Raw genomic sequence first — 50,468 nt, forward strand, 5'->3', positions numbered from 1 at the left:
CTGTAGACCTATTGATATGTCTAATAAACGCATTGCAAGAAGGGCTGAGTGAATGCCCTTTTGAGACTTTTTTTTCACCAATAATCAAAAGCGCTTTTTCCATATCACAAAGTATAATTTTCAGGATCAACAATAGCATCCCGAATGGATTTAGGAAGTTTTTTTAAAGATACTGATGCAATTTTTAACAAAATAGGTAAAACTTGCTTTGAATATACTTGTGAACTTGATATGGGAGCTAATTTCGGATAACCATATATACTAATACATCGTACTCCATTAACAGTATAAACTGGATCATTGTGCGCCGAGGGATGGCACGGTTCAATAGGGTTGGGATAATCTACAGCAAGATCTAAAATTACCGCACCTTTATTAAGAAGTGAAAACATCTCTTTAGTAATGAGATACTTTTTTTTATCCCTCTTTCCTTTGGGCCACTGGATACCATTAACTACAATATCTTTTCCTTTAACAAATTGTTTTATATAAGCATATTCTTGTTTTCTCAAAATTTTGACCTTAGCGCCTAAACCAAAGGCTACTTTCAAAGCACCGGAAGCAACAGAACCGTAGCCTAAAACTAAAACATGACAATCAGAAGGGGTTTTTTCTGCAAGATGAAAAGCCATGATCATTCCCTGTTCACCGGACATATCCGAACAGCGGATAAGACGTTCACCGGCCCTATTACGGATCATCTCCATGGCAATAGCCTTAGCATTTCTCTCCTTCAACGCCTTAATATAATGCGGGTTTTGCTCGGCATGAAGCATAGAGAACAAAAGATTATTGTGAAGTAATTTAAATTCTTGAACTAAAGGCGGTTTGAGTTTAACCACAATGGATTTATTAAAAATTGTCTTACGATCAAGGACTACTTTCGCTCCGGCCTGCCTATATTCATCATCACTCACGTATATACCATTCCCCAGGCCTTTCTCTACAAACACCCGATGACCTGCTTCTACTAATCTATTAACCTCTTTAGGTAAAAGAATTACTCTTCTCTCAAAATTCTTTGTTCCATTTTCTTTGAGTATTCCTATATCCATAATTTTTTTATCTCTTATATAAAAATTTCATTTTTTTTAAGTTTTGCTTCAAGTGTTACCAATTTGAATCATTATACATTGTTATTCAAAAATTACCATAATTAACACAAAATATGTTACACTACTCAAAATATTTATCCAATTAGAATATCTATTACTGTGCCTATTGATCAACTAAATGTTCAGATATAGATTTTCTTTACAACTTTACTGATTCTAACCAGATAAATATGGTTAGATTAAGAGACTATTTCATGATTTTCTTCAAAAAAGATATATACTGAATAGCATCAACCGGACAAACATTCAAACAACGAGCACAACTAAAACAATCTGCTGGTGATTTTTTGCCGTTAACTCTCCCTTCTGCAGCTTCCAGGGGACATGCTCTTATGCAGGCACCGCATTGGGTACACTTCTCTTTGTCAATCTGAACATGAAAAATACTAAACCGCTCAGCCACCCAAGAAACAAGGCCAAAAGGACAGATTAGCTGACAGAATGGACGATAGATAATAAGTGATACCAATAAAGCAATAACAACTGTCAGCAAGATACTGAATGTCTCGAAATCAAGATTAAATAGATTAAAAGGGTTGAGATAATGATAAATTACAAACCCTCTGCGTCCTCCGATAATTCCAAACAGGAAAATAAGCACAATAATAAAAAGAGATACACGGATTGTGTTTGTGAATATAAATGGAAGCTTCTTCTTTTTAACTTTTTGAAAAATTGGCATATTGTAAACAAGCTCTTGTAAAGCGCCGAAAGGGCACGCCCAGCCACAGATAATCTTATTTCCAATAACAGCAAGTACGATGAAAAAACTAAAGGCAATTATTTTGACCACTGGATCAGGATAGATCCCCACCATAGACTTAAATACCTTCACGATACTCTCCATTGGGTTAGGCGATTTGCCAAGAAGAAATCCAGCTACTGCTACAGAAAGCAGGAGAGAGATAATATGTGGAGTACAAGGGTACCAATGACGGCGATTCTCAATGTTCGAACCATCGGGACGTCCAAGCTTTACAAGAAATACAAATCCCCATATAAACAATGCGGCATAAACATAATATTTGAGGATGGAATCACGGTGAGAGAGAATATGCTCAGCGGCATGATCAAGTTCTTCACGTATTATACCCAACATTCGAACTGGTTTTTCTTTAGAAACGTCGAGCGATAGCTCAAGCTCCCTGGCAAGACCCTTACCTGTAATTCCAAGCTTAGGAGCAATATCTCGAATAGACATGTTAATATTAAAATTATTTGCTTCTTTTAACTCGCCCGGTGAATCCATCAAAATTCCAAGAGCTATAATTACAAATATCCCTATTAAGGTTAAAAACAACCAAATTCGTTGTTTAAAAGAAATTTGTGAGAACCAAGAACTAATAATCATTTACTCCTCCTTCAGTTTTTAATCTTTTATATCTCTTGGTTAAATCCAAATTGGTTTCAACAACTTTCGTTACAAAATCTTTTATTTCTTTATCTGCATATTTTAACCTCTTTACATCTTCTTCGCTCCTTATTACCTTACCATTCTCTACTACTCTCCCTGCCGGAATATTAACTCCATCCACTACTACCAAATGTTTAATAACTACATCTTGATCAAGTTCAGAATCAAAAATAACCGAGCCGAACCCAATAAAACACCTTTTGCTAATCTTGCAAGGGCCATGAATTATGCAGCCATGGGTTAAAGAGACGCTTTCTTCTATTAAAACTGAGGTATTTTCTAGGGCGTGAATTATTACCCTATCCTGAATATTACAGTTATCTTTAATGATTATTGAACTTCCCGGTTCATCTGCTCTGATAACTGCCCCCGGACCAACGAAGAGATGCCTACCTATGCTTACCTTACCGATTATTACTGCTGTAGGATCAATGTAAGCACTCTTATCTATTTGTGGATAATCGCCTTGAGGATTTCGCATCTTAATTAATTTTAACCCCTCTTCCTCTCAGCCAAAAAGATAACGTGTTTTAATTCTTCCTCGCCTTTTGCCTCAAGCCATTTCTTTTCAAAATCCTGACTTTGGACAATCGTAGCGATAGCCGCCAAAAACTTTAAATGTAAAACGCGCTCGCCAGAAGAACTTACAAGAATAAAGGCAGTATGAACTAACTGATCTTTGGGAAAAATAATTCCTGCTCGCGCTCGAACCAGAACCAATCTGTTAACGTCATTACCGCTAACAAAAATATGAGGAATGGCTAATCCTTTTGCTATTACTGTACTTGATTCCTTTTCCCTCTCTATAAACTTATTGAAAAGCTCTTCGGAATTCAAGTTTAGACTTTTGCCTAAACCAAGCGAAACTTCTTTAAAAAAATCTCCTAACTTTAAAGACCCCTCTATATCCAAAAACATGCTTTCCTCAACAAGATTATAGAATTTTTGTCCAATAATACCCTCCCTTTGAACAACAATATCCTTAAGCTCTGTAAGAAGATTATCTGAAGATAGCTCTTTATCCTTAACTGTCAGCTTTTCCAAAACATAAATCAAAGCAGAGTCCTGCGCTGCTCTTTTCTGGGCATAGATTTTATACCAGATAAATCCTAATAGAAAAAACACTGTAGTTAGAAATGCAATAAACGATCCCATCTCAATTAGAAGAAACCCTCCCCCTAATATTCCTAAGATCTGCAAGTAGGGATAGAAAGGAGAATGAAATTTCGGCCTATAGCTTAAAATTTTACTCTCCCTAAATAAAATCACGGTTAGATTAGCTAAGATATAAAGCAAAATTAATATGCTTGAGGCAACTTTAACCAGCAATTCCAACCTGAAAAACAAAATAGCAAAAACCATAAAAGCACCAGTAAAGAAAATAGAGATATAAGGTGTGTTGAATTTAAAGCTTATTTTTTGAAAAACAGCTGGTAAAAGCTTATCTCTACTCATACCTAAAGGATATCTTGAGGCAGTCATAATTCCTGCATTAGCAGTAGAGATAAAAGCCAAAAACGCCCCTATGCTTATAACAATTTTCAAAACATCTCCGCCAAAAACTGCTGCCCCGTCTGAAATTGGAGTAAGGGTTCCTTCTAAACCTTCAGGATTTAAAACCCCTATAGTTACAAAGATAACTAAAACATAAAAAATAGAAGTTACAACAAGAGAAAGAATCATACCTAAGGGCAAATTTCTACCCGGGTTCTTTGTCTCTTCAGCTAAAGCAGCTACCTTAGTTAAACCACCATAAGAGATAAAAACAAAACTAGCTGTAGCAAATATAGAACCTATCCCTTTAGAAAAGAATGGCGAAAAATTCACGGGGTTAACTGTTTTTACACCCCAAAAAACATAGCTAAGTAGTATACATAGGAGTCCTAAGACTAAAAATACCTGAAATCTCCCAGCCTCTTTTACCCCCATCAGATTTAAAGCAATAAAAAACACGCATAACCAAAAAGCAATAACATTTATAGATAAGGGAGTTATTATACTTAAATAAGCACCCATACCTACTAAAGCAAATGCTCCCTTTAAACTCAAAGAGAACCAGGTACTGAAACCGGCAAGGGTCCCCAGGAGAGGGCCAAATCCTCTCATGATATAAAAATAGTCTCCTCCAGCCTTAGGCATGGCTGTGGTTAATTCTGCCATGCTTAAAAGTGCAGGAAGGCAAAAAATTCCTGCTATTATGTAAGATATAATGACTGCAGGGCCTGCCAAAGCAAAAGCTAATCCAGGCAGAATAAATAACCCTGAACTAATCATTGCCCCAGTTGCTACACAGAAAACATTTAAAAGAGTGAGCTCTTTTTTTAACTCCTTTTCCATTTTTAATCCACCTCTTTTTTATCACTATATTATATCTTGTCAAATATCGCAAGTTATTTAGGGAAAGGGGCTTTGAACACAGGCAGAAGCTCAAAAGGCTACACCGAAACAAGTTTAATGTATTACTTAGCCGCCTTACCTCTTAAATCGTGGAATTTGATAAATTTCATGGGGCAGCCAGCTAAAAAAAGAAATTTTTATATATTGTAAAACCCATATAAAAGATCTGTTGGCAGATGTTTTAATATCGCCTCTACCCTAGCAATAAAACAACTGTTATTAATACAGTCACCTATTTTAATAGTAAAAACTTTTTGATAATTTATATAGGTAATACTGTATTTTCATTTATTAGTTTTTACATTTTATCCAACACTAATTTTTAGATAAGAATTCACAAGCTCTTCTTTTTTCTTTCTACTCATCCTCTTTATCTCTAACTCTTTCATGAATGCTCTTTTAAAATATTTATACTTCTTAACCCAGGTTAATTTGACCGGTCTTCTATCTTTTGTATATTTAGCCCCTTTACCGCTATTATGCAGCTTTATACGCGCTTCAATATTATTTGTATAGCCGGTATAATAAGTTTTATCTTTACACTCCAGGATATAGACGTAGAAGCTATCTCTGCGTTTTATTTTACCCCGCATAGTTAAATAGCTTCTGATCTGTTTTTATCAATATAGCCAATCAGCAACTCCCTCTCCCTATCATTGGGCTCTGATTCTCTTAAATATTCTAAGGCCCTGGAGAAATCTCCTTTTATAGCATAATGTAATGCCAATAAAAAAGAGCTATCGACAGGGATTAGCAGAGATATCTCATTATCCAAAGAACTCAAAGACAGATTTTTGAGGCTTGCAGAGACCACGCAATCCTCATTGTCAAACATTTTCTCTCCATTAAATCCCTGCTGCAATCTATTCAGAATGCCTGCCTCCAATAAATACAAGCCTAATAGCTCATAGATATTGGGAGCTTCTACTCTTTTTAACCTGACTATATTTAATGCTTCATTATAAGTTACTTGCCTTAATCCATCTTTTAAGAAGAAGGATGTAACGATGTTGAGAGGCTGCTGTTCTCTCTCTGGCATAATATTCAGCCTCTCTCTCTTTTCTCTTAAATCAGCCCTGAATCTATTTAACTGACTTAAAGCATACTTTTTAGTGTTGCAATCAAAACTAACATCTACCCCTGTTCTCTGACGAAGAAACGATAAGAAACTCTTAAATTCAACTGATATGTTCTTTTTTAACTCTATGAATCTTTTAATGTTGAGAGATTCTATATTATTTTCACTCAATAGAAAAGATATATAATCAGAGTCAAAATCTTCAACATAACATATAAAATCAAAAGGAATCTGTAATTTCCAATCGTCGAAAGACTTTAAATATTCATCCCAGAAGCGAGTAAAAACCTCATATTTAGGTATCTCCTTTCGATAAAAAAACTTCTCCTCAAGACTGCAAGGTGAAGGATATGATCGGTTAAAATACTTCAAAACATACTTAAGGTCTATAGAATAAATATCCCCTTTTTTATCTAAAATCAGATGATAGAATGCATCTTCTCTCTTATCTATTAACCAATGGAAAATGTGTAATTTTATTATCTCTTCTTGCTTCTGCCTCATGATTAATGGGTCCACCAAATCAATGCTTCTATCGGCTTCAATAAATCTTTGAATAGAGCCATTGATATTTCTACCATTTATAACCAGGGAGAGACGAAAAATTTCAGGGCTATCTATCCCAAAAATATAGGCCAATTTGGCAGCAGTCAAAGCCTTCCCTGATTCTCCCTGTTTAAACAACCATAGGTTGCCATCAGAACCCCGAAGAAAGAATTTAACGCTCTCCCCTCCTAATATCGGCTGATCGTCGGCTATCTCAAAAATTAATCTATTTAAAAACAGTTTGTCAATTCTCTGAATAGAATCATAGATTTTAATAATCTCTGAGATAGAACCATTATAGCTTCGCTTCTCTATCAAACAAAAAACTATAACAACAAAAAGAACTGTAAATATACAAAAGAAGCTGTATAAAGCTCTCTGAATGTTATTTTTATTATATCTCAATTTATCGCTTTAAGTAATATTACAACTTTTCCATACAATGCCTATAAGAGTAAACATTTAAACAAATAGTATTTTGAGTAATCATTGAACCTTTTTAGCAATTATCAGAAACAGACTAAACTTTCCCATCTTTCCTCTATCGTCAGGCTTTACTACTTTAGCTGCTGTAGTATCGTAAACATCACAAAAACTCACTTCTTTTAAAAGTCCCTTCAAATTCTCTCTATCAAATCCATAATGAAAAAGTCCATCCTGATTATTATGGTACCTACCATCCTCTTTATCTAAATCTGAGATGCAGAGATAACCTGGGCTTTTTAGTAATCGATAAAACTTTACAAGAAGAGAGCCTACATCTTCTATATGGTGAAGCGTCATATTAGTTACTATTAGATCATACTCTCCTCTTAAGATACCTTCAGCCTCAATATCAAAGCAGAGTGTTTTCGTATTTTTTATACCTTCTCGCTCAATCTTGCTATTTAAAACGTTGAGCATGCCTTCTGAGCTATCAACCCCCACTATAGAACGCACAAAAGGCTGCAGTTTAAGGGTAAAGAGACCGGTGCCGCACCCAAAATCAAGGATATCCATATCAGACCGCAGCACAATATGGCTTGATAAAACATCAAAGAGATCATCTCTAAGTTTTAAACGTACCGGATTATCATCCCAAAAAGCAGCCTCTTTATCGAAATCTCTCTTCTCTTTATGCATTGTAGCTACCGGTTATTGCAAAAGTGTTTTTCATGATGAATATTATAACAACAGAGGCTAAAAGAGTAAAACAGGCCTATTGAGCTGAAAGGGAGACTCCCATTTTTTTAAGCATTTTCATTAACCTGGCAAGCGGTAAACCGACTACATTATAGAAACAACCCTCAATACGCTCAATAAAAACTGCACCCAAACCCTGGATATCAAATGCCCCTGCTTTATCCAGCGGATCAACCTTCTTAAAATAACCTGCTATATCCTGATCAGACAGTTGATGCATAAAGATCTCTGTCTTCTCATAGCCTACCTCTTTCGATCCACCGCAGAGATTGATTACAGCCAAACCGCTATATACCCAGTAAGATTTTCGGGATATCTCTTTAAGCATAAGACGGGCTTGAGCAATATTGGCTGGCTTACCTATTATTTTATCACCGGATAAGACAACTGTATCCGCAGCGATGACTATTCCAGACTTAAACTTAGAGGCAACATCCTCTGCTTTCTTCAATGCATTAGAGATAACAAGATCTTCGGGCTTTGATTTTAATGCCCTCTCTTCTTTAACAGCTGGTACTACGACACTAAAATATAGTCCTACCTGTCTTAAAAGCTCCTTTCTCGCTTTTGATTCTGAAGCCAAAATAATTTTAACCATCCCCCGCGCTCCTTCCGGCAATATAACCTGTCGAGAAAGCCTGCTGGAGATTATAGCCTCCGCTTTTGGCACAGCCATCTATAATCTCACCCGCAAAATAAAGACCCGGAGCAATCTTTGACTCCATAGTTCTGGGATTAATCTCTTTTATAGATACCCCGCCATTGGTCACCATTGCACTATCAATAGCCAGAGAGCCTGTAACTGTTAAAGGCAGACCTTTTAAAAGCTGGATTATCCTCTGCCTCTCTCCTCGACTTAAAGTATTCACTTTTTTATCCTCAGATATACCTGAGATATAGAGAAAGACAGAGGCCATCCTCCTGGGTAATAGACTGCGGATAACATTTTTAATCTTCATCTTACTTTTAGACTCAATCTCTTTTAAGAGTCTTTTTTCAAGTCTCTCATTACTCAATCCCGGCTTGAGGTCAACTAACATATCGATCTGATCATACTTTTGAAGTAAAGAGACAACATCTGCACTCAAATCCAGTATCAGAGGACCAGAGACTCCAAAATGCGTAAAGATTATCTCTCCAACAGGAGAGACTATCTTCTTCCTCTTTTTACTCTCCTTAATCTTATCAAAGCTGAATATAACCCTGATATTCTTGAGTGATAACCCCTGCAATCTCTTAACCCAAATCTCTTCTGTCTTAAGCGGTACAAGCCCGGGTTTTAAAGGTATTATGGTATGGCCCAGTTTTTTAGCAAAATCAAAACCATCTCCAAGAGAACCTGTCATCTTATAAGAGGCCCCTCCTGTTGCAACAATTACCTTCTTAGCATAGACACTCTTATTATTTTTCAAACCTAAGCTAAAAAAATCACTCTCCCTGTTTATGCTCTTAAGAGGTGCATTGAAGAGAGTTTTTATATTCTTACTCTCTAAGATAGCTCTCTCTAATACTTCTACAACCGAAGATGATCTATCAGTAACAGGAAAGACACGTCCCTGCCTTTCAACCTTCATTTTGAGTCCTCTGTTTTTGAAAAAATAGATTAAATCATCGTTAAAGAAAGAGTTGAATGATTGCCTCAAGAAACGGCCCTGCTTACCAAATACCTCGATAAAACTATCGATATCGGCAGAGTTGGTAATATTACACCGCTTCTTACCGCTAAGTAGGATCTTATGGCCAATAGAGCTATTCCTTTCAACCAAAACGATGTTCTTACCGGATAAAGCGGCAGTTATAGCGGCTATAGAACCAGCTGCTCCACCACCGATAACAGCTATATCGTAACTATACAAAATAATATCTCCTCTATTCTTCTAAGATAGTACCTTTACATATGATAAGTATTAATATGAATTCTGTCCAGAAACAACAAATACTTTTAATCTATCAGGCGCCCAAAAGAACAGGTTAAAGACTTAAGCCGCAGTAAAAGGGAGATGCTTTTTTAGTTTTTCTTTAAGCAAAGCTGAGCATTAAAGCTGCTATTTGGATTTGCCCTGATTGGCTACACTCTGCATAGCTTTTTTGACCTCTTCCTCATCACCGAGATAGTAATGCTTTAACGGTTTTAGCCCGTCATCTAGTTCATAGATAAGAGGTATACCGGTTGGAATATTCAATTTCGGGATCTCTTCATCTGAGATATTATCCAAATACTTAACTAAAGCTCGCAAGCTATTTCCATGGGCAGCAATCATGATAGTATCTCTCTCTCTTAAGACAGACACTATCTCATTATGCCAATAAGGCAGGAACCTATCTACTGTGTTCTTTAAACACTCCGTAAGAGGAAGTTCATCTTCTGTTAAATCTTTATATTTAACCTCATTGCCGGGATACCTTGGATCCGTCTTCTCGAGAGCGGGAGGCGGAGCATCATAACTTCTTCTCCAGATATGAACCTGCTCTTCTCCAAACTTCGCAGCAGTCTCTTTCTTGTTTAAACCCTGCAAAGCTCCGTAATGCCTCTCATTTAACCTCCAGGAACGCTCAACCTTAACCCAGGTTAAATCCATCTTATCCAGTACTATCCAGAGTGTCTTAATAGCCCGTTTTAAGACAGAGGTAAATGCAATATCGAAACTATAGCCTTCCTTCTTTAAAATCTCCCCCGCCCTCTCTGCCTCCTGAATACCATTCTCTGATAAGTCAACGTCTGTCCAGCCTGTAAACCTGTTATCTTTATTCCAGATGCTCTCTCCATGCCTTAAGAGTATAAGCTTCTTCATCTCTAATAATCTCCTTTTTTAAAATATTATCTAATTAACTCAATACATTATATGAAATATTATAATTACAGCAACCATTAATTAAATCAAAAAAACAATCTATCTTTAGTATTAAAACCTATATACCGGATAAAACAGAGTACTTGATCTTTCTAAACTCTCTTATAATCAAAGTACCCGTTATAAGAAGAGCTATTATATCGGTAGCAGGACCGCTGAGCCAGACACCTTCTAAGCTATATAGATGCGAAAGAACAAAAAGAACAGGAATAAAAATAACCATCTGCCTTAACAACCCAAGGAATACAGCATAACCTCCTTTACCGATAGACTGGAAGAATCGCGTACCTAAAATGTGGATAGTCGCAAAAGGACTCATAACCAAAAATACCCTAAGAGCATGACTGCTCAATCCAATAAGCTCACTATCACTTTTTGAGAATAGCCCGGAGATAGGCCTTACAAAGAACCAGATAGCCAGAACTATTAAGAGTGTAATCAGAAATCCGCTTAAAGAAGCATAAAAAAATGTGTCTCTAACACGCTTATATAGTTTAGCCCCATAATTATAACCAACGATAGGCTGTATCCCGGCCGCTATACCAAAAGAGAGCATCCTGACAATCGAGCCTATAGAGAAAACAACACCCAAAGCAGCGATAGCAATCTCACCGCCATGGAGAATGAGCCTCTTATTTAAAAAAGCAATCTGAATACTGCCTGCGATATTGGCTAAAGCAGGTGATAGACCCAAAACAGATATCTTTTTGAAATTAACCAGATTTAGGCGCAGATGACTCCTGCGAATATGTAAGAGTCCTCTCTTTCTCATAACATAAAAAATTCCCATCAATGCAACAGCAGCCTCTGATATTATTGTTGCAAGAGCAGCACCTGAGATACCCATTGAAAAAACAAATATAAATAAATAATCGAGCAGAATATTTAAAAGCGTTCCAAAGACAATCATCAATGTTGCATATATTGGATTACCCTCTGCTCTTATAATAAATGTTAAAGTAAAACCATAGAAAAAGAATACCGCTCCGCTTATGAATATGCTTAAGTATTCACGTGCATATAAAAATGTCTCGGGACCAACAGAGAAAAAATCCAATATTCGGTCTTTAAACATAAGTCCCAAAAAAGAGGTTAAGAAACCAAGAAACGTTATAATAACAAGAGTATTACCAAAAATATCCTCTGCTCTCTTTTTATCCTTTTGACCCAGATATATTGATATTAGAGCAGATGAACCGCTAGCACAAAATATAGATAGAGCAAAGACTATATGGAGTACAGGAAAAGCAATAGTTACGCCTGCTAAGGCAAGTGGACCTATCCCGCGCCCTATAAATATTCTATCAACTATAATATATAAAGAGTGGAGAACTAGACTAAATATTGAAGGTAGAGAGAACTTAAGCAGAAGATATGCTATTGACCTCTGGCCCATCTCTTGTGCACGATTCATGATTAAATAATTAAAAAGATGTCAACTAAGGATTAATTTAAAATTAATTTTCTTTAAATTGTTGAAGATATTATTTTTTCTCTTTCACAAATAGGAGTGGAAATACTATATCGCTAATACAACAAGGAAGCCAGACAGCAAGAAACAAGAATATAAATACAACTATATAGCCAAGAGCATAAGAAGAGTCTCCTTTGGCCATCATAATGTGAAATAGAGATGCCCATGTGCTTAAAAGAACATGGCTGTAATGAGGTATCTTTGTTGAAGTTCTGAAATATGCTATCGCTATACCTATAATAGCCAGAGGATTCACTAGATACCACTTCTCAATAAATCCGATATGGATATGCCTGTGAGGCATATTAAGCCAAATCTCACTTATATAGGGAATTATGGAGTCACTTATTGTGGCAATACCTATAGAACCAAAATAACCTATAACGAGAAGAACAAAAATATTACATCTTATCTTATGAGTTTTACACTTATAGAGTCTATACATTGAGGCAGTAACTAAGGCACTGAAAAGCACATGTAAAGGATGTAAGAGATAAAAGATATTATAAGATACCTCTCTGGATATCCCGGAGAAGAGAACCATAAGAATAACACCCGACACTGCACCTAAAGCAGTAAAAGGTGCATGCTCTTTTAGTTCTCTAATAATAAGTTCAAACATAACTTTAGCACTATAAATCTTATTAATTTCTATTTCATTATTATTAAAATACTTTAAGCTGTCAATAGTACAGAATAGATATTAGAGAAGAGAGGGTTACTTTCTAAGTTTAACAGCACTCTCAATGGCTGCTATCACATCTAAAGGATTGAAAGGCTTTATCAGACATTCAGCGATACCGCAGATTGTCATATAGGTCTTATGCTCTTTTTCAGTATAGTAACCGGTAATACCGACGATAGGAATATTTTTTAGCTTACTGTTCTTACTTAGCGTATCCGCTATCTTAAAACCGCTTACCCCATCCATTCTTAAATCAAGTAAGATTACATCCGGTTTTAGCGATTGGATCTTTTTAAGAGCCTTCCTGCTTTCAGAGATAGCTATAGTTTCATAGCCGCTCAGTTGCAACATCTTGGAGATTTCATCTAAGAACTCCCTGTCATCGTCTATTACCATTACCTTGCTCATCTCTCTCTATCAAAACTTAGACTTTAATGCCTAAGACATCCTTAATAGTTTTAATCAACCTATCCATATCAATCGGTTTTGAAAAATACCCCTTAACTCCGCAATCTTTGATCCTTTCAATCTCAGCCTTTGAAGAAAGCACCGTAACAGCAATAATAGGTATACCTTGGGTCTCTTCATCCCTGTGTAATATATCGCAAACTTGAAAACCATCCAATCCTGGCATCTTAAAATCAAGAAGAATTAAATTCGGTCTCTGACGATACATCTTCATGCCGGCCTCAAAACCGCCGGCTGCAAAACCCAGTTCAAACCCAGAGCCGCTTAAAGCATCTTTATATTCCTCTAACGCCTCAGGGTCATCGTCTACCACGAGAATCTGCTTAAACTTCCTATGCATTAAATCAGGGATGGGTATCTCATACCTCTGCATAAATTCAATCAAATCTTCTTTTTTAACTCTTCTATGTCCGCCAGGGGTTGTATAAGCTTTAAGTATACCCTCCTTGACCCAATTTATAACTGTCGTATGGTGAGCATTGCAGACACGTGCAGCCTGATATGTTGAAAATACTTCTCTATTCATAATATAATTAAAAAATATATTATAACTATTCTAACTCTTAACTAGGGCAATGGCAAGAAAAAATAACTCAATCAGGGATACCATCAACCTGAACGCGCATTTATGAAAGAGAATACTGCCCGCCTCTCTTGCGGTGCAATACTTCTAAATGATATACCGAACCTATGCAGGTCTTCTCTAAAAGGAAGATTATAGCAAACCTCACCCATGATACTTACAGGACTATAGCGTTCAGTCTCTCTCGCCCCCAGATTAACCAAGGTAAATTTTGTCTCGATACTGGTCCTAGGAGAAAAATCGTAGTCCGATATAAATCCTGCTCCGCCTTCGCTTATATCGAACATTTTAACAACAATATCTCTGGGCTCAACAACGGTTCTAGACTTAAAAAGCTCCTGAGTTGTACATACTGCGGTAAAACTTACCTTAAATCTCTCATGTCTTCTTCTTTCAATCCCTAAAGAATCTGACTCCATATTGAATTTCAACCTCCAATCAACATTATAAATCCGGAGCTAATTTTTACAATAAAAAAATATTAATCAACCTCACAAAGTTTTGACCTTATATTTTCAAGCTTACCGAAACATATCAGGGTATCATCCTGCATTATCTTCATGCTAGCCTGAGGATTTGGTATCGTCTCTCTGTTTCTCTCTATTGCAAGCACGGTTATATCCCAACTTCTAAGATTAGATTCCTGCAAAGTCTTATCTATCACAGGACTACTATCGCATATCTTTATACTGGATATACCATATCCGCCAGTTGATATGACCAGCTCTTCAAACGATATACGCTTAACCATATCTCTATTTATTATTCTTGTTCTGATTGCCCTGGTCAATTTGCGGGAAATATTTGTCTTATTAAAGATTTTATAGCCAAAATAAAGTACGGAGACTATAATTGCCACATTCAGAAGGGGTAATACTTGATAAGGCACAACTGAACCTATGAAAGGAATATTAAACTCCAGAACATCCGATCTCAAAGAGTTGGCAAAAGTAGCTATAAGAGAGACTAGCCCGGCATTGCCAAGCACCATAAGAACCGAAGCAATACGCCGTCTCTGTGAATTAGCAGTAATAAGCTCAGACTCTCTGGTTGTAAAACCTGTCCCGGTAAAACAGGAGAGTGCCTGAAACTTTGCAAGCGACCAGTCAACTCCGGTAAGCTCAAAGGCAATAGCTCCAATTCTAACAGCTATGAAGGATATAACCAGAATAACAAAAAACAATAATAGATTCATAAGTCCTCCCTTAGTTAACAAAAATATTATATCTGGATATAAAACAAAATGGAAGGAATATAAAAACGGGGTAGAAAAAATATCTACCCCGAATTAAATCAACTCTATTTTAGAGCGTTCTTCAAGCCAGCTCCTGCTTTAAATACAGGTGCTTTTCTTGCAGCTATCTGAATAGTCTCGCCTGTTCTAGGATTTCTACCTATTCTCGCTTTTCTCTGAGAAACCTTAAAAGTTCCAAAACCTGCGATTGAAATAGAGTCACCTCTCTTTAAAGCAGCAACGATGCTATCCAAGACAACATCTACAGCCTGAGAAGCTGCTTTTTTTGTACAAGTTACTTTGGATACTGCTTCCACCAAATCACCCTTATTCATCCTTACACCTCCTTTATCTTCGTAGGATTAGGAAAACATTTTATGACTTATAGCGGTTAAAGTCAATAGTTCTATTATCAAACAGAAATAGAATTACCATTTTTCTTGCAGGGCAACTTAGAGCACCCAGTCCAACACTGCAGACAGAGCTTCTCTTTGGGCAACCCTATTGCTTTAACCATGTCCTCCATAGCTTGATAACGTAAACTGCTGACTCCTGTATCCTCTCTCACCCAATCAACCATCTTCCTATGTTTATCTGTCTCAGAATCAAGATACTCAGTCAGATCATCTATATCCTTACCCTCTATATCTTTTATAGCACGCCTGGCTACCAACTCTTTTGTAGTCCGGGTTGAGATATTATATTTACAAGGGAACATAAGCGGAGGAGATGCCACCCTGACATGGATCTCAGAAGCACCTGAATTCCAGAGCTTCGTTATCGCAAAATTTTTAAGCTGAGTACCCCTGACAATAGAATCCTCACAGAGAACTATCTTATTACCCTCAACAATATCACGGATAGGAATAAGCTTCATCGTGGCTATAATATCTCTCATAGATTGATTGGAAGGAGTATAGGACCTGCCATAACCGGGGGTATACTTAACAAGCGGGCGGCGGAAAGAAACTTTAGACTCCATAGCATAACCAATTGCATGAGCAGTACCGGAATCAGGAACGCCGCAGACAAGATCGGGCTTTAAATCTTTGTCTCTCTGAGCTAAAAGACGACCGCTGCGCTCTCTGGCAACTTCAACATTTATACCTTCGTAATTTGAGGCAGGAAAACCCGTATATATCCAAAGAAAAGAGCATATCTGCATATCATCTCTCGGCTCTGATTTTAAAGTCAACCCACTCCTGTTGATCAAGACTATCTCTCCAGGCTCAAGATACTTAACGATCTCAAAGCCAAGATTGTGAAATGCCGTAGTCTCAGTCGTCACAGCCCAGGAAGAATCCTTCTTCCCGACTACCAATGGAGAATAACCCAGCCTATCTCTCGCAGCATAGATACCGTCCTCATTTACAATAAGAAGAGAGCAAGCCCCGTCGATCAGCTCAAATAATTTTTCAATTCCGGAAACAAAGCAGCTCTCTCTTGCAATAAGCTTGGCAACTAATTCTGTCATGTTTATGCCGCCCTTCGTAACCTCGCTTAATGTAATACCGTCTTCAAACATTCCATCAGCCAGAGATTGGGCATTGACAAGATTACCGTTGGTAACTATGCAGAAAGAACCTAATTTGGAGTTTTGAAAGATCGGCTGCTCATCAGAATCGCTTACTACACCCAGACCCCTATCTCCTTTGACACTTTCTATCTCATCATAAAATTTAGATTTAAACTGGCTCTGGCTTATACTATGGATTCTACGGAAAAAACCGTCTTCTCCCGAAATAGCAATACCGCCATACTCTGCCCCCAGATGCGAATGGTAGTCCACTCCGTAAACCAAATCCTGAGAACAATCTTTTTTTGAAATAACACCAAAGATTCCGCTCATTCCATCCCCCGATCTTTTAAATTAAATAAGAACTACCATACCTAATACTCCAGCATTATACAGCAGATGGAATGAATATCCATAAAAATTTTGGGAAATTTGAAAAAAATGGATTTTTGACTTAATTCATACAATCCGGATCAGCCAAAAACAGCCTTATCTTCTCTGCTTCACTTGAAGGAAGATCCCAATCTCTAATCATTCTCAGAATAACCTCTTCCCGGGATTCTCTTCCCTGGTTACAGTGAGAGATACTCTTGATTCGACTCTTTAAATATTCAGTTACATACCAGTAGTTAACATACTTCATAGCTCTGCCTCTATTTTATTTAACCTCTTCATCTTAGTATAATTATACCATATTCTTAACTTAAATACAAACATCGTTAATATTTTTAAAAAGTAATTACATAAAGTATCGTCAACGTAATACTTAAAGAAATCTAAACCTGGACCTTAGTTCCTCAGCTAAAGGTCTATTCGCCGAATCTTCTAAGAACGGGTCTCTCTCAAGAAGCTCAAAAGCCTCACCTTTGATGCTCTCCAGAAGGTCTAGATTCTGATAAGCAAGCTGAAGAGACTCGGTAGATATAAACCCATGCTGTCTAATACCTAAAATTTCACCACTACCCCTGATCTTGAGATCCTCTTCCGATATCCTGAAACCATCCTCTATATTCACCATAGCATTAAGCCTCCTGCGAGCTTCATCTGTTTTAGGATCAGCTAATAATATGCAGTAAGCGTTTTGAGAAGCTCGGCCAACCCTGCCTCTTAATTGATGGAGCTGTGACAGACCGAATCGATCTGCATCTTCTATTATGATAATTGAAGCATCCGGGACATCAATGCCAGCCTCAATAACAACAGTACTAACCAAGACGGATATCTCGCCTTTTTTAAACTCATCAACTATTCTCTTCTTATCCTCTCCGTCCATCTTGCCATGTAAAAGCGCTACCCTATCCGGACCCAGAAAAGATTTCAGCTCTCTGTAAACCTCTTCAACATTTCTTAACTCATCCTCTGAGTCTTCTATTCTTGGGCAGACCATAAAACCCTGAGCACCGCTATCGACCAACTCTTTTAAAAAACCATAGACATACCTCCTTCTCTCAGTACCAACCCAGTAAGTATTTATCTTCCTCTCCCCGAAAGGAGTCTCTCTTATCGTTGATATGTCCATATCTCCAAATATAGTCAAAGCCAACGTTCTAGGTATAGGCGTTGCCGTCATTGTCAAATAATCCGGAGTAGAGCCTTTCTTCTTCAATATTCTGCGCTGCTGGACTCCAAATTTATGCTGTTCATCCACTATGACAAGGCCGAGATTGTTGAATTTAACATCTTCTTGCAAAAGAGCATGAGTTCCGACAACAACAGATATCTCACCCACCGCAATATCTCTCTTTATCTCTCTATTGCTATCTTTCTTAAGACCGCCTACAAGTAAACCTGTCTCAATATTAAAAGGAGAGAGAAACTCCAATATTCTAATATACTGCTGCTGGGCTAAAATCTCGGTAGGAACCATAATAGCTGTCTGATAGCCTCCTGATGCCCCAAGCAGAGAAGCATAAGCTGCTACAACAGTCTTACCTGTTCCAACCTCTCCCTGAAGCAATCTATTCATAGAAGATTGAGAGAGCATATCTTTCTCAATCCTCCTTAAAACTCTCTCCTGAGCTTCAGTCAAATCAAACGGTAGAACATTCTTAAAATCCAACATTGTATCGGGAGTAAAGTTATGGCTGATACCTTGCTTCAAAAATTTTCTTTTAACTCTTTTCATACCTATTGCAAGCTGTATCATGAATATATCTTCGAATGCCAATCTATATCTGGCCTTCTCTATAGTGTCGATATTCTGCGGAAGATGGAGATTGATCAAAGCATCAACCCTGCTTATAATCGAGTAGTTCTTGATTATAAAATCAGGCATAAACTCTTTTATTTTACCTCTATATCTCTCTAATTGATCGCGAACCAGTTTCCGTATAAACTTCTGAGTCAATCTTCCGGAAAGAGGATATACTGCAACAATACCCATGTCCGGATCTCCTGAAGTCAATATCTCATAATCAGGAGAGTTCATTCTTAATCCTCTATAAAAGTTAACCTTACCGTAAAGAATAATATCAGAACCTTTTTTAACTACATTCTTGAGGTAAGGCTGATTAAACCAGCTAACATGAATGCTTGAACTACCGTCATCAACAACAGCTTCGTATATAGGTCTATTTCTCCTGGAGCGCCTAAGATGGGTAAGCCGTACCTCTCCTCTAATTGCTGCTCTATCTCCTGGTTTAAGCTCCGATATCTTTTTGATTATACGCCTATCTTCATACCTTCTCGGAAAAAGATAGAAAAGATCCCGCAAACTGCTAACACCTATACGGTTAAAATCAAGAGCTCTCTTGGGACCAACCCCTTTAATATAGCGAATATCATTGAATAGATTATTTACTTCTTGCATTTTACTTAACAAATATGATAATATTTAAAACTGTTTTTTACAAGCAAGGAGAAAATAATTATGAGCAGAGTATGTCAAATGTGTGGTAAAGGACCAACCGCCGGGCGCACAATAAAGAGGCGTGGTATGGCCAAAAAAAAAGGTGGTGTCGGAAAAAAGACCACTGGAATATCAAAGAGACGATTCTTGCCTAACCTGCAGAATGTAAAAGTTAAAGTAGATGGAAAAATAGAGACTATAAAAATCTGTACATCTTGCATCTCAAAAGGAAAGATTAAAAAAGCTTAAGCACCACCTTTAGACAATCTAAAATCTTCCAGAAAAAGCGTAACACTCTTGACTCCTTCCCAGACGCCAATTGAAGGTATATAGGCAATATCTATTAACTCTCCTACTTTGGGTAAATTATCGCCATCTCTATCCTTGTAAAGAACCTGCTGGGAAAAATCACCCTTCTTAACCAAAAACTTATAGAAATTGCGCGCCAGAGGCCTGACATTAGAAACAACTTTAACTGAAGAAGTCAAAAAGAGGGGTTCAGGATTCTCAGTTCCAAAAGGTTCAAGCAACTTTAAATCTTTAAAAAAACTATCATCTATTCGACCAAAATCCAATTCCCCATCCAGCTCAATTTTAGGAACCAGAGAGACATCTTTAAAGGCTTCCAGAGTGAGATCAGACATTCTATCTTTAAAATTATCCCAATTCTCTCTCTTTAAGGATATTCCACAGGCTGCGGCATGACCGCCAAACTCTTCCAGAATATCGGTACATAACGCTACAGCTTTAAAGATATTAAAATCGGGAATAGAACGCCCTGAGCCCTTAAGAAGCATATCAGACTCTGAGAAAACTATTGAAGGCCTATAATACTTATCTGCTAACTTTGAAGCAACAATTCCTAAGACTCCAGGATGCCAATCTCTACCCTTTACTATAACAATATTATCCCTTGAAAAATCAATCTCTCGTTCAACAGCCCTTAAAGACTCCTTAAGGATGTCAGCCTCTATCTCTCTGCGCTTTCTATTAGACTCTTCAAGCTTAGAAGCCAGAGCCTCTGCCTCAGTCCTATCCTTTGACATTAAAAGCTTGAATGCATCTTCAGCCGAATCAACTCTTCCTGCAGCATTGAGTCTAGGACCTAAGACAAAAGATATATTTTTAACACTTACCTTCTCCTTCTTTAAAGAGGCTATATTGAAGAGTTTTTCTAAACCCACTCTCTCTGTCTTCGCTAAAATTTTAAGCCCCTCCTTAACAAGTATCCTGTTCTCCCCTTTTAATGATGCAACATCAGCAACGGTACCTAGACATACAAGATCCAGAAAACCTAAAAGCCTCTTATCCTCTATACCTAAAATAGCCTCTAACACCTTAAATACAAGCCCAACCGCTGCAAGATCTCTATCAGGATAATTGCAATCCCTCTGCCAAGGGTCTATTATCGCATCTGCAGGAGGGTGAAGGTCTCCTTTAGGCCTATGGTGGTCTATTACGATGACATCTATACCGGAATTTTTAAGTCTCTCTATCTTACCTATTGCGGTAATACCGCAATCAACAGATATAAACAGATCTATTTTAGAACTAATCGCCGCACTGACTGCAGAGTCGCTGATACCATAACCTTCATCTATCCTGTGTGGAAGATATGGAATAGGCTCAAGACTGTTTATCCTGAAGAATTCATACAACAGAGCTAGTGAAGTTATACCGTCAACATCATAATCTCCCAACACCATAACCCTCTCTCCTTTAACTATCGCCCTCTTTATTCTAGCTACCGCTAAACCCATATCCTTAAGCAGATAAGGGTCATAGAGATCATAGAGAGTATGGAAGAGAAACCTTTCGGCTTCAACTATTTCAGATATACCTCTATTTAAAAGAAGACGGGAAAGAGCAAGAGAGATACTAAGGTTAGCACTAAGAACCTCAGCTTTTTTGGAATCAAAATCACGGAGATGCCAAACCTTGCTCATAACGACTCGGTACGCAGAAAACCTTCGGCATATTTCGTTTTAAGCCCTAAACTGCCGGCAAGCTTCATATCTCTATCCAGAACTCTCTGGACGAGAGAGCTCTCCTGACTATTAAAATCGGGGTTCCCTGACTGGGAGCAATGCTCCCTTAAGGATAGCGCCTTAAGCTCCATCAGGTGATCATCAAACCCAACAAAGAAATTAACATCCCTTTTATTGAAGCTCTCCCAAACACTCTTATAGCAATATATTATAGTCCTTATACTGTACTGCACCAGAGCCTCATCTATTATCTGCGCCCCCATAATATGGGTAGAATTAGGATCTCTGTCCGTAGCAACAAAGATAATATCCGGCATAAATGTAGTCAATAGATTATAAATAATCTCTGTATCTTCTGAGTCTGGAATTCGATTGGCGTAAAAAGGTAAGTTTAAAAATACAAGATCCTTCTCTTTTACGCCTAAAACAGCCATAGATTTAACAGCCTCTTTAGTTCTTATTTTTTTCTTCTTGTAATTAGGAATATTGGAGAATACCCCTCTCTCTCCGTTTGTAAGGTAAGCAATCTTAAATATATTTCCCCTTTGGGCAATCTTACAGATTGTTACCCCCATACCCACAACCTCATCATCGGGATGAGGAGAGAATATTAATATCTTTTTGTGCCTGGGAATAGAGTCTATCAACTCTTTTTACCCCTCATCCAATCTACTACCACAGGAGATGCAATAAAGACAGAAGAGTAGGTTCCCACTATTACACCCACAAGCAATACAAACGAGAATGGGTTTATAATCTCTCCTCCAAAAAGAAAGAGGGATAAGACCGTAAGAAGAGTGGTAAAAGAAGTTAGAAATGTACGGCTCAGGGTTTGATTGATTGAAAGATTGACAAGCTTTGAAAACTTCATCTTCTTTTGAAAATGCATGTTCTCTCTTATTCTGGCGAAGACAACAATAGTATCATTGATAGAATAACCGACGATGGTAAGCAGTGCTGCAATAACAGGCAGAGAGAATTCACGCTGGAAGAGGCTCATAGCTCCGACACATATCAATACATCATGCATCAATGCTATGATTGCTGCAATTGCAAATTTAAATTTAAACCTTATAGTTATATAGATACACATCGCAATAAGAGCAAAGGTTATAGCTGATATCGCTTTTTTTCTTAAATCCTCCCCCACTATAGCACCGACATTCTCTGTCCTTAAGATTATAGTATCATCCTTTCCAAAGACATCTCTTAATTTCGAAATTACATCTTCGGTAACACCAGAATAAGTACGGATTATAAACCTCTCTGTATTCTTGACACGCTGAATAAGAGAGTCTCCCAGCCCTATCTCGGACAAAGCAGTTCTTATATCATTCGTTGAAACTTCATTCTTAAATTCATACTCCTGAAGAATTCCACCTGTAAAATCGATGCCGAAATTCTTCTCCCCTCTGTTATAAAAAGAGAAGAAACCTACAACTATAAAAACCAGAGAGAGAAAGTAAGCAAGATGCCGCTTCGATATTAATTTTAACTTAGGAGTCGCCGAAAAGAAAGTAAGCATTGGTAATCTCTTCAAACCATAATAGGTCAAACAATCAAATATAACTCTGGTTACAAAGAGTGCGGTAAACATGCTGGCTGCTATACCTATACTTAAGGTAGTTGCAAAACCACGGATCGGACCGGTACCAAATTGAAATAGTATCAGGGCAGCTATAAGAGTAGTCAGGTTAGCATCTAAGATGGTAACAAAAGCCTTCTGATAACCGGATTGAATAGATGCAGAGAGAGGTTTACCCAACCTTAACTCTTCTCTTATCCTTTCATAGATTAAAACATTGGCATCTACTGCCATGCCTATAGTAAGAACAATACCTGCGATCCCAGGCAGAGTAAGTGTAGCGCCAAAATAACCTAGAGCACCGAATATTATAACCATATTCAATATAAGAGCAATTAAGGCAACAATACCTGCAATTAGATAGTAGAGGAGCATAAATAACGCAACTGCAGAACCGCCTATCGCTATAGCCTTAAAACCTTTAACTATGGAATCTTTGCCCATGAGAGGCCCGACAGTTCTCTCCTCTTCAATAACGAGAGGAGCTGGGAGAGAGCCGGCCTTTAAGACTATTGCCAGATCTCTTGCTTCCTGTAAACCAAACCTGCCGCTTATAACAGCCTCACCGGAAGGTATTCTCTCTTTTATAACAGGGGCTGACTTTATCTTCCCATCCAACAGTATTGCAAGTCTCTTACCTGTATTATCAGCTGTAATCCTGGCAAATTTACGGGCACCCTCAGCATCAAACTTAAGACCCACAATAGGCTGATTAAACCGTGACTGATCAAACCTTACCTCTGCATCCACAAGGTGTTCACCCATTAAAACCGCATTGCTATATAACAACAGAAGCTTCTCGTTGAGATACCTGACCTCATAACCTATGGGAATATTACCTGATAAAGCCCTCCTTACAAGCTCAGTATCGGAACTCACAAGCTTAAACTCTAAAATTGCAGTCTGACCGATAAGATTAACCGCTCTATCTCTATCGGCTATACCCGGCAGCTGAATCAGTATCTTATTCTTGCCTTGCTTCTGTAATACAGGCTCTTTAACCCCGAATTGATCAATTCTATTCCTTAATATCTCAAGCGCTCTATCAACAGCTCCCTCTCTTGCCTCCTCAAGAATCTTCTCAGTCTCGACTCTTAAAACAAGATGCATTCCACCTTTTAAGTCCAACCCAAGGTTAATCTTCTCCTGAAGCGGATAGAGACTGGCAATAGAGAAACCGACAATAGCCAGAATCAACAATATCTTCCAAAAAACATTCCTCATGCCATCCTCCTAATCATTAGAATAGATACTGTATTACCCGGTTAACTCTATTCGGAGCTCTTCTTGACCCTTGCGATAGCGCTTCTATCCAGGAGAACCTTTGTATTGTCATCTATCTTCAATAGAAACTCTCCCTTTTTGATATCTTGAATTACTCCATGCACTCCACCTATAGTAACAACCGAATCCCCCTTTTCAAGAGATCCTATCATCTTATCGTGCTCTCTCTGTTTATTGCGTTGAGGTCTGATAAGAAGAAAATAAAAGATAACAAAGATGAGAATCAAAGGAAAGAGAGTAGCCATAGGATTCGGCTGTGCTTGTACCTGTGCTAAAATCATACTATTCCTCCTTGTAGAATATAGACATTTTACTGATTAATTTACTTAGATTGCCTTCTCCTAAAACAACCCTTATTTTTTCCATAAGTTTACTATAGAAATATATATTATGAAAGGATAAAAGTCTTAATCCCAATATTTCAGAACTGTTTAGAAGATGTCTTATATAGGCAATATTATAGCTGCGGCAGACAGAGCAGTCACACTCAGAATCCAAACTTGACATATCATCCTTATATCTTGCATTTCGAATAACCTTCTTACCGCTCCAGGTAAAGGCAGTACCGGTCCTACCATAGCGTGTAGGAATAATGCAATCAAACATATCGACTCCAACCTCAACCCCTTTCAATATATCATACGGAGTTCCTATCCCCATAACATAGAGCGGTTTATCCCTGCCCAGTCTTGATGCCACATAATCTATGACTTCGTATATTAAGCTCTTCGGTTCCCCAACGCTGACTCCACCGACCGCATAACCATCAAAACTTATATTGAGAAGCTCCTCGATAGCCCTCTCTCTTAAATCCTTATAGGTTGCACCCTGTATAATGCCGAAGAGGAGAGGCCTGTTTTTATCTTTAAAATCGTAATATTTTAAAAAATGCTCTTTGCTTCTCTCTGCCCAAAGTAATGTCTTATCAAGGGCTCTCTCGGCATCTATCCTCGATGCAGGATATGCCAAGGGCTGATCTAAAGGCATAATTATATTGCTTCTTAATTTAAACTGGATATCTAAAACTGCTTCGGGTGTTAAGAAATGTCTGGAACCGTCAATATGGGAACTGAACTCAACGCCATCATCGCTAACTTTACGCAAATCAGCCATGCTAAAGACCTGATAACCCCCGCTATCTGTTAATATCAAACCATCCCAGGAGATAAACTCACCCAATCCTCCTGCTTTTTCAATAATTTCAACACCCGGCCTTAAGTAAAGATGGTAGGCATTGGACAGAATAAGTCTGTATCCCGCTTCTCTTAAATCCGAAGGAGTAAGAGTCTTAACGCTACCCTGAGTAGCTACAGGCATAAATAACGGTAACTCTAGACCTAAAATCTTTTTCATAATTTAAATATCCAAGAAGCACTCAAGAGGCTCTACTTCAACGAATAAAGATCTCCATTCCTAATCTATCTCTTACTTCTTTCAAGAGTTCTTTTTTTACACTTATCTTCTGCTGAGTTTCAAAGATCACATCTGCACCTTTTTCTTTACATACTACTCTCAAGGGGATTTCACCTTTGTACCTCTCCAAGATTTCAAATAACGGGCCCATCTTAGAGTCGATATCTTCGGATACGTCTATCTCTATAAAAGCAGATGAAAGGAACTTGTAAGGAGCCTCGTCTACTCCAAGAATCTCTGCCGCAACTATTTGCGGCTCTTCTCCTCTAAACATAAATCTCCCTTTTACAAAAACTATATTACCTTCTACGATAATATCCGCATTCTTACTGTAGACCTCTGGAAAAGCAATGACATTGATGCTTCCTTCTGAATCTTCTATCTTCATTATAGCCATGCGTTGATTCTCACCTTTTGTAACTTTTTTATTTAAAAAAGAGATCAATCCTCCAATCGTAACCTCAGAACCTTCTCTAAGATTAAGCAAACCTTTAGTATCTGTCGTAGAATATCTGCTTATAATATCCTCATACTCCTGAAGAGGATGGCCTGAAATGTAAAAACCCAAGAAATTTCTCTCAAATTTAAGCAGCTCTTCTTTTGGCCATTCTTCTATGTCGGGAATATATTTTTCCAGATTTACATCAAAAGACCCCCCATCTGAATCGAAGAAAGAGAGTTGCCCTTTAAGAGTATCTTTTTGAAAAAATTGGGCTACCTCAAGCGCTCTATCTAAAACAGTTAGAAGTGCTGAGCGTTTATGGCCCATGGAGTCGAAAGCTCCAACCCTTATAAGACTCTCGATAACCTTCTTATTTACAGCACGGGAATCAACCCTCTTACAAAAATCAAATATAGATTTAAATCTGCCCTTCTCTTTTCTAGCACCTATCATCGACTCCACTGCATGAATACCTACGTTCTTAACCGCATAGAGCCCGAAGCGTATCACATCCTCTTTGACAAGAGTAAAGCGTGTAAAACTCTCGTTGACATCAGGACCTAAAATCGTAAGACCCTTTTTCTGCGCATACTGTAAATAATCCCTCAATTTATCCGTATTGTGCATCTCGCTGCATAGCAACGCAGTAACAAACTCCGAAAAATAATGAGCCTTAAGATAGGCAGTGCGATAAGATATTATTGCATATGCAGTAGAGTGGCTCTTATTAAAACCATAGCCGGCAAACTTCTGTATCAAATTGAATATCTTCTCTGCCTTTCTCTCCCTGACATTATTGACCTGAGCACCTTTAATAAATTTATCCCGCTGCTCATTCATCATCTCAGGTAACTTCTTACCCATAGCACGTCTTAAGATATCTGCTTCAGCCATTGTAAAACCAGCTAAGTCGGATGCAATCTGCATAGCCTGTTCCTGATAGAGTATTATTCCATAAGTCTCTGACAATATAGGTTTTAGCAAAATATGTTCATAGCTTATATGAACTTCATTATTCTTCCTTTTGATAAAATCATCTACCATGCCTGAACCCAATGGCCCAGGCCTATAGAGAGCAAGTATAGCTATCAGGTCTTCAAACTTGTCAGGCTTTAACCTCTTGAGCAAAGAACGCATCCCGGAACTCTCAAGTTGAAAGACACCGCTGCTATCCCCTTCTGAAAGAAGCCTATAGGTATCCTTTTCGTCTGTTGTAATGTTTTCTACATTGACATCCTCACCCCTGGTCCTCTTGATTATTCTCTGACACTCATCTATCATCGTAAGAGTTCTAAGGCCAAGAAAATCCATCTTCATAAGGCCTACCTTATCAATGGAAGACATATCATAACCGGTTATGATTTCACCGTCGGGAACCTTATACAAGGGGATAAGTTCGACTAATGGCTTACCGCTTATGACCACTCCAGCGGCATGAGTAGAGACATGCCTTGCAAGACCTTCCAAAACTTTGGCCGTGTTAATCAAATCTTTCAATTTAGCATCGGTCATCATATTGGCCAGGGCAGGTTCAATCTTTACTGCCTTTTCAATATTCATATCCGGCTCTTGAGGAACCAACTTTGCAATCTTATCCGCCTCCTGATAAGGAATATTGAGGGCTCTGGCAACATCTCTTATTGCAGCTCTGGCCTGTAAGGTTCCAAAGGTTATGATCTGGGCAACATTATTTTCGCCATATTTCTCAATAACATAATCAATTACCTGCTGTCTTTTCTCGTAACAGAAATCTATGTCTATATCCGGCATAGAGACCCTATCAGGATTAAGAAACCTTTCAAAGAGCAATCCATATTTTAAGGGGTCTATTGTGGTGATATTTAAAAGATAACTTACAATGCTTCCCGCTGCAGAACCCCTGCCTGGACCTACAGGTATATCATGCTCCCTTGCAAAGTTTATAAAATCTCTGACTATTAAAAAATAATTTGTAAAACCAAGATTATTTATGACATTGAGCTCATATTCCAGCCGTCTCTTAACTCTATCAGTTATGTTCGGATATTTTTCAGATAGACTCTCCCGGCAGATCAAGCTCAAATATTCTCTCTGATTATATCCTTTGGAAACTTTAAAATTAGGCAGCCTAACCTTGTTAAATTCAAACTCAACATTACATCTACCAGCTATCAAGATAGTATTTGATATAGCTTCAGGAATCTCTGTAAATAACTCCTTCATCTCCTGGGGAGACTTAAAATAAAACTGATCAGTGCTAAACCTTAACCTATTTGGATTATCCATAGTGGTTTGAGTCTGGACAGCCAGGAGAACTTCATGAGCATGAGCATGTTCTTTTCTTAAATAGTGCACATCATTGGTCGCAACATAGAGCGTACCGGTCTCCTTGGCAAGTTTCAATGCACCTTTTATTAAATCTCTCTGCTCGGGTAAGAATTGATCCTGCATCTCTATGTAGAAAGAGTCTTTATCGAATATACTCTTATAGAAAGAGATACTATCTTTTGCTTTTTGAATATTACCGCCCAACAGAGCCTGATTTATCTCTGATTTCAAACATCCGCTTAAACAGATCAAACCTTTGGAATATTGAGAGAGAGCCTCCCTGTCTATTCTAGGTTTATAGTAAAAACCTTCCAGGTAGCCTAGGCTTACAAGTTTTACCAGATTCCTGTAACCATCTTCATCTTTTGCCAAAAGGGTGATATGATGAAGTCCCCTGCTCTTAATTCCACCGGATTTGTCAAACCTGGAACCAGGAGTTAAATAGAGTTCTGCCCCCATTAGAGGTTTTACTCCTCCCGCCATCGCTTTAGAGTAAAAATCTACGGCTCCAAAGAGATTGCCATGGTCGGTCACTGCAACTGCAGGCATTTTATGATGATTGCAGAGTTCTATTAACTCCTTAATCTTACATGCACCATCCAGCAGGCTATACTGAGAATGCAAGTGAAGGTGTACAAAATCTGAATGAATCATATATTATTTACTAATCACAGGTTATGCAATATTATTCCCACTCTATAGTAGCGGGAGGCTTAGAGCTGACATCATAAACCACCCTGTTAATACCTTTAACCTCATTAATAATTCTGTTTGATATCAATCCGACGGTACTGTAGGGCAGTTTAGCCCAATCTGCAGTCATACCATCAACGCTTTTGACAGCTCTGATAGCAAGCGTATTTTCATAGCTGCGGCCATCACCCATAACTCCGACGCTCTTAACAGGCAGAAGCACTCCAAATACCTGCCATACCTTACCATATAAACCCTGGGCCTTTATCTCTTCAATTATAATAGTATCGGCAGCCCTTAAGATCTTTAACCTCTCTTTTGTAATCTCCCCTATGATTCTAACCCCGAGCCCAGGACCAGGAAAAGGATGTCTATGTACTATCTCATCAGGCAGCTTAAGTAACTTAGCTATCTTTCTTACCTCATCTTTAAAGAGAAATCTAAAAGGCTCTATTAATTTTAAATTCATCTTAGGAGGAAGTCCGCCTACATTATGGTGACTCTTTATTTTAGCAGAAGGGCCTCCGAATGCAGGTAGAGACTCTACTACGTCCGGATAGAGAGTACCTTGGGCAAGATACTTAATACCTCCTATCTTCTTGGCGATAGACTCAAAAACTTTTATGAACTCATTGCCGATTATCTTTCTTTTCTCCTCAGGATCGACTATACCTCTAAGAGCACCTAAAAACCGCTCTGCTGCATCAATATAATGGAGGTTGATATTAAAATCTTTCTTAAAGATGCGGTTTATCTTATCTGCCTCTCCCTCTCTAAGCAAACCATTGTTTACAAAAACGGAATGGAGTCTATTGCCTATCGCTTTATTAAGAAGTATTGCAGCAACAGAGGAGTCAACCCCTCCGGAGAGACCTAAAATAACCCTCCCCTCGCCTACTCTAACCTTAATATCCTCTATTGATTCTTTAACAAAAGAAGAGAGTCTCCATTTTCTTTTACAATTACATAGATCTAAAAAGTTGCTCAGAATTTTTTTTCCATACTGAGTATGAACAACCTCGGGGTGAAACTGAACAGCATACAGACCCTCTTTAGACTCCATAGCAGCAACACTGCAATTATCAGTATAGGCAGTCTTTTTGAAACCCCGGGGTAATCTGCCAACCTCATCCCCATGACTCATCCAGCAGATAAAATCTTTTTTGATTGATTTAAAAATCCTGCTCTTACCATCACCAGAGTATATTCTGACCTTGCCGTATTCCCGCCTTTTTGAATTTAAGATTCGCCCGCCTAAGGATTTGGCCATAACCTGCATACCGTAACAGATACCAAGCACAGGAATCCCAAGCTTAAAAATATCTTTATCTGGAAGAGGAAATCTTTCCAGCTCAACGCTGCCTGGACCTCCGGAAAGGATTAAACCAGAGGGCGCTACTCTAGTCACCTCAGGGGCTTTAACACTAAAAGGAACTATTTCAGAGAAAACATTTAGTTCTCTTATCTTCCTTGCTATAAGTTGAGTATATTGAGAACCAAAATCGAGTATTAATATCTTATCCATAATAAATACTAAACAGTGAAATCAAAAATAAGAAAAACCCGCAACCGGACGACAAAAGCCAATCTATTTTCCCATTCCAACTCTCTGCGCACGCTGGAAAAGCTTTCCCTCTGTCTGTATTGAAGGGGCTATGATAATCTCAACCTTCTGCATCTGAGATATATTTTTTGCGCCTAAAGAACCCATGGCGGTCTGAAGAGCCCCGATAAGATTCTGAGAACCATCGTCAACTCTGGCAGGACCAAGCAGTATCTCCTCCAGAGTCCCAGTACTCCCTACATATATCCTAGTACCACGCGGTAAATTATAATGCGGAGTCGCCATACCCCAATGATAGCCTCTGCCGGGAGCCTCTTTTGCGCGCGCTAAAGATGATCCTATCATTACAGAATCAGCTCCGGAGGCAAAAGCCTTACAGATATCTCCCCCCGTACGCATACCTCCATCTGTAATCACGGGTACATACCGTTCTGTCTTTTTGAAGTAGTCGTCTCTTGCTCTTGCAACATCACAGGTTGCTGTCACCTGAGGCACACCGATACCTAAGACCCCCCGTGTCGTACAAGCTGCACCAGGCCCTATACCTACAAGGAGAGCGGCAGCACCAGTCTGCATCAAATCCATTGCAACATCATAGGTTACACAATTCCCCACTATAACCGGCATATTCATATCCCTACAGAACTTTTTATAATCTAAAACAGGGTATTCATCGGAGATATGCTCCAGAGATGCAACTGTTGATTGAATGACAAATATGTCACAACCTGCATCCTGAGCAATCTTTCCAAGTTTCTCAGCTCGCTGAGGAATAGCAGAGACAATACAATCGCAGCCTGAATCCTTGATCTCCTTTATTCTCCTGGAGATAAGTTCTTCCTTGATAGGCTCTTTGTATACCTTCTGCACCAATTTAGTTGCCTCGTCAGGATCTTCGCTTGTTATCTTCTCCAATACCTCATCAGGATATTCATACCTTGTCTGAACTCCCTCTAGATTTAAAACAGCCAATCCACCCAATTCGCCCATCTTGATAGCAAACTTTACATCTACGACACCATCCATAGCAGCAGCCATGATAGGTATTTTGTATTCTTTGCCGGCGAGAGACCATTTAACATCGACCTCACTGGAATTGATAGTTATACGTCCAGGAACGAGAGCAATCTCATCAAAACCATATGCTCTTCTTGCCTCTCTATTGCCTCCAATTATAACTTTCATCCTCTCCCCTTTTTAATTTGAAATTATTTCACAAAAAGAAAGTTGCAATAACTATATCACCAGGAAGAAGTATTGCCTGCTTCATCTGATAGAGTCGTACTCATAGGCAATACAGAACGTGCGTACTTCTCTTCTCCTTTTTGATCGTAGCTGCCGTATATCCAGCCAGATAGATGAGATCCTCTCTGAGAGATAAAGTCAGCTTCCTTTTTGGCAATCAATATCTTTGAAGACCCTTTAATGGAAGAGAGAAATTCCCTCGGCATCTTCTTTAAATATTTTGGGGTCAACTTAGACAGAGAAGATGGCCATCCTTCTTTGTCTTTATGATAACTTAGTAAGGCCACCCTTATTGATTCTAAATTTGTCTGAGTGGTTAAGTCGCATATCCGATATATATTCTTCTGGAATCTCGGAGTAATAAGATAGATAAATATAAGAACTCCGGTGATTATCAGCAACAGTTTTACTAAAACCCAACCTTTTTTATCCATGATTTTTAAATCATACAATTAAAACATCTAAACTGCAAGCAATTTTTAGCGGTAAAGCCTGCTGCTAAGAGACAAAACCCCAGACTTTGTCAAAAGCAACCATGGAGCCGCCAGCTGAAGGCTTAAACCATATTGTAACTGCAAGCAGAGAGAATCTTATATTATAACGCCAGACTTCCGATGCACCATGGCAAGAACAATAATGCCTAGATACTCTGACCGGGCTCCCCAAAACGGCCTTCACCTGCTCTATATCCATATCTGACTCTATACTCTGATACTGTTTCAAGTCTACACTGCGATAGAAGAAGCGGAACGAAAAAACAGCAACCATAAGCACTATTAAAGCTATCAAAATATAACCCTGCTTTCCCTTATTAACCATATTATTTATCCAGATACTTCCGAGGATCGGCTATCTTTCCTTCTAAAACAGAGGCTGCAACCGTAGCGGGAGAACCCAGATATATGAAGCTGTTTGGATTGCCCATCCTGCCCTTAAAATTTCTATTTGCAGTTGATATCACAATCTCTTTATCAGCAGGTACTCCTCCGTGAGTACCCACACACGGTCCGCACCCGGGAGAAAGTATTAATGCACCCGAGGAAAGAAGTATATCTATCAGACCTTTCTCTTGAGCCTGATTTAACACACTCTTGGATACCGGAGCAACTATCAACATGGACCTGACTCTCTTATCTTTAAGAATTCTCGCTGCTAATTCTAAATCTTCCAATCTCCCGTTGGTACAGGTACCGATAAATCCCTGATCTATCTTAACCCCGATAAGACCATCAATGTCAACAACATTGTCCACTTGATGAGGTTTAGCTATCTGAGGAGAGAGGGTAGAGAGGTCAAACTCTTTGACCCACTCGTATTCAGCTCCAGAATCAGCCCTAACAGGGTTAAATTTCATGCTGTCGGTCTTATCCTTAAGCCACTCAGCTGTCTTATCATCAAACTGCATTAGCCCTGCCTTTGCACCCAATTCAACAGCCATATTGGTTATTGTAAAGCGGGCTGCCATGCTTAAATCAGATAGAGCATCACCTTCAAATTCAATTGCTTTATAAGTACAGGAACTCGCACCAAGGGCACCTATAATATGAAGTATTATATCTTTTGAAAAAACACCCTGAGGAAGTTTACCGTTTAATACAATCTTCACGCTATAAGGAACCTTGAACCAATTCCTCCCTGTTGCAGCAACTATCGCAATATCAGTTGAACCCATTCCGGTTGAAAAACAGTTCAAGGCACCGTAAGTACAGGTATGAGAATCGGCACCTGTTATAAGATTCGAAGGCAATACATGGCCATGCTCCATAATAACCTGATGACAGACCCCCTCTCCTTCTGTATATATTATTGCTCCGGTCGAGAAAGCAAAATCTTTCATCTTTTTATGGATATTTGAAACACCCAGGTTGGGCGAAGGAACGCTATGATCGATAACAAGAGCATACCTCTTGGGAACCTTCAAAGTTTTAGTACCAAGAGCATTAAATGCATCTATTACAAGCGAACTTGTCCCGTCTTGAGAAAGGGCAAAATCAACTTTGGCCCTTACGATACCACCTGCCCTTGCTTCTGATTCAGACTTAAGGCTAAAAATCTTCTCGGATATAGTCTTAACCATTAAAAAACTTCCCTATCCTATCTATCCCTTCTTTGATATTCTCTATAGATGTTGCATAACTCAAACGGATATAATCATCAGCCCCAAAAGGCTCACCCGGTATAACACCGACCAACTTCTTATCCAGAAGCTCCTGAGCAAAAAAGAGAGAACCGCCTTTAAACCTCGATATATCCATAAACAAGTAGAACGCGCCCTCAGGTTTTATAAAAGATATCCCATAGCCATCCAACATCTGCATCATAACATCTCTTCTCTCTTTAAACTTCTTCTTTATAAAAGAGAGCCAGCTATCATCCATCTTCAAAGCCGCAAAAGCAGCCTTCTGACTTATGCTCGATGCGTTTGACGTCATCTGAGACTGCATCTTTGTTATCTCAGAGACCAGTTCTATATCCGCACCAATCCAGCCGATTCGCCAGCCTGTCATAGCATGTGACTTAGAAACACCGTTTATCGTTATAGTATTTCTAAAGATCTCACCCGACAAGGATCCGATAGAGATATGTTCACTCTCATATATGAGGTGCTCATAGATCTCATCGCTTATTATAAATATACCTCTCTCTAAAGCTATCCTTCCAAGAGACTGCAGCTCGTCTTCTCTCCAAACTATGCCGGTTGGATTAGTAGGGCTGTTCAATATAATACATTTTGTATTTTCGGTGATAGCTGCTTTCAGCTTGTCAAAGTCAGGCCTAAAGCCACTCTCCCTGCTGAAACTTACGATAACAGGAACCCCCGATGACAGCTTCACCATCTCAGGATAACTCAACCAATAAGGAGCCATAATGATCACCTCGTCGCCTTCGTCTATCAGGGTCATCAAAACATTTATCAGGGAATGTTTTGCGCCGCTGGAAACTACTATTTGGTTAGGGCTATATTTAAGATTATTCTGAAGCCTAAACTTCCTTGCAATCTCTTCTCTCAACTCAAGTATACCTGCAACCGGAGTATATTTTGTAAAACCGCTATCAATGGAATCTTTGGCATAAGATTTTATCTCATCTGGAGTATCGAAATCAGGCTCACCTGCGGCAAAGTTTATTACAGACCTGCCTTCTCTCCTAAGCTTCTTGATGAGAGAAGTTATTTTTAAAGTCTGGGAAGCTGATATACTTTTTACTCTCTTTGAAAAATCCATGCTATCTATTTTAAAACACTTAAAAGAACACTCTATTTTTCTTTTCTGGATTTTAAAAACCCTTTTAACCCCTGGAAGAAACCCTTACCTTTATCATCTCCTTTGTCTTCTTTCTTTTTAGAATCTTTATCTACCTCCTTTCTTTCTTTTTTCTTATCCTCTTTTTCGGTCTTCGGCTTCTTAACCGCTCTCTCTTCCTCCACCTCTACCTCGCCAACATCACCTGACAATTCTTTTTCCATTTTCATGGCTCTCTTCTCTTTTCTTAAACGGCGTGATTTCTTCTTATCTTCAATCACTTCTTCTTTTATCTTTGTAAACTCCAGAATAGCCATTAAGGCATTATCACCGCGCCTATTGTCTGCTTTTAAAACACGGGTATAGCCTCCCGATATGTCCTTAAAACGGGGAGCAATGTCATCAAAGAGTTTTTTAACCAAACTTCTATCCTGCAATAACTTATAGACCTCTCTTCGGGAATGTATATCGCCTCTCTTACCTAAGGTTACAAGCTTATCTATATAGCGAGACGCCGCCTTAGCGCGCTTATAGGTTGTCTTTATACTCTCATTTTTGATTAAAGATATAGCAAGACTTTTAATCAAAGCTTTCCTTTGATCGGCAGGCTTAGATAGCAAGATAATCTTTTTACGGTGTCTCATTTTATACTGCCTCCTCCTGCAATTTTGTCTTTATCTCCTGGGGTAATTCCATTCCGAAAGACATTTTCATCTCTTTTAGAATATCTTGCAGTTCGTTCAGAGACTTTTTACCAAAATTACGATGCTGAAGCAACTGCTGTTCTGTTAACCGAACAAGATCTCCTATCGTATTGATGTTGGCATCTTTAAGGCAATTGGCACTTCTGACAGAGAGCTCTAGCTCAGTTATAGGCATCTTAATCTTATTTAAAAAATCATGATCAAGCACATCTACAACCTCTTCCTCTCCCTCTTCAACAACCTCTCCCATCTGCGTAAAAACATCCAGATGCCTCTGCAAGATATATGCTCCATAGACCAGAGCTTCTTTAGGTTCAACACTCCCATCTGTTGTTATCTCTATTATCAGTCTCTCATAATTTGTTACAGCTCCGACTCTTGTATTCTCCATTCTAAAATTCACTCCGGTAACAGGAGAGAAAAGAGAGTCAATTACAATAACTCCTATAGAATCGTCTTCTCTTTTGTTTCTATCTGCTGGAACCCAACCGCGGCCACGTCCTATCTCCATCTCAATATCAACGTCTATATTCTCAGTAACGGTTAAAATCCGATGCTCAGGGTTGATAATCTCTACAGTCTCATCTGCTGTAATATCACCGGCCTTATAATCTCCCTTTTTAGAAAGTTTTAAAGTAACTCTCTTAGGCGCACGAGAATGAGACTTTAAAATCAAACCCTTAAGATTCAATACTATTTGAGGTATATCCTCAAGAACTCCTTTTATGGTAGAGAACTCATGGTCCACTCCTTTTATCTTCAAGGATGTAACCGCGCTACCTTCAATAGAAGAGAGCAGTATCCTCCTTAATGAGTTACCTACTGTCACAGCATAGCCTCTTTCAAATGGCTCAGCAATAAATTTTCCATAAGTAGGAGAGTAGCTATCTTCATCCCACTCTATCTTAACGGGCATCGCAAATTCTTTCATTCTTATTCCCATATCTAACCCTCCTTATCTGGAATAAAATTCAACAATAAACTGTTCTTCTATCGGAACTACAATATCTTCTCTGGCAGGAAAATTTCCGACCCTAACTTCTAATTTTCCTTTGGGAACCTCCAGCCAAGAAGGAACAGGCCTATCTTCGGCCATCTCTTCGTTGGCTTTTATAATACTCTTGGAAGCCTCTCTTTTCTTAACTGTTATCACGTCATCAACAGAGACAACGCAGGAAGGGATATTTACCCGTCTTCCGTTAAGATATATATGCCCATGATTAACCAGCTCTCTAGCCTGCGATCTGCTTAAAGCAAAGTTTGCCCTGAAGATAACATTATCAAGACGCCTCTCAAGAAGCTGAAGCATAATCTCACCTGTTACCCCTTTGGTCTTGGCTGCAATTTGATAATATTTCTTCATTTTCTTCTCACTAACACCGTAAATATTCTTAACCTTCTGCTTCTCTTTTAAACGAACACCATAATCTGAATGCCTTATACGCCTCTTCCCATGCTGCCCCGGCGGATAAGGTCTCTTATCTACTGCGCATTTATCTGTATTACACCGCCTACCTTTTAAGAAAAGCTTCATACCAGCTCTTCTACATAACCTACAGACTCCAGTTCTTAATTGACTCATCTATGCTCCTCCTTAAACTCTTCTTCTCTTTGGCGGCCGACACCCATTATGCGGTATCGGTGTTATATCTTTAATCACTCTTATGTTAAGACCTGCTGCCTGAAGAGACCTAACGGCAGTCTCTCTACCTGCCCCGGGACCGTTGATATAAACCGTAATCTCTTTAACACCATAATCCAGAGCACGCTTTGCAGCCTGCTTAGATGCAATCTGCGCGGCAAAAGGAGTAGACTTCCTGGTTCCTTTAAAACCGGCAACGCCGCCTGCTGCCCAAGAAAGCACATTGCCATCTTTATCGGTTATAGTGATAATTGTATTATTAAAAGGAGCCTGGATATGAGCAATTACAAATTCGACTCTCCTTGTAATCTTCTTTTTTTTAACTCTCTTCTTTAGCTGTTGAGCCATAACTAAGCCTCCTTTTTCTTCTTCTTGATCTTAATCGCACTAGGCCCCTTCCTTGTTCTGGCATTTGTCTTTGTTCTCTGCCCTCTTACAGGCAGGCCTAACTTATGCCTTCTGCCCCGATAAGAGCCTATCTCTATCAGATGTCTTATATTCTGCTGAACCTCGCGCCGAAGCTCACCTTCTACCGTATAAGTCTTCTGTATAAAATCAGCTAATTGAGAAATCTCATCATCGGTCAATTCATCTGTCTTCTTACTGCTATCCATACCGCAGCCCTTGAGTATCTCCTGAGCCCTTGAGCGACCAATTCCAAAAATATAAGCTAAAGCAAACTCTATTCTTTTATTTTTAGGAAGTTCAACACCAACTATTCTTGCCATACTATCCTCCTACTCAACACTTTTATCATTTCTCATTTTAAGTTATTATCCCTGCTTCTGTTTATGCTTCGGAATGGTGCAGATAACCCTTAAAACACCTTTCCTTTTTATGATTTTGCACTTATTACAAATCTTACGTACTGACGATTTTACTTTCATAAAAAACCACCTTATTACTTCCTATAGATTATCCTTCCCCTGGTAAGATCGTATGGAGAGAGCTCCAATAATACCTTATCGCCAGGCAATATTTTAATATAATGCATCCGCATCTTACCCGATACATGCGCTAAAACCTTATGCCCACCTTCAATCTCTACTTTGAAAGTTGCATTTGGCAAAGTCTCCGTTATCTTACCCTCTACCTGAATAGGTTCTTCTTTAGCCATATTAAAACTCCGTCAATACCTGAGGTTTACTTCCCCAGATAAGAATAGTATGTTCAAAATGGGCTGAGAGACTATTATCCTCAGTTACAGCGGTCCAGCCATCCTCTAAAATATTGACCCTATAATCTCCATCATTAACCATAGGCTCCAGTGCGAAGACCATACCGTTTTCAAGATAAGGCCCTATAGAAGGAGAGCCAAAATTAGGAATCTCAGGCTCCTCATGCAGTTCTCTCCCTATGCCGTGCCCGACAAACTTTCTCACGATAGAATAACCTCTATCTTCAACATAGCGCTGTATAGCTGATGATATATCCCCTAAAGTATTTCCGTTTAAGGCAGACGATATTCCATTGTAGAGAGCCTCTCTTGCTGTCCTGATTAACGTTTCCGCTTCAGCGGTTATCTCACCAACTGCAAAAGTAGCTGCCATATCACCGTAAAAACTTTTATATACAACACCAATATCTAAACTTAAGATGTCTCCCTCAGAGAGAAGACGACCTTCAGCCGGTATCCCGTGCACAACCTCATTATTTATAGAAGTACATATGCTCTTTGGATAACCCATATAGCCTTTAAACGCGGGTTTACAATGGAGTTCGGCAATCAATTCTTCGGCTGCACTATTCAAAGACTCAGTAGTTACGCCCGGCTTAATCTTCCTGCTTAACCTCTTCATAACAGAGGCAGTCTTCTTGCAAGCCTTCTTAACTCCTGCTATCTCTTCTTTGCTTTTTATTGGTATAGCCATCGTCAACATATTAGAGAACCTTAATATTAATATCTTTTAGCTTTTTCTCAACATGACTGAATACATCTTGAGCACTCAGATCTCCTGAGACCTTAAAGAGAATGCCTCTCTTGTCATAAAAATTTATAATATTTTCAATCTGCTCTCTATAGACTTCCAACCGTCTTTTGATAGTATCTTCCTTATCATCCTCTCTCTGGTAGAGCTCGCCACCGCACCTGTCGCATGTCCCCTCTTCTTTGGCTGGAGAATATTTTATATGATAATTAGCTCCGCAATGTATGCAGACGCGCCTTCCAGTCAAACGCTCAAGTATAACATTAACGCTGGCATTTAAATAAAGTACTATATCTACCCCTCTCTCTATCTCTTTGAGAAGAATATCTAAACCTTTGGTCTGTTCTATGGTTCTGGGAAAACCATCTAAAATAAAACCGCTATTTGCATCTTCTCCAGACAATTTCATCCTTACCATCTTAAGCACAACATCATCGGGAACCAATTCTCCCTTCTCAACATATCTCCTAAGCTCAGCTGCAATCTCACTACTGCTATCTTTAAGAATCTCTCTAAACATATCTCCTGTTGAGATATGAGGTATCTTATAATGACGTGCTATTAAATCCGCCTGAGTGCCCTTCCCTGCACCCGGAGAACCCATTATGATCATATTTAGATGTTCTCTCATCTTCTACCCCTAATACGTCCTTTTCTCATAAAACCTTCGTACTGCCTCATCAGAAGTTGAGACTCAAGCTGCCTCTCTGTATCCAGCAATACACCTACGATAATCAATATACCCGTGCCTCCGAAGAAACTTGCTACCAAGAAAGGAATATGCAAAATAGCAGATATAATCGAGGGAAGGACTGCAATGACTGCAAGAAATACTGCACCAGGTAAGATAATCCTGGTCATAATCTTATCTAAGTATTCTGAAGTATTATTACCAGGTCTTACTCCAGGGATAAAACCGCCATACTTCTTCATGTTCTCCGCAACATCTTTAGGATTAAAGACAAGGGCGGTATAAAAATAACTGAAAAATATAATCAAACCACTGTAAAAAATATAATAAAGAATTCCTTGCTGACTAAATAGTGAGACTATTTTTGAGACAACCGGGTTATCGATAAAACCTCCAATAGTCGCCGGGAACATCAACACAGACTGTGCAAAGATAATAGGAATAACTCCAGCCTGATTTATTCGTAGAGGAATAAAGGTGCTCTGCCCGCCGTATACACGCCTACCTATAACACGCCTTGCATATTGAACGGGAATTTTCCGTTGCCCCTGAGTTATAAGAACCACTGCTACGACCACAAGAACAAGCATCGCAGCCATAATAATCAGAGTGAAAGGCTGAATCTGACCTCCTGTAGGAGAGAATGGATCAAGGAGAGAATAAAGCTGTATCATAGCAGCAGGTATCCTCGATATTATACCGGCTGTTATTATAAGTGAGATACCATTACCGATGCCGAACTCTGTTATCTGTTCTCCCAGCCAGACTATAAACATAGTACCTGTAACAAGGGTAAGAACAGTGGTAAACCTAAAGCTCCAACCAGGATTAAATACTATCTGGTAACCCTGAAAATATTGAGGGTTCTCAAGCCAGAGACCTATAAAGAAAGCCTGAAAGATTGTAATGATCACCGTAAAATATCTTGTATATTGATTGATTTTCTGTCTGCCGTTATCCTGATGAGCAAGTCTCTCCAGAGCCGGAATAACAGGAGTAAGAACCTGCAGTATAATAGATGCAGAGATATAAGGCATAATACCCAGAGCAAAAATAGTAAGCCTTCTCATAGCACCGCCGCTAAACATATTTATCATTCCAAACAGAGTTCCGCCTGGTGTCTCTGCAAGGCTTTTAAAAAACTCAGATAAAGCCTGACCATTTATGCCTGGTGTAGGTATGTACGACCCTATCCTGTATACAGCGATAAGAGCCAAAGTTATTAAGATCTTACGGCGTAAATCTTTGATTTTAAAAGTATTAACTAAACCTCTAATCATCTTTTATCATATTACCTTAACCTCTCCGCCATTAGACTCTATTTTCTCTTTTGCTGCTGCACTAAAAGCGTGGGCAGAGATTTTAATTTTTTTCTTTAACTGACCGTCTCCTAAAACTTTAACCGGCTTATTTGAATACCGTATCAAACCATTGCTCTTTAAAACTTTGGGATCTATCTCAGATAAACTTATATTTTCTAAGTCAGAGAGATTGATAGTCTGAAAAGAACGAGCAAATCTTTTATTATTAAAACCCCTTTTAGGAATTCTTCTAATAAGAGGCATCTGTCCACCTTCAAAATAGGCTGCTATGCCGGGGCTCTTTCTGGATTTCTGTCCATCCATTCCTCTTGTACAAGTCTTACCTCTTGTCGACCCGACTCCACGGCCAACTCTCTTTCTATTCTTTTTAGCACCGCGAGGTGCTTTTAAATCATTCAACTGCATCTTTCACCTCTTGAGCTTTTTCCACTTCCTCTTTCGCTATATCTACACCGCTTTTACTGACTCTTAACTGTTTTAAACCGTCCATCATCGCTTTTGCTAAATTTATAGCAGTAGGAGAACCCAGAGACTTTGTAAGAATATCCTTTATTCCCACCATCTCACATATCGCACGTACAACACCGCCAGCGATAACACCGGTACCGGCTGAAGCAGGTTTTAAAACGATCTTAGAAGCGCCGAACTTACCAAGCACATCATGAGGAATCGTAGAACCTAAAAGCTTTATTGTAACTACATCTCTCTGTGCAGACTTTATGCCTTTCTTAATTGCCTCGACAACCTCATGAGCTTTGCCAAGACTAATACCGACTCTGCCTCTTCCATTACCAACGGCTACAAGAGCATTAAAGGATATGGTCTTGCCTCCTTTATTCGTCTTGGTAACCCGATTAATTGCTATCACTTTTTCCAGTAATGTAATTTCCTGATTTTCAGGCACTATATACCTCCTTTAAAATTCCAACCCTGCTTCTCTTGCCGCATCGGCTAGAGTCTTTACTCTTCCGTGGTATTTATATCCGCTGCTATCAAAAACAACTTTCTTTACTCCGGCTTCTTTAGCCTTCTCTGCAATGTGAGCACCGACTATCTTTGCAGCCTCCAGAGAGACCTTAGACTTAACCTCATCCTTTAACTCTGACTCTAAAGAAGAGAAGGAGGCTAAAGTCTGACCCTTGATATCATCGATAAGCTGCACATAAATATAGGATAGACTGATATAGATAGACAGCCTGGGTCTCTCAGGAGTCCCTGAAACCTTTCTTCTTATTCTACCATGTCGCCTCTTGTGTGCCGCTCTTTTCTTCTTAATGAATGTTCTTAATTCCATAATTATTTAATTCCTGCTTTGCCTGCTTTCTTTCTCACATATTCACCTTTATATCTTATTCCCTTGCCCTTATAAGGCTCGGGCGGATAATAAGCTCTTATCTCAGCAGCTACTTCTCCAACAAACTGCTTATCAATACCCTTAACAATAATTACCGTAGGCTTGGGTATCTCTATAGAGATACCATCGGGTATTGAGTATTCCACGGGATGAGACTTACCGATCTGCAAGCTCAACTTCTTACCCTGAACTTGAGCCTTGTAACCTACACCTATAATCTCCAATTCTTTTTGAAAACCTTCAGTTACTCCTGTCACCATATTGTTAACCAGAGACCTGGTCAAACCATGCAAAGCACGAAATCTCTTCTCCCCGCTACTCCTCTTTACAACGATTTGATTCTCGCCAACCTCAACAATTATACCCTCTGGAATGGGAGACTCCAACTTCCCTTTGGAACCTTCAACGTACGTAATGCTATTCTCTATTCTTACTTTTACTTTAGCATTGATACTAATGGGTTTTTTACCTATACGTGACATCTTTTATACCTCAGTATACTTGGCAGATCACTTCGCCGCCCAGATTGTTTTTCCTGGCATCTTCATCGCTGAGGAGACCGCCTGAAGTTGTTAATATAGCCAAACCTATTCCGTTTAAGACTTTCGGGATATTATCTTTGTCAACATATATCCTGCAACCCGGCTTAGATATTCTCTTTATATCCTTAAGAGCAGGTTTATTTCTAGCTAAATATTTAAGATATACCCGAATAACACCCTGAATATTATCCTCCATAACTTTAAACTCTTTAACAAACCCTTGGGCTTTTAAAATCTCAACAACCTTAAGGAGTAATTTGGAAAATTTTATATCAACACTCTCCTTGCTTACTCTATAGCCATTTTTAATTTTAACAAAAGCATCCGCTAAAGGATCAGATATACTCATTTAAACCTCCTACCAGCTGGCCTTTGTAACACCAGGCAACTCACCTTTAAGCGCCATCTCTCTGAAGCAGATTCTACAGAGACCAAATTTTCTTATATAACCGTGTCGTCTACCACAGATCTGACATCTATTGTACTCTCTTACTTTAAATTTTTGTTTCTTCTGTTGTTTTAAGACTTGAGACTTCTTTGCCATACTATTTCCTCCTAAACGGAAAATTAAACGCTGATAGCAGCGCATAGACCTCATCGCGGTTCTTGGCAGTTGTAACAAAGCTTATATCCATCCCCTGAACCCTCTTTACTTTATCCAGATTAATCTCAGGGAATATAGTCTGTTCTTTAAGCCCCAAGGTATAGTTACCTCCAGCATCGAAACCCTTATTGCCGGGAATGCCCTGAAAATCTCTGACACGAGGCAAAGCTATATTTATCAATCTATCCAGAAACTCATACATTTTATCTCTGCGCAAAGTAACCTTACACCCTACAGAATCTCCCTGCCTAATCTTGAAATTAGCAATCGACTTCTTGGCTCTGCGTATCGCGGGCTGCTGACCGGTTATCATAGAGAGCTCTTCCATTGCTCTCTCTAAAACCTCAAGGCTTTGCGAGCCTTCACCTACACCCATATTTACAACTATTTTTTTTAGAGAAGGAACTTGGTGGATATTTCGAAACCCAAATTTATCTTTGAGTTCTGCTACAATCTTATTTTTGTATATTTCGTAAAGTCTTGCTTGCATAATTAGATAGCCTCTTTACACTTTCTACATATTCTTATCTTCGTACCATCCTCCAGAGTCTTAAACCCAACCTTAACACCTCTACCGCACTTATTACAAAGAGGTAGAAGATTGGCTAAAGTAAGCGGGCTCTCTAACTCAATTATACCGCCCGGAGTATCCTGAGACCTCTGCTTCATATGGCGTTTTGTTATATTGACACCCTGAATAAGAGCTCTCTCTCTCTTAGGGTAGACTCTTAAAACCTTACCTTTTTTACCTTTATCTTTACCTGCAATAACCTCAACGGTATCATCCTTTCTTAACCTCTTCATAAGATACTCCTCACAACACTTCCGGTGCTAAAGATATTATTTTCATAAAATCCCTATCTCGCAACTCTCTGGCCACAGGACCAAAGACACGAGTACCTCTAGGATTCTTCTGCTTATCTATTATAACAGCAGCATTGCCGTCGAACCTTAACATCGAACCATCACTTCTTTTGATTGGAAAAGCGGTCCTAACAACTACAGCATTAACAACTTCGCCTTTCTTGACAACCCCATCCGGAGCCGACTCTTTCACGGAAGCAACAACGGTATCACCGATTGAAGCAAACTTCTTATTAGAACGTCCTATTACTTTTATGCAGGCAATCTTCTTAGCTCCTGTATTATCGGCAACTTTTAAAAGTGATCTCATCTGTATCATTTTATAACCTCGACCAATCTCCACCTCTTCTCTTTCGAAAGAGGCCTTGTCTCCATTATCTTGACCTTCTGACCTTCCCTACCTTCATTCTTTTCATCATGCACTTTAAATCGCTTATATTTTCTGATCCTCTTTTTATAAAGAGGGTGCTTTATAGTCCTGCCTACTCTAACTATAAGAGTCTTCTCCATCTTGCCAGAGAGAATCACTCCTGTTAATTCTTTTCTTCTAGCTCTATCTTTCATTACGAGGCCTCACTTTTCTTTTTCTTACTTCTTTCGCTGATTACTGTATGAATTTTCGCAATATCAGACCGGTAAACTCCAATCTCGTGGGGTTTCTGCAGCTTACCGACTTTAATATCGCTACGCAGATGCAATAGCTTATCATATAAATCCTCAAGCTTATGATTCAGCTCTTCGTCGGTCATATTTCTTAAATCCTTGACTTTCATATTATCTCTCTCTTTACAAACTTACAGTTTATGGGCAGCTTATCTGAGGCCAGTTTAAAAGCCTGGCGAGCTAAATCTTCTGGAACACCTTCAAGCTCAAAGATAACTCTTCCTCTTTTAACAACAGCCACCCAATGCTCAACCACACCCTTACCTTTACCCATTCTGGTCTCAAGCGGTTTTTTTGTCACAGGTTTATCCGGAAATATTCTAATCCAGAGCTTACCGCCACGCCTAAGACGCCTCATGATAGCAACACGTCCAGCCTCTATCTGTCTATTTGTAATCCAGGCATTCCCTAACGCCTGAAGCCCGAACTCTCCAAATGCTATCTTAGTAGCACCCTTAGATACTCCCTTGCGTTTTCCACGCTGGGTTTTACGATATTTCACTCTCTTAGGCATTAAAACCATAACTTAAGACTCCTCTCCTATCTCTTCCTTCTCTAAAACAGCATCGCCTCTATAGATCCACACTTTTACACCTATTAATCCTACCGTAGTCCTTGATTCAGCAAAACCATAATCGATATCCGCCCTTAAAGTTTGAAGAGGAACCTTTCCGCTCTTGTAGGACTCTGCTCTTGCAATCTCATGTCCGCCAAGCCTACCAGAACAGTTTATCTTTATACCTTTAACACCATTTTCATTAGCCATCTGCATCGCTCTCTTCATAGCTCTTCTATGTGAGACCCTTTTTTCCATTTGAAACGCAACATTTTCAGCAACAAGCTGTGCATCGGCAGCAGGAAATTTAATCTCTTTTATATCGATTGCGATATCCTTATTTTTGACAATCACCTGCAAAGCTTCTTGAATTTTGTCTATCTCAACCCCCCGCCGACCTATGATAACTCCGGGACGTGAAGTATGTATGACTACCTTTACTTTTTCAGGATATCTTTCAATCTCTATACTAGAGATACCAGCGTATCTCAAACTATTTTTAATATATTTACGTATCTTATAGTCTTCGCCTATAAAAACCTTAATATTTTCAGGTTGCGTAAACCACCTGGATTTCCACTGTTTTATATATCCAAGCCTATACCCAAAAGGGTGCACTTTATGACCCATCTATCTCTTTCCTCCTTCTTTTACTGTTTTAGCTTTAGTTACTGCCGACCTTTTGCTTTTATAATCGAGCTCTATTGTAACGTGAGAAGTCCTTCTCTTTATCGGAGAGACCCTACCCATAGTAGCAGCCCGGAACCTGTTTAAAGCAGGACCCTGATTTGCATAGGCACTTGATATATAAAGAAGATCTCTTTCAAGAGAGTTGTTGTTCAGGGCATTAGCTGCTGCAGATTTAAGCAGTTTGGCTATAATCTGAGCCCCTCTCTTATTCATATTCAAAAGCAGACCTTCAGCAGAGATAATATCCCTGCCTCTAATTAGATCCAAAACCAATCTCACCTTCAGAGGTGAAATCTTTACAAACCGTGCATGTGCTTTTGTAACCGCCATAATAATACCTTATTTTTTAGTTATCTTTGCTTTTGATTTAATACCGCTATGTCCTCTAAAAATTCTGGTCGGAGCAAACTCTCCCAGTTTATGACCAACCATCTTCTCCGTAACATGGAGTGAAACAAAACTTCTGCCATTATGTACCTCAAAAGTAAAACCTACGAACTCAGGTATCACAGTTGAACGGCGAGACCAAGTTTTAATAGGTCTCTTCTCGCTGCTCTTTGACATCTTCTCTACCTTTTTCATTAAATGTTCATCCACAAATGGACCCTTTTTCAATGACCTGGGCATACTATTTTCTCCTTTTTACAATGAATTTATTAGATTGCTTATTTTTATTGCGTGTCTTAAGCCCCTTAGACGGCCATCCCCATGGAGAGGACGACGGTCTACCGCCAGCTGTATCACCACCCATAGGATGATCTACCGGGTTCATCGCTACACCTCTAACCTTGGGTCTCTTCCCAAGCCATCTATTTCTTCCTGCTTTACCAATCGATATGTTCATATGATCGGAATTTGCTACCTGACCTATAGTCGCATAGCAGTTGACATCTATCCGTCTAACTTCGCCTGAAGGCATCTTTATGTGTGCAAAATTACCCTCTTTTGCCATAATCTGCGCCCAACAACCGGCAGAGCGCACAATCTGAGCTCCCTTGCCTTCTGCTAATTCTAAATTATGAATAGATACCCCGCTGGGGATATTCTTAAGAGGCATAGAGTTACCGGACTTTATCTCGGCATTCTCAGAAGAGATGACAGTATCGCCTACTTTTAAACCCAAAGGCCAGATAATATATCTTCTCTCTTTATCTGTATATTCTAATAATGCAATTCTAGCACTTCTATTAGGATCATACTCAATCGCTATCACCTTTGCTTCCATATCCCTCTTATCTCTTTTAAAATCAATCCTTCTGTAGCGCCTTTTAACTCCGCCACCACGTCTACGCATTGTAATGTGGCCATGATTATTCCTGCCAGCTTTCTCACTCAAAGGCTCAAGGAGAGATTTCTCTGGGCTCTTCTTTGTTATCTCTTTAAAATCAGAGTAACTCTGAAACCTTAACGATGGATTTAATGGTCTTCTTTTCTTAATAGCCATAATTACCTCATTCTATCGTATAACCTTTAACTAAGGTTACTATCGCTTTTTTACCGCTGGAAGTCTTACCAGGTTCAGTCCATCTCAATCTTCTTGGTTTCGGAACTATCCTAACCGTAGCAACAGACTCAACTTTTACCTTGTAGATCTTCTCAACAGCCTTTTTGATATCTATTTTATTAGCTCTCTTATCAACCTCTACCGTATACTTGTTATACTGAGATAGCATAGCGCCCTTCTCTGTTGTTAATAACCTCTTTATCACTTTAAACTCATTCATTTTCTCTTTATCCTCTCACTAACCCCACTTAAAGCCCCTTTAGATAAAACTATCTTTTTACAATTTAAAACATCATAAGCATTTAAATTTGCAAAGCTCTTTATGAAAACACCCTCTACATTTCTACAAGATAGACGCATATTATCTGATACATTCTCCGACACAAAAAGGGCTTTCAATTTATCTAATCCTAAATTTTTAACTATTTTTACAAAACCTTTGGTCTTAGGTTCCTCTATCTGAAAATCTTCAATTAAGACCAGCTCCTGGTCTAATAGTTTAGCGTTTAGCGAGGATTTCAAGGCTTCCACCTTCATTCTCTTAGGAATCCTTACAGAATAATCCCTCATCTTAGGCCCAAATACAGTTCCACCGCCTCTCCAGATAGGAGACCTGTTGCTCCCTACCCTGGCACGTCCGGTACCCTTCTGTTTCCAAGGTTTACTACCACCGCCACTCACTTCTGCTCTGGTTTTGGTTGAAGCTGTACCCTGCCTTTTATTTGCAAGATAAGATGTTATAACCTGATGTAAGAGTTTTCTGTTTACATTGCCATTAAAAACGTCCTTATCCAGCTCAAAATCAGCAACCTTATCTCCAGAGATATTGAGAATATCTATTGTATAATCAGTCTTCTTCATTATCTTTTTCTGAATCCTTAAGGCCTTGTTCTATTTTCTTTGGTCTACCCGTCTCTTCCTTTTTATTATTATCTAAATCTTCTTCTGTTTTCTGACCTTTGATAGACTCTTGCTCTTCTTGAGACTTAATTACAACGTCTTCCTGTGCAACCTGTCCTTCTTCTGCTTCAGCTAATTCCTCAGCCTTACCAGAGACCTCTTCACCTATATTTTTATCTTTTCTCTCTTCTTTAACATTCTCTTGTTCTTCAGGTTTAAAAAACTCGGAGCTTTTCTTCTTAGCACTCCTTAATATAACCATAGAGTTTCTGGCCCCGGGTATGCCACCCTTAAGCAGAATAAGATTGTTCTCAAGATTTAAATCTACAATTTCAAGATTCTGAATTGTCACTTTATCATCACCCATATGGCCTGCCATATGCAGCCCTTTAAAAACACGGGACGGGGATGAGCTCTGCCCTATAGAGCCAATAGATCTATGCGACCTGCTACCGTGAGACTTAGGACCAATGCTCCATCCCCAACGTTTTACACCGCCCTGAAAACCCTTACCTTTAGAATATGATGTAACATCTAAAAACTCACCTTGTTTAAAGATGTTTACCTTTAGCTCCTCTCCTACTTTATAATTATCTAACACAGAGCCATCCTCTATCCTTATCTCACGCACATCTTTTAAAGGTTTTATCTTCAATTTATTGAACTCACCCAAGCGAGGCTTAGTCAATCTCCTCTTTTTCGGCTTAACTTGTTCATAGCCTATCTTTATAGCATCATAACCATCAATCTCTCTTCTCTTAACAGCCATGACATAACAAGGACCTGCAGAGATAACTGTAACAGGTATAGCTCTATTCTCTTGAAAAACCTGCGTCATTCCTATTTTTTTACCTAATAAGCCTTTTACCACAGCCATATTACTTTATCTCCACATGTACTCCTGCAGGAAGATTTAACTTCCTTAAGGCATCAATAGTTTTAGCTGTCGGCTCCAACATCTCAATCAATCTCTTATGCGTACAAAGCTGAAACTGCTCTCTGGATCTCTTGAAGACATGAGGAGACCTTATAACAGTAAATATCTCTTTACGGGTAGGCAATGGTATCGGACCTGAAACTTTTGCTCCTGTCCTCTTTGCAGTCTTGACTATCTCTTCTGCAGATTGATCTATCAATCTGTGATCGTAAGCCTTCAATTTTATTCTTATTTTCATTTTGCTTTCTTTAGCCATCTCTCTATGCTCTCTATTCTATGATTTATTCTATAATTTCAGAAACAACCCCGGCACCTACCGTTCTACCGCCTTCACGGATAGCAAAACGCAGTTCCTTCTCAAGTGCTACGGGCTTGATTAACTCTATTACAAATTCAACATTATCACCGGGCA

Annotated in this window: 63 protein-coding genes and 1 pseudogene; 1 reads left to right on the forward strand and 63 read right to left on the reverse strand. The window is 39.0% G+C overall.

Annotated elements, in window-relative coordinates; genetic code table 11:
- Nucleotides 1-104 precede the first annotated feature (104 nt).
- The 20 genes from P9L98_01695 to recG form a co-directional block, all read right to left on the reverse strand.
- Entirely contained in the window at nucleotides 105-1,055 is a 951-nt protein-coding gene (locus P9L98_01695; protein MDP8216020.1) for a hypothetical protein, read from the reverse strand.
- A 247-nt stretch (nucleotides 1,056-1,302) separates the two neighbouring features.
- On the reverse strand, nucleotides 1,303-2,466 hold the full coding sequence (locus P9L98_01700) for a 4Fe-4S binding protein (GenBank protein MDP8216021.1): 1,164 nt from the start codon (nucleotides 2,464-2,466) through the stop codon (nucleotides 1,303-1,305).
- Nucleotides 2,456-3,010: a carbonate dehydratase gene (locus P9L98_01705; GenBank protein MDP8216022.1), complete on the reverse strand. Its 555-nt coding sequence runs from the start codon at nucleotides 3,008-3,010 to the stop codon at nucleotides 2,456-2,458. Before P9L98_01705 ends, P9L98_01700 begins: the two co-directional genes overlap by 11 nt.
- 11 nt (nucleotides 3,011-3,021) lie before the next feature.
- Nucleotides 3,022-4,866 (reverse strand): amino acid permease, encoded by a 1,845-nt coding sequence (locus P9L98_01710; GenBank protein ID MDP8216023.1) that lies wholly within the window; start codon nucleotides 4,864-4,866, stop codon nucleotides 3,022-3,024.
- A 365-nt stretch (nucleotides 4,867-5,231) separates the two neighbouring features.
- On the reverse strand, nucleotides 5,232-5,519 hold the full coding sequence (locus P9L98_01715) for a GIY-YIG nuclease family protein (protein MDP8216024.1): 288 nt from the start codon (nucleotides 5,517-5,519) through the stop codon (nucleotides 5,232-5,234).
- A gap of 2 nt (nucleotides 5,520-5,521) precedes the next feature.
- A complete protein-coding gene (locus P9L98_01720; protein MDP8216025.1) occupies nucleotides 5,522-6,868 on the reverse strand; it encodes a hypothetical protein in 1,347 nt (448 codons plus the stop codon).
- Between the two features lie 168 nt (nucleotides 6,869-7,036).
- Entirely contained in the window at nucleotides 7,037-7,672 is a 636-nt protein-coding gene (locus P9L98_01725; protein ID MDP8216026.1) for a class I SAM-dependent methyltransferase, read from the reverse strand.
- Between the two features lie 76 nt (nucleotides 7,673-7,748).
- Nucleotides 7,749-8,330 (reverse strand): Maf family protein, encoded by a 582-nt coding sequence (locus tag P9L98_01730; GenBank protein ID MDP8216027.1) that lies wholly within the window; start codon nucleotides 8,328-8,330, stop codon nucleotides 7,749-7,751.
- Complete coding sequence (locus P9L98_01735) at nucleotides 8,323-9,588, reverse strand: NAD(P)/FAD-dependent oxidoreductase (protein MDP8216028.1); 1,266 nt, start codon at nucleotides 9,586-9,588, stop codon at nucleotides 8,323-8,325. The genes P9L98_01730 and P9L98_01735 overlap by 8 nt, the downstream gene beginning before the upstream one ends.
- A 189-nt stretch (nucleotides 9,589-9,777) precedes the next feature.
- Nucleotides 9,778-10,524, reverse strand: coding sequence for a 2,3-diphosphoglycerate-dependent phosphoglycerate mutase (gene gpmA / locus P9L98_01740; GenBank protein ID MDP8216029.1), 747 nt, complete (start codon nucleotides 10,522-10,524; stop codon nucleotides 9,778-9,780).
- Nucleotides 10,525-10,642: 118 nt separating this feature from the next.
- Nucleotides 10,643-11,998, reverse strand: coding sequence for an MATE family efflux transporter (locus P9L98_01745; protein MDP8216030.1), 1,356 nt, complete (start codon nucleotides 11,996-11,998; stop codon nucleotides 10,643-10,645).
- 70 nt (nucleotides 11,999-12,068) lie between these two features.
- Nucleotides 12,069-12,680 carry a hypothetical protein gene (locus P9L98_01750; protein MDP8216031.1) on the reverse strand — a complete coding sequence of 204 codons (612 nt, stop codon included), beginning with the start codon at nucleotides 12,678-12,680 and terminating at the stop codon, nucleotides 12,069-12,071.
- A 96-nt stretch (nucleotides 12,681-12,776) separates the two neighbouring features.
- Nucleotides 12,777-13,151 carry a response regulator gene (locus P9L98_01755; protein ID MDP8216032.1) on the reverse strand — a complete coding sequence of 125 codons (375 nt, stop codon included), beginning with the start codon at nucleotides 13,149-13,151 and terminating at the stop codon, nucleotides 12,777-12,779.
- A gap of 16 nt (nucleotides 13,152-13,167) precedes the next feature.
- Nucleotides 13,168-13,737, reverse strand: a complete 570-nt coding sequence (locus P9L98_01760) for a response regulator (GenBank protein MDP8216033.1) — start codon at nucleotides 13,735-13,737, stop codon at nucleotides 13,168-13,170.
- Between the two features lie 83 nt (nucleotides 13,738-13,820).
- A complete protein-coding gene (locus P9L98_01765) occupies nucleotides 13,821-14,213 on the reverse strand; it encodes a PilZ domain-containing protein (GenBank protein MDP8216034.1) in 393 nt (130 codons plus the stop codon).
- A gap of 62 nt (nucleotides 14,214-14,275) precedes the next feature.
- On the reverse strand, nucleotides 14,276-14,989 hold the full coding sequence (locus P9L98_01770) for a TrkA C-terminal domain-containing protein (protein MDP8216035.1): 714 nt from the start codon (nucleotides 14,987-14,989) through the stop codon (nucleotides 14,276-14,278).
- Between the two features lie 104 nt (nucleotides 14,990-15,093).
- Nucleotides 15,094-15,363: an HU family DNA-binding protein gene (locus P9L98_01775; GenBank protein ID MDP8216036.1), complete on the reverse strand. Its 270-nt coding sequence runs from the start codon at nucleotides 15,361-15,363 to the stop codon at nucleotides 15,094-15,096.
- A gap of 77 nt (nucleotides 15,364-15,440) precedes the next feature.
- Nucleotides 15,441-16,877, reverse strand: a complete 1,437-nt coding sequence (locus tag P9L98_01780; protein ID MDP8216037.1) for an amidophosphoribosyltransferase — start codon at nucleotides 16,875-16,877, stop codon at nucleotides 15,441-15,443.
- 121 nt (nucleotides 16,878-16,998) lie between these two features.
- The gene (locus P9L98_01785; GenBank protein ID MDP8216038.1) at nucleotides 16,999-17,187 is read right to left on the reverse strand and encodes a hypothetical protein; all 189 of its coding nucleotides are present in this window, start codon (nucleotides 17,185-17,187) and stop codon (nucleotides 16,999-17,001) included.
- A gap of 123 nt (nucleotides 17,188-17,310) precedes the next feature.
- Nucleotides 17,311-19,353, reverse strand: a complete 2,043-nt coding sequence (gene recG / locus P9L98_01790) for an ATP-dependent DNA helicase RecG (protein ID MDP8216039.1) — start codon at nucleotides 19,351-19,353, stop codon at nucleotides 17,311-17,313.
- A 60-nt stretch (nucleotides 19,354-19,413) separates the two neighbouring features.
- Between recG and rpmB the strand changes: the two genes are divergently transcribed.
- Nucleotides 19,414-19,641, forward strand: coding sequence for a 50S ribosomal protein L28 (rpmB, locus tag P9L98_01795; protein MDP8216040.1), 228 nt, complete (start codon nucleotides 19,414-19,416; stop codon nucleotides 19,639-19,641).
- Here rpmB and recJ read toward each other — a convergent pair.
- The 43 genes and pseudogenes from recJ to P9L98_02010 all read right to left on the reverse strand — a co-directional run.
- On the reverse strand, nucleotides 19,638-21,338 hold the full coding sequence (gene recJ, locus P9L98_01800; GenBank protein ID MDP8216041.1) for a single-stranded-DNA-specific exonuclease RecJ: 1,701 nt from the start codon (nucleotides 21,336-21,338) through the stop codon (nucleotides 19,638-19,640). The genes rpmB and recJ overlap by 4 nt on opposite strands.
- Nucleotides 21,335-22,027: a PIG-L family deacetylase gene (locus tag P9L98_01805; GenBank protein MDP8216042.1), complete on the reverse strand. Its 693-nt coding sequence runs from the start codon at nucleotides 22,025-22,027 to the stop codon at nucleotides 21,335-21,337. The genes recJ and P9L98_01805 overlap by 4 nt, the downstream gene beginning before the upstream one ends.
- Entirely contained in the window at nucleotides 22,024-24,189 is a 2,166-nt protein-coding gene (gene secD / locus P9L98_01810) for a protein translocase subunit SecD (GenBank protein ID MDP8216043.1), read from the reverse strand. Before secD ends, P9L98_01805 begins: the two co-directional genes overlap by 4 nt.
- Before the next feature lie 47 nt (nucleotides 24,190-24,236).
- Complete coding sequence (yajC, locus tag P9L98_01815; GenBank protein ID MDP8216044.1) at nucleotides 24,237-24,530, reverse strand: preprotein translocase subunit YajC; 294 nt, start codon at nucleotides 24,528-24,530, stop codon at nucleotides 24,237-24,239.
- A gap of 1 nt (nucleotide 24,531) precedes the next feature.
- Nucleotides 24,532-25,602 carry a tRNA guanosine(34) transglycosylase Tgt gene (gene tgt / locus P9L98_01820; GenBank protein ID MDP8216045.1) on the reverse strand — a complete coding sequence of 357 codons (1,071 nt, stop codon included), beginning with the start codon at nucleotides 25,600-25,602 and terminating at the stop codon, nucleotides 24,532-24,534.
- Nucleotides 25,603-25,639: 37 nt separating this feature from the next.
- Entirely contained in the window at nucleotides 25,640-29,065 is a 3,426-nt protein-coding gene (locus P9L98_01825) for a DNA polymerase III subunit alpha (protein MDP8216046.1), read from the reverse strand.
- 31 nt (nucleotides 29,066-29,096) lie between these two features.
- Nucleotides 29,097-30,629: a glutamine-hydrolyzing GMP synthase gene (gene guaA, locus P9L98_01830; protein ID MDP8216047.1), complete on the reverse strand. Its 1,533-nt coding sequence runs from the start codon at nucleotides 30,627-30,629 to the stop codon at nucleotides 29,097-29,099.
- A 63-nt stretch (nucleotides 30,630-30,692) separates the two neighbouring features.
- A complete protein-coding gene (locus P9L98_01835; GenBank protein MDP8216048.1) occupies nucleotides 30,693-31,853 on the reverse strand; it encodes a GuaB3 family IMP dehydrogenase-related protein in 1,161 nt (386 codons plus the stop codon).
- Nucleotides 31,854-31,909: 56 nt separating this feature from the next.
- The gene (locus tag P9L98_01840) at nucleotides 31,910-32,347 is read right to left on the reverse strand and encodes a hypothetical protein (protein MDP8216049.1); all 438 of its coding nucleotides are present in this window, start codon (nucleotides 32,345-32,347) and stop codon (nucleotides 31,910-31,912) included.
- Nucleotides 32,348-32,411: 64 nt separating this feature from the next.
- On the reverse strand, nucleotides 32,412-32,732 hold the full coding sequence (locus tag P9L98_01845; protein MDP8216050.1) for a hypothetical protein: 321 nt from the start codon (nucleotides 32,730-32,732) through the stop codon (nucleotides 32,412-32,414).
- A 1-nt stretch (nucleotide 32,733) separates the two neighbouring features.
- Complete coding sequence (locus P9L98_01850; protein MDP8216051.1) at nucleotides 32,734-33,990, reverse strand: 3-isopropylmalate dehydratase large subunit; 1,257 nt, start codon at nucleotides 33,988-33,990, stop codon at nucleotides 32,734-32,736.
- Entirely contained in the window at nucleotides 33,983-35,137 is a 1,155-nt protein-coding gene (locus P9L98_01855; protein ID MDP8216052.1) for a pyridoxal phosphate-dependent aminotransferase, read from the reverse strand. Before P9L98_01855 ends, P9L98_01850 begins: the two co-directional genes overlap by 8 nt.
- A gap of 32 nt (nucleotides 35,138-35,169) precedes the next feature.
- Nucleotides 35,170-35,799: a 50S ribosomal protein L17 gene (gene rplQ / locus P9L98_01860; GenBank protein MDP8216053.1), complete on the reverse strand. Its 630-nt coding sequence runs from the start codon at nucleotides 35,797-35,799 to the stop codon at nucleotides 35,170-35,172.
- Between the two features lies 1 nt (nucleotide 35,800).
- Nucleotides 35,801-36,802 carry a DNA-directed RNA polymerase subunit alpha gene (locus P9L98_01865; GenBank protein ID MDP8216054.1) on the reverse strand — a complete coding sequence of 334 codons (1,002 nt, stop codon included), beginning with the start codon at nucleotides 36,800-36,802 and terminating at the stop codon, nucleotides 35,801-35,803.
- Nucleotides 36,803-36,814: 12 nt separating this feature from the next.
- Complete coding sequence (gene rpsD / locus P9L98_01870) at nucleotides 36,815-37,441, reverse strand: 30S ribosomal protein S4 (protein ID MDP8216055.1); 627 nt, start codon at nucleotides 37,439-37,441, stop codon at nucleotides 36,815-36,817.
- A 12-nt stretch (nucleotides 37,442-37,453) separates the two neighbouring features.
- Nucleotides 37,454-37,849, reverse strand: coding sequence for a 30S ribosomal protein S11 (gene rpsK / locus P9L98_01875; protein MDP8216056.1), 396 nt, complete (start codon nucleotides 37,847-37,849; stop codon nucleotides 37,454-37,456).
- A 2-nt stretch (nucleotides 37,850-37,851) separates the two neighbouring features.
- Complete coding sequence (gene rpsM, locus P9L98_01880) at nucleotides 37,852-38,229, reverse strand: 30S ribosomal protein S13 (GenBank protein MDP8216057.1); 378 nt, start codon at nucleotides 38,227-38,229, stop codon at nucleotides 37,852-37,854.
- Between the two features lie 45 nt (nucleotides 38,230-38,274).
- The gene (gene rpmJ / locus P9L98_01885) at nucleotides 38,275-38,388 is read right to left on the reverse strand and encodes a 50S ribosomal protein L36 (protein ID MDP8216058.1); all 114 of its coding nucleotides are present in this window, start codon (nucleotides 38,386-38,388) and stop codon (nucleotides 38,275-38,277) included.
- 14 nt (nucleotides 38,389-38,402) lie between these two features.
- A complete protein-coding gene (gene infA / locus P9L98_01890; protein ID MDP8216059.1) occupies nucleotides 38,403-38,618 on the reverse strand; it encodes a translation initiation factor IF-1 in 216 nt (71 codons plus the stop codon).
- A gap of 1 nt (nucleotide 38,619) precedes the next feature.
- Nucleotides 38,620-39,372 (reverse strand): type I methionyl aminopeptidase, encoded by a 753-nt coding sequence (map, locus tag P9L98_01895; GenBank protein ID MDP8216060.1) that lies wholly within the window; start codon nucleotides 39,370-39,372, stop codon nucleotides 38,620-38,622.
- Nucleotides 39,373-39,382: 10 nt separating this feature from the next.
- Nucleotides 39,383-40,060, reverse strand: a complete 678-nt coding sequence (locus P9L98_01900) for an adenylate kinase (protein MDP8216061.1) — start codon at nucleotides 40,058-40,060, stop codon at nucleotides 39,383-39,385.
- Nucleotides 40,057-41,400: a preprotein translocase subunit SecY gene (gene secY / locus P9L98_01905; GenBank protein MDP8216062.1), complete on the reverse strand. Its 1,344-nt coding sequence runs from the start codon at nucleotides 41,398-41,400 to the stop codon at nucleotides 40,057-40,059. Before secY ends, P9L98_01900 begins: the two co-directional genes overlap by 4 nt.
- Before the next feature lie 6 nt (nucleotides 41,401-41,406).
- Nucleotides 41,407-41,847, reverse strand: coding sequence for a 50S ribosomal protein L15 (gene rplO / locus P9L98_01910; GenBank protein MDP8216063.1), 441 nt, complete (start codon nucleotides 41,845-41,847; stop codon nucleotides 41,407-41,409).
- Nucleotides 41,834-42,349, reverse strand: coding sequence for a 30S ribosomal protein S5 (gene rpsE, locus P9L98_01915; GenBank protein ID MDP8216064.1), 516 nt, complete (start codon nucleotides 42,347-42,349; stop codon nucleotides 41,834-41,836). Before rpsE ends, rplO begins: the two co-directional genes overlap by 14 nt.
- Nucleotides 42,350-42,358: 9 nt before the next feature.
- Nucleotides 42,359-42,736 carry a 50S ribosomal protein L18 gene (gene rplR, locus P9L98_01920; protein MDP8216065.1) on the reverse strand — a complete coding sequence of 126 codons (378 nt, stop codon included), beginning with the start codon at nucleotides 42,734-42,736 and terminating at the stop codon, nucleotides 42,359-42,361.
- Between the two features lie 2 nt (nucleotides 42,737-42,738).
- Entirely contained in the window at nucleotides 42,739-43,278 is a 540-nt protein-coding gene (rplF, locus tag P9L98_01925) for a 50S ribosomal protein L6 (GenBank protein ID MDP8216066.1), read from the reverse strand.
- 10 nt (nucleotides 43,279-43,288) lie between these two features.
- Nucleotides 43,289-43,687: a 30S ribosomal protein S8 gene (gene rpsH / locus P9L98_01930; GenBank protein MDP8216067.1), complete on the reverse strand. Its 399-nt coding sequence runs from the start codon at nucleotides 43,685-43,687 to the stop codon at nucleotides 43,289-43,291.
- 9 nt (nucleotides 43,688-43,696) lie between these two features.
- The gene (locus P9L98_01935; GenBank protein ID MDP8216068.1) at nucleotides 43,697-43,882 is read right to left on the reverse strand and encodes a type Z 30S ribosomal protein S14; all 186 of its coding nucleotides are present in this window, start codon (nucleotides 43,880-43,882) and stop codon (nucleotides 43,697-43,699) included.
- Between the two features lies 1 nt (nucleotide 43,883).
- Nucleotides 43,884-44,432 (reverse strand): 50S ribosomal protein L5, encoded by a 549-nt coding sequence (gene rplE / locus P9L98_01940; GenBank protein MDP8216069.1) that lies wholly within the window; start codon nucleotides 44,430-44,432, stop codon nucleotides 43,884-43,886.
- Nucleotides 44,433-44,434: 2 nt separating this feature from the next.
- The gene (gene rplX, locus P9L98_01945) at nucleotides 44,435-44,746 is read right to left on the reverse strand and encodes a 50S ribosomal protein L24 (GenBank protein ID MDP8216070.1); all 312 of its coding nucleotides are present in this window, start codon (nucleotides 44,744-44,746) and stop codon (nucleotides 44,435-44,437) included.
- Between the two features lie 10 nt (nucleotides 44,747-44,756).
- Nucleotides 44,757-45,125, reverse strand: a complete 369-nt coding sequence (gene rplN, locus P9L98_01950; GenBank protein MDP8216071.1) for a 50S ribosomal protein L14 — start codon at nucleotides 45,123-45,125, stop codon at nucleotides 44,757-44,759.
- Nucleotides 45,122-45,370, reverse strand: a complete 249-nt coding sequence (gene rpsQ, locus P9L98_01955) for a 30S ribosomal protein S17 (protein ID MDP8216072.1) — start codon at nucleotides 45,368-45,370, stop codon at nucleotides 45,122-45,124. The genes rplN and rpsQ overlap by 4 nt, the downstream gene beginning before the upstream one ends.
- Nucleotides 45,370-45,579 (reverse strand): 50S ribosomal protein L29, encoded by a 210-nt coding sequence (gene rpmC / locus P9L98_01960; GenBank protein ID MDP8216073.1) that lies wholly within the window; start codon nucleotides 45,577-45,579, stop codon nucleotides 45,370-45,372. The genes rpsQ and rpmC overlap by 1 nt, the downstream gene beginning before the upstream one ends.
- Nucleotides 45,576-45,992, reverse strand: a complete 417-nt coding sequence (gene rplP, locus P9L98_01965) for a 50S ribosomal protein L16 (protein ID MDP8216074.1) — start codon at nucleotides 45,990-45,992, stop codon at nucleotides 45,576-45,578. Before rplP ends, rpmC begins: the two co-directional genes overlap by 4 nt.
- A 3-nt stretch (nucleotides 45,993-45,995) precedes the next feature.
- Complete coding sequence (gene rpsC, locus P9L98_01970) at nucleotides 45,996-46,655, reverse strand: 30S ribosomal protein S3 (protein ID MDP8216075.1); 660 nt, start codon at nucleotides 46,653-46,655, stop codon at nucleotides 45,996-45,998.
- Nucleotides 46,656-47,045 carry a 50S ribosomal protein L22 gene (gene rplV, locus P9L98_01975; GenBank protein MDP8216076.1) on the reverse strand — a complete coding sequence of 130 codons (390 nt, stop codon included), beginning with the start codon at nucleotides 47,043-47,045 and terminating at the stop codon, nucleotides 46,656-46,658.
- 9 nt (nucleotides 47,046-47,054) lie between these two features.
- Nucleotides 47,055-47,342, reverse strand: a complete 288-nt coding sequence (gene rpsS, locus P9L98_01980; protein MDP8216077.1) for a 30S ribosomal protein S19 — start codon at nucleotides 47,340-47,342, stop codon at nucleotides 47,055-47,057.
- A gap of 1 nt (nucleotide 47,343) precedes the next feature.
- The gene (gene rplB, locus P9L98_01985; protein MDP8216078.1) at nucleotides 47,344-48,159 is read right to left on the reverse strand and encodes a 50S ribosomal protein L2; all 816 of its coding nucleotides are present in this window, start codon (nucleotides 48,157-48,159) and stop codon (nucleotides 47,344-47,346) included.
- A 7-nt stretch (nucleotides 48,160-48,166) separates the two neighbouring features.
- A complete protein-coding gene (gene rplW / locus P9L98_01990; GenBank protein MDP8216079.1) occupies nucleotides 48,167-48,439 on the reverse strand; it encodes a 50S ribosomal protein L23 in 273 nt (90 codons plus the stop codon).
- Entirely contained in the window at nucleotides 48,436-49,080 is a 645-nt protein-coding gene (gene rplD / locus P9L98_01995; protein ID MDP8216080.1) for a 50S ribosomal protein L4, read from the reverse strand. Before rplD ends, rplW begins: the two co-directional genes overlap by 4 nt.
- A 274-nt stretch (nucleotides 49,081-49,354) precedes the next feature.
- A pseudogene (gene rplC, locus P9L98_02000) lies at nucleotides 49,355-49,996 on the reverse strand (50S ribosomal protein L3).
- Nucleotide 49,997: 1 nt separating this feature from the next.
- Nucleotides 49,998-50,312: a 30S ribosomal protein S10 gene (rpsJ, locus tag P9L98_02005; GenBank protein MDP8216081.1), complete on the reverse strand. Its 315-nt coding sequence runs from the start codon at nucleotides 50,310-50,312 to the stop codon at nucleotides 49,998-50,000.
- A gap of 25 nt (nucleotides 50,313-50,337) precedes the next feature.
- The coding region (locus P9L98_02010) for an elongation factor Tu (GenBank protein ID MDP8216082.1) at nucleotides 50,338-50,468 on the reverse strand (131 nt) is incomplete at its 5' end.

The sequence above is a fragment of the Candidatus Kaelpia imicola genome (assembly GCA_030765505.1).
GTDB lineage: Bacteria > Omnitrophota > Gorgyraeia > Kaelpiales > Kaelpiaceae > Kaelpia > Kaelpia imicola.

Excerpts from the sequence above, each read along its gene's own strand:
- P9L98_01710 (MDP8216023.1), bottom strand. The coding sequence starts at position 4,866 with ATGGAAAAGGAGTTAAAAAAAGAGCTCACTCTTTTAAATGTTTTCTGT.
- rpsC (MDP8216075.1), bottom strand. The coding sequence starts at position 46,655 with ATGGGTCATAAAGTGCACCCTTTTGGGTATAGGCTTGGATATATAAAA.
- secD (MDP8216043.1), bottom strand. The coding sequence starts at position 24,189 with ATGAGGAATGTTTTTTGGAAGATATTGTTGATTCTGGCTATTGTCGGT.
- P9L98_01900 (MDP8216061.1), bottom strand. The coding sequence starts at position 40,060 with ATGAGAGAACATCTAAATATGATCATAATGGGTTCTCCGGGTGCAGGG.
- rpmC (MDP8216073.1), bottom strand. The coding sequence starts at position 45,579 with ATGAAAGTCAAGGATTTAAGAAATATGACCGACGAAGAGCTGAATCAT.
- rpsM (MDP8216057.1), bottom strand. The coding sequence starts at position 38,229 with ATGGCAAGAATAGTTGGTGTTGAACTTCCTAAAAATAAAAGAATAGAG.
- P9L98_01755 (MDP8216032.1), bottom strand. The coding sequence starts at position 13,151 with ATGAGCAAGGTAATGGTAATAGACGATGACAGGGAGTTCTTAGATGAA.
- rpsJ (MDP8216081.1), bottom strand. The coding sequence starts at position 50,312 with ATGGCTAAAGAAAGCAAAATGAAAATAAGAATAAAATTGAAGGCTTAC.
- recG (MDP8216039.1), bottom strand. The coding sequence starts at position 19,353 with ATGCAAGAAGTAAATAATCTATTCAATGATATTCGCTATATTAAAGGG.
- rplO (MDP8216063.1), bottom strand. The coding sequence starts at position 41,847 with ATGCAGTTGAATGATTTAAAAGCACCTCGCGGTGCTAAAAAGAATAGA.
- rplX (MDP8216070.1), bottom strand. The coding sequence starts at position 44,746 with ATGAAGAGGTTAAGAAAGGATGATACCGTTGAGGTTATTGCAGGTAAA.
- recJ (MDP8216041.1), bottom strand. The coding sequence starts at position 21,338 with ATGAGCAAGGTTTGGCATCTCCGTGATTTTGATTCCAAAAAAGCTGAG.
- rpsQ (MDP8216072.1), bottom strand. The coding sequence starts at position 45,370 with ATGAAAGATAGAGCTAGAAGAAAAGAATTAACAGGAGTGATTCTCTCT.
- rplB (MDP8216078.1), bottom strand. The coding sequence starts at position 48,159 with ATGGCTATTAAGAAAAGAAGACCATTAAATCCATCGTTAAGGTTTCAG.
- P9L98_01730 (MDP8216027.1), bottom strand. The coding sequence starts at position 8,330 with ATGGTTAAAATTATTTTGGCTTCAGAATCAAAAGCGAGAAAGGAGCTT.
- P9L98_01775 (MDP8216036.1), bottom strand. The coding sequence starts at position 15,363 with ATGAATAAGGGTGATTTGGTGGAAGCAGTATCCAAAGTAACTTGTACA.
- rplF (MDP8216066.1), bottom strand. The coding sequence starts at position 43,278 with ATGTCACGTATAGGTAAAAAACCCATTAGTATCAATGCTAAAGTAAAA.
- P9L98_01695 (MDP8216020.1), bottom strand. The coding sequence starts at position 1,055 with ATGGATATAGGAATACTCAAAGAAAATGGAACAAAGAATTTTGAGAGA.
- rpsH (MDP8216067.1), bottom strand. The coding sequence starts at position 43,687 with ATGAGTATATCTGATCCTTTAGCGGATGCTTTTGTTAAAATTAAAAAT.
- P9L98_01765 (MDP8216034.1), bottom strand. The coding sequence starts at position 14,213 with ATGGAGTCAGATTCTTTAGGGATTGAAAGAAGAAGACATGAGAGATTT.
- P9L98_01865 (MDP8216054.1), bottom strand. The coding sequence starts at position 36,802 with ATGGGAATAAGAATGAAAGAATTTGCGATGCCCGTTAAGATAGAGTGG.
- P9L98_01750 (MDP8216031.1), bottom strand. The coding sequence starts at position 12,680 with ATGTTTGAACTTATTATTAGAGAACTAAAAGAGCATGCACCTTTTACT.
- P9L98_01855 (MDP8216052.1), bottom strand. The coding sequence starts at position 35,137 with ATGGATTTTTCAAAGAGAGTAAAAAGTATATCAGCTTCCCAGACTTTA.
- P9L98_01705 (MDP8216022.1), bottom strand. The coding sequence starts at position 3,010 with ATGCGAAATCCTCAAGGCGATTATCCACAAATAGATAAGAGTGCTTAC.
- infA (MDP8216059.1), bottom strand. The coding sequence starts at position 38,618 with ATGGCTAAAGAAGAACCTATTCAGGTAGAGGGTAAGATAACGGAGACT.
- P9L98_01825 (MDP8216046.1), bottom strand. The coding sequence starts at position 29,065 with ATGATTCATTCAGATTTTGTACACCTTCACTTGCATTCTCAGTATAGC.
- P9L98_01850 (MDP8216051.1), bottom strand. The coding sequence starts at position 33,990 with ATGGTTAAGACTATATCCGAGAAGATTTTTAGCCTTAAGTCTGAATCA.
- rpmJ (MDP8216058.1), bottom strand. The coding sequence starts at position 38,388 with ATGAAAGTAAAATCGTCAGTACGTAAGATTTGTAATAAGTGCAAAATC.
- rplW (MDP8216079.1), bottom strand. The coding sequence starts at position 48,439 with ATGAATGAGTTTAAAGTGATAAAGAGGTTATTAACAACAGAGAAGGGC.
- rplN (MDP8216071.1), bottom strand. The coding sequence starts at position 45,125 with ATGATACAGATGAGATCACTTTTAAAAGTTGCCGATAATACAGGAGCT.
- rplD (MDP8216080.1), bottom strand. The coding sequence starts at position 49,080 with ATGAAGAAGACTGATTATACAATAGATATTCTCAATATCTCTGGAGAT.
- rplE (MDP8216069.1), bottom strand. The coding sequence starts at position 44,432 with ATGCAAGCAAGACTTTACGAAATATACAAAAATAAGATTGTAGCAGAA.
- rpsD (MDP8216055.1), bottom strand. The coding sequence starts at position 37,441 with ATGAGTCAATTAAGAACTGGAGTCTGTAGGTTATGTAGAAGAGCTGGT.
- rpmB (MDP8216040.1), top strand. The coding sequence starts at position 19,414 with ATGAGCAGAGTATGTCAAATGTGTGGTAAAGGACCAACCGCCGGGCGC.
- P9L98_01780 (MDP8216037.1), bottom strand. The coding sequence starts at position 16,877 with ATGAGCGGAATCTTTGGTGTTATTTCAAAAAAAGATTGTTCTCAGGAT.
- P9L98_01785 (MDP8216038.1), bottom strand. The coding sequence starts at position 17,187 with ATGAAGTATGTTAACTACTGGTATGTAACTGAATATTTAAAGAGTCGA.
- P9L98_01745 (MDP8216030.1), bottom strand. The coding sequence starts at position 11,998 with ATGAATCGTGCACAAGAGATGGGCCAGAGGTCAATAGCATATCTTCTG.
- P9L98_01725 (MDP8216026.1), bottom strand. The coding sequence starts at position 7,672 with ATGCATAAAGAGAAGAGAGATTTCGATAAAGAGGCTGCTTTTTGGGAT.
- rplQ (MDP8216053.1), bottom strand. The coding sequence starts at position 35,799 with ATGAGACACCGTAAAAAGATTATCTTGCTATCTAAGCCTGCCGATCAA.
- P9L98_01935 (MDP8216068.1), bottom strand. The coding sequence starts at position 43,882 with ATGGCAAAGAAGTCTCAAGTCTTAAAACAACAGAAGAAACAAAAATTT.
- rpsS (MDP8216077.1), bottom strand. The coding sequence starts at position 47,342 with ATGCCCAGGTCATTGAAAAAGGGTCCATTTGTGGATGAACATTTAATG.
- rplR (MDP8216065.1), bottom strand. The coding sequence starts at position 42,736 with ATGGAATTAAGAACATTCATTAAGAAGAAAAGAGCGGCACACAAGAGG.
- tgt (MDP8216045.1), bottom strand. The coding sequence starts at position 25,602 with ATGAAAAAGATTTTAGGTCTAGAGTTACCGTTATTTATGCCTGTAGCT.
- rplV (MDP8216076.1), bottom strand. The coding sequence starts at position 47,045 with ATGGCGGTTACAAAAGCACATGCACGGTTTGTAAAGATTTCACCTCTG.
- map (MDP8216060.1), bottom strand. The coding sequence starts at position 39,372 with ATGGCTATACCAATAAAAAGCAAAGAAGAGATAGCAGGAGTTAAGAAG.
- P9L98_01835 (MDP8216048.1), bottom strand. The coding sequence starts at position 31,853 with ATGAAAGTTATAATTGGAGGCAATAGAGAGGCAAGAAGAGCATATGGT.
- guaA (MDP8216047.1), bottom strand. The coding sequence starts at position 30,629 with ATGGATAAGATATTAATACTCGATTTTGGTTCTCAATATACTCAACTT.
- P9L98_01715 (MDP8216024.1), bottom strand. The coding sequence starts at position 5,519 with ATGCGGGGTAAAATAAAACGCAGAGATAGCTTCTACGTCTATATCCTG.
- P9L98_01770 (MDP8216035.1), bottom strand. The coding sequence starts at position 14,989 with ATGAATCTATTATTGTTTTTTGTTATTCTGGTTATATCCTTCATAGCT.
- P9L98_01840 (MDP8216049.1), bottom strand. The coding sequence starts at position 32,347 with ATGGATAAAAAAGGTTGGGTTTTAGTAAAACTGTTGCTGATAATCACC.
- secY (MDP8216062.1), bottom strand. The coding sequence starts at position 41,400 with ATGATTAGAGGTTTAGTTAATACTTTTAAAATCAAAGATTTACGCCGT.
- P9L98_01845 (MDP8216050.1), bottom strand. The coding sequence starts at position 32,732 with ATGGTTAATAAGGGAAAGCAGGGTTATATTTTGATAGCTTTAATAGTG.
- rpsK (MDP8216056.1), bottom strand. The coding sequence starts at position 37,849 with ATGGCTCAACAGCTAAAGAAGAGAGTTAAAAAAAAGAAGATTACAAGG.
- P9L98_01700 (MDP8216021.1), bottom strand. The coding sequence starts at position 2,466 with ATGATTATTAGTTCTTGGTTCTCACAAATTTCTTTTAAACAACGAATT.
- gpmA (MDP8216029.1), bottom strand. The coding sequence starts at position 10,524 with ATGAAGAAGCTTATACTCTTAAGGCATGGAGAGAGCATCTGGAATAAA.
- yajC (MDP8216044.1), bottom strand. The coding sequence starts at position 24,530 with ATGATTTTAGCACAGGTACAAGCACAGCCGAATCCTATGGCTACTCTC.
- rplP (MDP8216074.1), bottom strand. The coding sequence starts at position 45,992 with ATGGTTTTAATGCCTAAGAGAGTGAAATATCGTAAAACCCAGCGTGGA.
- P9L98_01760 (MDP8216033.1), bottom strand. The coding sequence starts at position 13,737 with ATGAATAGAGAAGTATTTTCAACATATCAGGCTGCACGTGTCTGCAAT.